Origin of the sequence: Nocardioides cavernae, assembly GCF_013410035.1 — a bacterium.
Lineage (GTDB): Bacteria > Actinomycetota > Actinomycetes > Propionibacteriales > Nocardioidaceae > Nocardioides > Nocardioides cavernae_A.
This window is the reverse complement of record NZ_JACCBW010000006.1, coordinates 1-57671: the sequence shown is the minus strand read 5'-3', so window position 1 is coordinate 57671 and position 57671 is coordinate 1. Positions and strand designations below refer to the sequence as shown.

Here is a 57671-nt window from a genome sequence, read left to right as displayed (position 1 = left end):
GCGGCGCTGCACGAGCTGTGGGGTGACATCCTCCGCAAGGGCAGCCTCGACGAGCAGCTGGCCGACGTGACCCGGGTGGTCACGTCGGCCGCTGCGCGCGACGACCAGTGCGTCGTCGTGGCGGAGGTCGACGGCGAGGTCGCCGGGGCGGTCTACCTCGAGGCCAGCACGTTCACGCCGCTCAACCTCGAGCCCGCCGTCCTGGCGGTCTCGCCCCACGTCCTCCAGCGCTTCCGCCGCAAGGGCGTGGGCAGCGCGTTGATGGAGGCGGCGTGCCGCTTCGCCGAGCAGCACGGCATCTCGCACATCCAGACCGCCGCGGCCGCCGAGGCGCGCGACGCCAACCGCTTCATGGCGCGGCTGTCGTTCGCCCCGCAGGCGATGCTGCGCGCGGCCACGACCACGGCCGTACGCGCTCGCCTCCCGCAGGCGCGGCAGGGCACCCCGGGTGCCACGAGCCGCCAGCGCATCGACCGGGTCCTGGCGGCCCGGCGGATCCGTCGGGAGCGGGTCCCGGGCTGAGCCCGCGGGCCCCGAGCAGAGGGCCCCGAGCAGGAGGGCCCTCAGCCCTGCGGCACCGGCACCAGCGCGCAGGTGATCCGGGAGGTGCACACGCGCTTGCCGCGCTCGTCGGTGATGACGATCTCGTAGGACGTCGACGTACGCCCGAGGTGGACGGCCGTCGCGGTGCCCGTGACGGTGCCGGACGTCGCCGAACGGTGGTGCGTGGCGTTGATGTCGACGCCGACGGCGATCCGATCGGGGCAGGCGTGGATCGCCGACCCGATCGAGCCGAGCGTCTCGGCCAGCACGACCGACGCCCCGCCGTGGAGCAGGCCGAATGGCTGCGTGTTGCCCTCGACCGGCATCGTGGCGACCACGCGCTCGGCGGAGATCTCCACGAGCTCGACGCCCATCTTCTCGTTGAGCCGGCCCATGCCCTCGGGCATGTGGTCGACGAACTCCGCGATGCTCAGGTCGGACAGGCTCTCGGGTGTGCTCATGCGCCTCATTCTGCTGTCGGTGGCGGCGGCTAGAGTCGGCGGGTGCCTGAGACGAGCCAGCCCCCTGCCGAGCACCGCCCGCGCCTCCTCCTGCTCGACGGCCACTCCCTGGCCTACCGGGCGTTCTTCGCCCTCCCGGTGGAGAACTTCGCGACCGCGACGGGCCAGCACACCAACGCCGTCTACGGCTTCACCTCGATGCTGGTCAACGTGCTCCGCGACGAGCAGCCGACCCACGTCGCGGTGGCGTTCGACAAGTCGCGCCAGACCTTCCGGCTCGAGCAGTACAGCGACTACAAGGCCAAGCGCAACAAGACCCCCGACGAGTTCGGCAGCCAGCTGCCGCTGATCCGACGGGTGCTCGACTCGCTGCGCATCCAGCACCTGTCGATGGACGGCTACGAGGCCGACGACATCATCGCGACCCTCGCCACCCAGGCGCTCGCCGAGGGCATGGAGGTCCTCATCATGACGGGCGACCGCGACTCCATCCAGCTCGTCACCGACGACTCGACCGTGCTCTACACGATGCGCGGGGTGAGCGAGCTCGCGCGGCTGACGCCTGCGGCCGTGCAGGAGAAGTACGGCGTCCCGCCGCACCGCTACCCCGAGCTCGCCGCGATCGTGGGGGAGACCTCCGACAACCTCCCCGGCGTCCCCGGCGTCGGCCAGGGCTACGCCGCCAAGTGGATCAACCAGTTCGACGGCCTCGACAACGTCATCGCCCGGGCCGACGAGATCACGGGCAAGAAGGGCGAGGCCCTGCGCGAGCACCTCGGTGACGTGATCCGCAACCGCCAGCTCAACGCGCTGGTGCGCGACCTCACCCTCCCGCTCCGTCCCGACCAGCTGGTGCGGCAGCAGTGGGACCGTGCCGAGGGCCTCGAGCTGCTCGACGAGCTCGAGTTCCGCGGCGAGCTGCGGGGTCGCCTCCTCGAGACGATCGACCCCGACCCGGGCGACGACCTGACCGCGGAGTCCGGCTTCGAGCTCGACGGCACCCGGCTCGAGCCCGGGCAGGCCGCGGCCTGGCTCGAGGAGCACGCCCCCGCCGGCGAGCGCGTCGGCGTGTCCGTCCAGGGCAGCTGGCGTGCCGGCACGGGTGAGGTGGTCTCGCTGGCGGTCGCGACGCGCGCCGGCCAGGCGGCCTGGATCGACGTGGCCGACATCGGCCCGGAGGACGACGCCGCGGTCGCGACGTGGCTCGCCGCCGACGACCGCCCCAAGGCGGTCCACGACGCCAACGGCCCCAGCCTCGCGCTGGCGGCCCGCGGCTGGACCCTCGGCGGGCTCGAGGTCGACACCGCCCTCGCCGCCTACCTCGTCCAGCCCGACCAGCGTTCCTACGACCTCGCCGACCTGACGCTGCGCTACCTCAAGCGCGAGCTGCGCCAGGACTCGGTCGACTCCGACCAGCTCAGCTTCGACGCGATCGACGACACGACCGCCAGCGACACCGCGATGCTCACGGCCAAGGCCGTGCTCGACCTCGCCGACGCGCTCGACGACGCCGTGGAGGAGCACGGCGGCACGCGCCTGCTGCGCGAGGTCGAGCTGCCGCTGATCGGCACCCTGGTGCGGATGGAGCAGGTCGGCATCGCCGTCGACACTGACTACCTCGAGGGGCTCGAGTCGGAGTTCGGCGAGCAGGTCCGCGCCGCGGCCAACGACGCCTACGACGTCATCGGCAAGGAGATCAACCTCGGCTCGCCCAAGCAGCTCCAGGTCGTGCTCTTCGACGAGCTCGACATGCCCAAGACCAAGCGCACCAAGACCGGCTACACGACCGACGCCGACGCGCTCCAGGCGCTGTTCGAGAAGACCGAGCACCCCTTCCTCCAGCACCTGCTGCGCCACCGCGACGTGATCAGGCTGCGCCAGACCGTCGAGGGCCTGCTCAAGACCGTCGCCTCCGACGGGCGCATCCACACCACCTACAACCAGATCATCGCGGCGACCGGCCGCCTCTCCAGCACCGACCCCAACCTGCAGAACATCCCGATCCGCACCGAGGCGGGTCGTCGGATCCGCGAGGGGTTCGTGGTCGGCGAGGGCGGCGAGTCGCTGATGACCGCCGACTACAGCCAGGTCGAGATGCGGATCATGGCCCACTTCTCCGAGGACGACCTCCTGATCGAGGCGTTCCGCTCGGGGCAGGACTTCCACTCGATCACGGCGGCCCGGGTGTTCGGGGTCGACGCGGCCGACGTGAGCGTCGAGCAGCGCGCCAAGATCAAGGCGATGAACTACGGCCTCGCCTACGGCCTGTCCGCGTTCGGCCTGTCCCAGCAGCTCAAGATCGACACGTCCGAGGCCCGCGGGCTCATGGACGAGTACTTCGAGACCTTCGGCGGGGTGCGCGACTACCTCGGCGGGATCGTGGACGAGGCGCGACGCTCGGGCTTCACCGAGACCATCCTGGGTCGCCGTCGCTACCTCCCCGACCTGACGAGCGACAACCGCCAGCGGCGCGAGATGGCCGAGCGGATGGCGCTCAACGCGCCGATCCAGGGCTCGGCCGCCGACCTGGTCAAGGTCGCCATGCTCGGGGTCGAGCGCGCGCTGGCCGAGCAGGGGCTCCGCTCACAGATGCTGCTGCAGGTCCACGACGAGCTCGTCTTCGAGGTCGCGCCGGGGGAGGGCGAGGCGCTCGCCGAGCTGGTCCGCGCCGAGATGGGCGGGGCCGCCGACCTGGCGGTGCCGCTGGACGTGTCCATCGGGTCCGGTCGCAGCTGGCACGACGCCGCTCACTGAGCGGCGGAGCGCTGGCGCAGCTTGACCACGCTGATCGCGAGCAGGACCACCAGCAGCACCAGCTCGACCGTCAGCACGACGGACAGCAGGCCGGTGACGGTGGACACCGTGGTCGAGGCGACTCCGACGACCACGAGCAGGCCGACCCAGACCAGCGCCATCGACAACGCGCCCTGGCGCGCGAGGACCGAGTAGACGAGCAGCTGCAGGATCGCCATGCAGGTCCCCAGCAGCGCGAACACCCACAGCAGCCCGGTCACCTCGTCGTACTCCCGCCCGCCGGCGAAGACCAGCACGACGTCCGGCAGCAGCGCGGTGCCCAGCACACAGGCACCCCCGAGCCCTCCGACGATGGCCATGCTGCCGACGAGGGCACGGGCCGGGTTGAGGCTCGTCGACATCGACGGGAACGCGATGACGACGACGAACTGCGGCAGGAACATCACCGCCCGCGAGACGATGAGGCCGGCGGCGTAGAGCCCCGAGTCGTGGGAGTCGAGGATCGAGCGGCCCACCAGCATGTCGATGTTGGTGAGGGCGAAGTAGGCGAACAGCGCCTGTGAGTTGACCACCGACTCCTTGATGATGGGCCAGAAGCCGTGCCGTTCGTGGCTCGCGCCCGACTCGCGCGGGTGGCGCAGCACCGTGAGCCCGTAGAGGAACGGGACGTAGTAGCCCAGGGTGACGCCCAGGAACGCCATCACCTCCGTGGGCTGCCAGAGGATCAGCGCCAGCCCGATGAGCAACCGGGGCACCCCGGCGAGGACGTACATGACGGCGAGCTCGCGCCAGCGCCGCTCGCCCTGGAGGATGCCCATCTGCGCGCCGGTCATGGTCATCGGCACCACGGCGAGGGCGGCCAGGCCCGCGGTGGTGAGGCTGTCCAGGTCGAGGAGCCGGTCGACGAGCGGGGCGGCGAGGAGCAGCACGCCTCCCAGCAGGAGTGCGGCGCGCAGCGAGACCCGCAGGATCTCGCGCTCGATCTGTCCGACGTGTGCCGGGTCGGCGCTGATCCGGCGCGCCGCGGTCGCCTGCAGCCCGAGCATGACGACGCTGACGATCAGCACGAGGTTCATCAGCGCGAAGAAGGCACCGTAGGGCACCGGTCCGATGACCCGCGCGGTCGTGATGGTGAAGCCGTAGGTCGCGACGTTCATCAGCATCATCGCGACGGCGATCTGCCCGCTGCCGGTGAGGAGCGACGCCCCCCGGCCCGGTGCGCGCGCGGCGTCGGGTGACCGGTCGCGCGCGCGGATGGGCATGCGCGACACCCTAAGGTGTCGTGTCGTGGGAGAACGGGTCGGCGACGAGGGCGCGCAGGCCCGTCCCCGGCTCGGCCACCGGCTGTGGCCGGTGGCCTGGTCCGCACTCCTCGCCGTGCTCCTGCTCGGCGGCGCCCTGGGGCCGGGCTACGTGCTCACCTACGACATGGTCTGGGTCCCGGACCTCGCGATGCGCGGAGACTTCCTCGGCCTGGGCTCGAGCCTGCCGCGCGCGGTCCCCTCGGACCTGGTCGTCGCCCTCGCGGACGAGGTCGTCCCCGGTGGCCTGCTCCAGAAGCTGCTCCTGCTCGGCACGCTGGTCCTCGCCGGGACCGGCGCGTGGCGGCTCGTGCCCGGCCCGTCGCTCGTCGCGTCGTTCGCGGCCTCGACGCTGTACCTCTGGAACCCGTTCGTGGTCGAGCGCCTCGGCATCGGTCACTGGCCGCTCCTGATGACGTACGCGGCGCTCCCGTGGATCCACCTCAGCGCTCGCCGGCTGCCGGGTGATCGCCGGGCGCTGGCCCCGCTGGTGCTGTGGCTGGCGTTCGCCAGCCTCAGCCCGGTCGGTGGACTGGTCGCGGGCCTGCTCGCGGTGACGAGCGTCGTCTGCGCGGGTCGACCGGCCTCGCGAGCGACAGCGTGGACGGCTCTGGCGGTCGTGGGCCTGAACGCACCGTGGGTCGCCGCCGGGCTGCTCCACGGGTCCGCGGCGGTCAGCGACCCCGCAGCCGTCGCGCTGTTCGCCGCCCACGGGGAGGGGGTGCTGCCGCCGTGGGCGGCGGCCCTCGGCCTCGGCGGCATCTGGAACGCCGACGTCGTGCCCACGTCCCGCACGACGGGGGTCGCGCTCGCGTCGCTCGCGCTGGTCCTGGTGACGTGCGCACTCGGTCTGCGGTCGTGGCTGTCCCTCGGCCGCCGCTCCGACCGCCTGGCGCTGGGTGTCGTGGCGGGCATCGGGTTCGTCGTCGCGGTGGCGGGTGTCGTGGCGGGCGGTCTCGTGGGCTGGCTCGTCGCGCACGTGCCCGGGGCCGGCCTCGTCCGCGACGGGACGCGGTTCCTCGCCCTCCTCGCCCCGGTGCAGGCGGTGCTCTTCGGGCTCGGCGTGGCGCGCCTCGTACGGGCCGTCCCGGTGCGCGCGCTCGCCCTCGCGGCCGGGACCGCCCTGGCGGTGAGCCCACTGGCCCTCATGCCCGACGCCGCTCCCGCTCTCTCCGGGCGGCTGGACGCGGTCGACTTCCCCGAGGAGTACGCCGCAGCGCGCCGCGCCCTGGTCGCCAGCCGCGAGGACGGTCACGGCGGCGACCTGCTGACGCTTCCGTTCACGTCCTACCGCCGGCCCTCGTGGAACGACGACCGGCGCACGCTCGACCCGCTGGGCAGGTACTTCCCGGTCGACTACCTCTCCAGCGACACCCTCGTCGTCTCGGGACGGGAGATCGCGGGGGAGGACCCGCGCGCCGCCCGTGTCGGTCGCGAGCTCGACACGCTGGACGGGCCTGCCCTCGAGGACGCCCTGGCGGCCGAGGGCGTGGGGTGGGTCGTGCTCGACGAGGAGGCCGCGGACGCATTGGTCGCGCAGGGGGTGGACGGCTCGGCGTACGGCATCGGCGTCGACCTCGGCGACGCGCGTCGGATCCACGCGGGTCAGCGGCTGACGCTCTGGGAGGTCGGTCCTCCGGACGGCGGTGCGGTCGTCACCGGTCGGCTGTCGGGACCGCAGCGGGCCGCCCTCGCGCTCGCCTGGCTGCTCGCTGCCGGCACTCTCGGGGCGGCGCTCGTCGACCGCCTGCGGGTCGGGTGGAACACGAGTCGACAAATGCGCCGCCGGGCCTGAACTGGTGCTACGGTGCTCTCGGTCTAGCGAACGGGAGCATCACGTGCAGGGAATGATCGGTGGCATCGCGGCGATCTTCGTCGGTGTCGTACTCGCTGTCCTCACCACGGTGGGTGTCGTGAGCACTGTCAGCAGCGCCCCTGCGCAGCCCGACCAGTCCGTCATGGACTACGGCACCAACCAGGGCACCGCGGAGTAGCTCCCACCCGTCGGCTCGCCGACGTCACGACCAGGCCGGGCATCGCCCGGCCTTCGTCGTCTCAGGAGCCCTCGGGGTCGACGACGGACGTGTGCCGCCCGGCGATCGCATCGGCGAGCACGTGGGCGAACGACTCCTGCGAGTGCGCCCACGAGAAGGTGTGCGACAACTCCCTGGCCCCCTTGCCCAGGCGCCGGCGCTCGGCGTCGTCGCCGACGAGGCGCCGCGCGGTCGCGATCAGGTCCTCGCGCGAGTCGACCAGCAGGCCGGAGGTGCCGTCGGCGATCGACTCGCGGGTGCCTCCTGCCGACGCGTAGGCGACGGTGGGCACGCCGTGGCTGCCCGCCTCGCCGATGACGATGCCCCAGCCCTCCTTGAGGGAGGGGAGCAGCATCAGCCAGGACGCGGCGAGGATCGTGTGCTTCTCGTGCTCGCTGACGTGACCGGTGAAGGTCACGGCCTCGCCGAGACCCCGTGCCTCGACGTGGTCGCGCAGCTCCTGCTCCCACCAGCCGTTGCCGACCACCACCAGGCGTGCCTCGGGGTGGTCCTCGCGGACGGCGGCGATGGCGTCGATGGCGTGCTCGACCTGCTTGTGGGGGACCAGCCGCCCGAGCACGCACAGCACGGGCGTCGGGCTTCGCCGTACGTCGAGGGCGGGCGCGGGGGCCGTGCCGTTGTGGACGACCGCGATCCGCTCGCGCTCCACCCCGAGCGCGATGAGCTCGGCGCGGGTGGCGCGGGAGACGGCGACGTACTGCGAACGACGGTAGATGCGGGGCGCCGCGACCCGCTCGATCCACCAGCCGACCCGGCCGAGCAGGCCGGGGAACACCACGGGCCACTGCTCACGGTGCACGTGGTGCACGAGGACGACCACGGGAGCGCGGGTGGCGAACCGGGTGAAGAAGGGGAGGCCGTTCTGCACGTCGACCACGAGGTCCACCGTGCCGAAGCGACGCAGCAGCAGGTGGAGGGCACCCAGGACGTAGATCGCGAGGTGGTCGCCCCGGCGGACGTAGCGCACGCCGTCGACGACCTCGTCCGCGGGGGCGTGGTCGTGCGCGGCGCAGAAGATCGTGGCCCGCGCGCCGTGCTCGACGAGCCCGCGTGCCATCGCCTCGACGTAGCGCTCCGACCCCCCACCCTCGGGGTTCTGGGTGTCGCGCCAGTTGAAGAACACGACGTGTCGCCCGGCGAGGGACGCGGGGTCAGCTCCCTGCATGGGCGGCATGTTACCCGCCGGTTCAGTTCGCGTCCTGCATACTCCAGCCCCATGGCCAGCCTCGAAGCGCTCCGGGTGTTCCACCAGCGCCGGATCGCCGTACCCGTCGACGACGACGCCCTCGTGCTGGACGTCGGGAGCGGGGACAAGCCGTCCTGGCGCGCGGACGTGCTGCTCGACCGCTACACCGGTGCCGAGCACGCCGCCCAGCGCTCGGGGCACGCCTCCGCCCGGGTGAGCCGGCCGCTGTTCGACGCGGACGCCGCCGACATGCCGTTCCGCGACGGCGCGTTCGACTACGCCATCTGCAGCAACCTGCTCGAGCACGTGCGCGACCCCGCCGCCGTGGCAGCCGAGCTCACCCGGGTGGCCCGGGCGGGCTACATCGAGGTGCCCGAGGCGGCGAGCGCGAAGATCGTGGACTTCCCCAGCCACGTCTGGTGGTGTCGCATGGAGGACGGCGACGACGACGGCGGCGCGACCCTCGTGATGACCGCCAAGGACGCCCCGTGGTTCGACGCCGAGATCCACCGCTACATCGAGCGCGCTGGGGTGCGCGACGCGCTGGACGCCGTGCTCAACAGCCGCTTCGAGCACCGCGTCGTGCAGTACCACTGGACCGGGGAGGTGCGGCTGCGGACCGAGGGGGTGCTCGACGCGGACTTCTTCGAGCAGGCGATGCGTGCGCCCGGCCACCAGCGCGGGTGGGAGGCCACCGCCGTGCAGGCGGTCACGGCCGGCCTCACCTGGCGCACCCGCCACCGTCGGAGGGACCGGCGCATCCTGCTCGGGGACGTCGTCAAGGCGGAGCTCGTGACCGACCCCGCCGAGGTGCTGGAGCGGAGGATCTACCGCCTCGGGCAGACCGGTGGTCAGAACGGGTCGTAGGGGCCCTCGTGGCCGAACACCCGCGCGGCCACTGCGCGCAGCCGCAGCCTGAGGAGCACCTTGACCGCCACGTTGCGCAGCCACCAGGGCACCTCGCGCACGATGCGGGCACGGTCGCGGGCCGAAGGTCGGCCCACCCGGAAGAGCGCCAGCGAGCCCGCGCGGCGCTCGTAGCTGATGTTGCGGGAGGGGAGCACGTGGGCGAGCACCCCCAGGGTGACCCCGACCGAGGAGTAGCAGTCGTGCACGAGGATCGGCGCGCCCTCCGGCAGGTGCGCCGCCCACTTGAGGTCGTCGCTGAGCGTCCAGTAGTCGTGCTTGCCGTCGATGTAGAGGTAGTCGATCGGCCGGTCCCAGGCGGGCCGCGCGCGGGTGCTGTAGTCGGCGACGAGCTCGATCGTGCCCGCCAGCCCCGCCGTCTCGACGTTGCGCTCGAACTTCGACCGGGTCGAGGCGCCGCCGAAGAGGCGTCCCTCGACGAACGGGTCGATGGCGACGACGCGACCGCCCCGGGCGTGCGCGGCCGTGGCCAGCACGATCGTGGACTTGCCCTGGTGGCTGCCGATCTCGAGGAGCACCGGCGCGTCCGGGAGGTCCTGCGCGCTGTCGAAGAGCAGCCGCGCCTGGTCCTCGGTCAGCCAGCCCGGGATCGTCGACGCGAGGTCCCAGGCTGACTCGAACCCTGTGGTGGAGCGCTCGCTCATGCGGACTTCCTTGACGCCGGACGGCCAGGGAGGCCGAGAGTACCGCCGCAGAATATAGACTGCGGCGCTCTTGACCGTGACGACCTGGGAGGCAGGCGCGATGTCCGACAGCGCCGCCACTGCGGTCGACGTGCGCACGGCGCGCACGGGCCGGGCCTGGCTGGTGCACGCCGTGGTCCACGCCGCGGTCGTGCTGCTGAACCTCCTCCAGCAGCCGGGGCGGACCACCTTCGACACCAAGCTCGACCTGCAGCTGAACCCGGTGGACCTGCTGGCCCGCAGCACCGACCTCTGGAACGCCGACTGGGCACTGGGTGGGCTCCAGAACCAGGCCTCGGGCTACCTCTTCCCGATGGGCCCGGTGTTCGTGCTCGGCGAGGCGCTCGCGGTGCCGCCGTGGGTGTGGGAGCGCCTCTGGTCCGCCGCGGTGATGCTCCTCGCGTACGAGGGTGCGCGCCGGCTCGCGTCGCACTGGCCCGGCGTCGGCCCCGCGGGAACCGTGCTGGCGGGCCTCACCTACATGTTGTCGCCCCGCGTGCTGACGACGGTCGGGGGGTTGAGCGGCGAGACGCTGCCCGCGGCCGTGCTCCCGTGGACCGTCCTGCCGCTGGTGCTCTACCTGCGGGGGAGGCGGCGTGCCTGGGTGGCCTTCGTCCTCTCGGCAGCGTCCGTCCCGCTCATGGGCGGGCAGAACGCGACGCTCGTCGTGGCGTGCATGGTGCTGCCGTCGCTGCTGCTCGTCCTCGCGTCCGGGCGGACCGCGCTCCGGCGTGCCACCGACCTCGTCGCCTGGGGCGCCCTCGTCGGCGTGGCGTGCCTGTGGTGGGTCGTGCCGTTGCTGCTGCTCGGCTCGTACGCGCCACCGTTCCTCGACTTCATCGAGTCCGCCGACAACACCGCGGGGGCCACCGGGTGGCTGTCCTCGCTGCGCGGCACGAGCCACTGGGTGGCGTTCTTCCCCGGCGGCGGTCCGATCGGCTGGGAGGGCGGGTACGAGCTGGCCTCCTCACGATGGCTGCTGGTGCCGACCGTCCTGGTGGCCGCGGCCGGCCTGGCCGGCCTGCTGCAGCGCGACCTCTGGCAGCGACGGGTCCTCGCGTGCGCCGTCGTCGTGGGTCTGGCCGTGCTGACTGCTGGCAGCGGGGGATGGGCAGGTTCGGTCTTCGCCGACGCGTGGCTGCACGCCCTCGACACGGCGCTCGCCCCCCTGCGCAACATCCACAAGTTCGACCCCGTGGTGCGCCTGCCCCTCAGCCTCGGCGTCGGCGCGTTCGTGACCACCGCCGTCCCGCAGGTGTGGCGACGCCGGGCGCACGGCCAGCGGGCGGCCTCCGGCACGCTGCCCGCGCGGGGGATCGCGCTCGGGCTCACGACCCTGACGGTGCTCGCGGCGGCTGCGCCCGCCGCGTCGGGGTCCCTGCGCACGACGGGCGGCTTCGAGGACGTCCCCTCGAGCTGGCGCGACGCGGTCGCCTTCCTCGACCGTCAGCCCGGCACGGTGCGCGCCATCGTGCTGCCGGGCACCGGGTTCGCCGTCCAGACCTGGGGACGGACGATCGACGAACCGATCCAGGTCCTCGGCCCGCCGCCGTGGATGGCGCGCGCGCAGGTCACGGTCGCCCCGGCGGGGACGCTGCGCCAGCTCGACGCCATCGAGCAGGCGGTCTCGGACCCGCGCCGGCGCCAGGAGCTCGGTGCCGCCCTCGACGCCGTCGGCGCGACGCACCTCGTCCTGCGCAACGACCTCGACCCGTCCGACACCGACGCACCCGACCCCGCGCTCGTCCGAGCCAGCCTGGCCACCGTCCCCGGGGCCCGGGTGGTGTCGGCCTTCGGCAGGACCACGGACGGGCGCCGCGCGGTCGAGGTCTTCGAGCTGCGGCACGACGACGAGCCGCGCGTGGAGGTGCAGGACTGGGAGGGCCGGTCCCTGGTGGACGGCGCTCCCGAGTCCGTGCCGGACCTGCGTCGATCCGGCCTGGTCGGCGACGACGAGGCCGTCGTCCTGGCGACGGGGGACGAACAGCCCGACGTCGTCACGGACTCGCTGCGGCGCGTCGAGAAGAGCTTCGGCCGGATCCACGACTCGCGCTCGGGGGTGATGACCGCAACGGAGCCCTACCGTGTCGCGCGCCTCCAGCACGACCACGCGGACGCCGCGATGCCGACCGGGCGGACCACGGCTGCCTACGACGGCGCGGCGGAGATCCGCGCGTCGAGCTCCGGGGGGTACGCCGACATCCTCGGCGCGGTGCGACCCGAGGAGCACCCGTGGTCGGCGTTCGACCACTCCATCTACACGGCCTGGACCAGCGCCCGCCTCGCTCGGCCGGAGGGACAGTGGATCGAGGCGTCGTTCGACGCCCCCACGCGGATCGGCGAGGTGTCGTTGACCTTCGACACCTTCAGCGGAGCAGCGGTGACGTCGGTCCGGATCACCACCGACACGCGGTCGGTCGTGGCCGAGGTGGAGTCGGACGGGACCGTCCCGGCGGTGGACGTCGACGACGACGCCGCCACCACGCTGCGCGTCACGGTGCTGGGGGTGGGCCCGCGAACCGGGCAGGTGCGGCTCTCCGACGTGCGCATCGCCGGGCACGACATCACCCGCTCGCTCGTCCTCCCGGGCCGGGTCGCGGCCGACACCTCCGTGCTGCTCTCCAGCGAGGCGCCCCGCCGCGCGTGCGTGGTCGGGACCGACGACGAGGTGGTCGGCTGCCGGCTGGCGTGGCAGGTCGAGACCTCCGAGACGCCGGGGTTCGACCGCACCGTCACCGTCACCGAGGACGGGGAGTGGCGACTGAGCGGGCGCGCCTTCGCCACCCACGGCCCCGCCGTGGACCGGCTCTTCGCCCCGCTGTCGGACGACCTCGTCACCGTCGCCGCGACGTCGACCTACGGCGGTGACCCCGCGGTGACCGCGGCAGCTGCGCTCGACGGCCGCCGCGGGACCGGGTGGACGTCGGCTCCCGGGGACCCGGGTGCCGCGCTCCAGCTCGTATGGGGTCCGCGCCGGAAGATCACGAGCGTGCGGGCCATCGGGTCTCCGGACCTGCCCGGGGACCTCCCCGACTACGTCGTGGTCGACGGCGGTCCCGGGACCGGCGACCCGCAGCTGGTGGCGACGTCGGGCCCCCAGACAGGCGTGATGCGGGCCGTGCGCACCGACCAGCTGAGGGTGACGGCCTACGGCGCCGCCGGGCTCGACGGCGTCGGTGTCGCCGAGCTGGACGTCGCCGGCATCGAGGACCTCACGCACACGCCCGACCTCGACGCACCCTCCGGAACCGCGTGCGGGTTCGGACCGACCGTCGAGGTGGGGGACCGCGTCGTCCAGACCCGCCTCGCCGGGACGCTGCGCGACGTCCGGTCGGGGGCCGACCTCCAGGTCGTGCCCTGCGGGCGGAGGTCGGTCGAGCTCCCGGCGGGCACCCACCGCGTACGGGTCACCAACCCGGACGGCTTCGCGACGACGAGCCTCGCGCTGACGCCGTCGTCGCGCGCCGACGCAGGGACCCGCGTACGCCCGCCCGTCCGTGCCTGGTCGGCGACGCACCGCGAGGTCGACGTGGCCGTGACGAACGACTCGGTCCTGTCCCTGGCCGAGAGCTTCAACTCGGGGTGGACGGCACGGGTCGGGGAGGAGGAGCTGACTCCGGTCGTGCTCGACGGCTGGCGCCAGGGCTACGTCGTGCCGGCCGGGACCGACGGTGTCGTCGAGCTGGACTACGCACCGCAGGGACCGTTCGAAGTGTCCCTCGTCGCAGGGCTGGGAGCGGCAGCGGCCCTCCTCCTGCTGGCCCTCGTGCTCCTCGTGCGCGGTGTCGGCACGACGTCGCCCGCGCGCCGTCCGCCCGCCGCACCTCCACGGCCCACGGGGGCTGTCGCGGTCCGGTGGCGCCACGCGGCCCGGGGAGTCGGAGCCGTCGCGCTCGCGGCGATCTCCGTGCCCCTCGCGGCGGGCGCCCTGGTCGGCTGGCTGACGCGTCACGCCTCGGACCTGCAGGTCTGGGCTGCCGGCACCGCCGCCCTCGCGTTCTCCGCGGTCGTCGCCCTGTCGGCCTCCGCCGTGGTCGTCCCACCGGTAGGCTCCGACGTCGTCGTGGCGCTGGTCGTGGGAGTCGTGTGCGGTCGGGTCCTCGCCCGACCCTGAGCCGAGGACCGGGCCTTCGCCCGGGCGAGTGGGAGGAGCAGCGTTGCGGGTCACCGGTGTCCGCACCCTCGTCGTGTCGGCCCTCGTCGCGGCCGTCGCCGTGCGCGTGACGGCGACGCAGCCGACGACGGGCGCCTACGCCCGCGTGTCCGCGGACCCGGGCCGTGCGCTGCGCGAGGCCGCCGACGGGTGGACCGTCGCCGGCACGCTCGGTGACGCGACCGCGCAGGGCCTGCGTGACATCCCCCTCGCGGCCTTCTCCTGGCTGACCGACGTGCTGGGCCTGACCCCGGGGGTCGGGCGCACCGCGTGGTGCGTGGCGGTGCTGGTGCTGGCCGTCGTCGGAGCCGTACGCCTGGGACGTGCCTCGGGCGGGGCCTCACGTGCCCGCACGAGCCCGCACCCTGACCCGGAGCTGCACCCGACCTGGACCCCGTGGGTGGGGGCGGCGATCTGGGCCTGCGGCCCGGTCCTGGTGGCCACCCTCGTGCACGCACCCGGGGACGGCCTGGCCGTCGCGGTCGTGCCCTGGGTGCTCACGCCCCTCCTCGGGACCCGCGTCGAGCGGCGTGCGGCGGTGCGGTCCGCGGCGTGGCTCGGGCTGGCGGGCGCCGGCAGCCCGCACTGGGCGCTCGCCGCGCTGGCCGCGGGTCTCGTGGCGGCAGCAGCCGGGTCCCGGCGTCCCGGCGGGGTGCGCCTCCTGCTGACGTGGTCGGCCGCCGCGGCCGCCTCGTCCGCGTGGTGGATCGCCGCCTACGTCTGGGAGGCGTCGTACGCCACCGACCTGGGCGGCCTCCTGACCCGCGACCCGGACCTCGGCGTGGTCGGGGCAGCGCTCGGCCTCCCCGGAGCGACGTGGGTGGCGGCCGCAATCCTCCTCGCACCGCTCGCCGTCGCCGTGTCCGCCCTCGTCCTGCGCGTCGACGGCGACCGCGCGGTCGTGGCCGGGCTGCTGGCCCTCGCCGTCGCGCTCGCCGTCACGCCGGGAGCGTGGCCCTCCCTGCTCCCCGTGCCCGCCTCGGCCGCGACCGCGACCGACGGCGTGCCCGCACCGTGGCTGGTGGTGGTCGCGCTGGTCAACCTGGCCGCGCTCCTCGCCTGGACACCGGCGGTGGACCACGTCGCCACGCGGCTCCCGCAGTGGACCCGGCCGGGCGTCCGGTCGGCACAGACGGTCGCGGCCGTGGCGGCGCTGGCCGCGGTCGCCGTCGCCTCCGCGGCCGGCCCCGTCCTGGCGGCCCGGTCGCAGCCGAGCGTGACCGGCCCCGACCAGCGGACGTGGGCGGGGGTGGCCGACTGGTCGGCCTCCGCGCCGCCCGGCCGGGTGCTCGTGCTGCCCGCCGTGGCAGACGGCCGACTCGACGACGCGGTGTCGGCGGCGCTGCGGGACCGGCCGTGGATCGCCCGCGACACGCTGCCGCCGTCGGCACCGGGTGCGACCGCCGCGCTCGACGGGGCCCTCGGCCGTCTGGGCCGGGGACACGACGGTGCCGGGACCGCCGCCTCGCTCCGGCACCTGGGCGTCTCCTACGTCCTGCTGCGCAACGACGTCGGCGCCGCGAACGATCGCGAGCAGCCGGTCGCCCTCGCCCGGCTCGCACTGTCACGGACCGGCGCGACGAGGGTGGCGGTCCTCGGGCCCGGGACGGAGGCGGCCGCCGCTGCGATCGAGGACCTCGGGGTGCGTGACCGCCAGGGCACCGTCGAGGTCTGGGCCCTCGACGAGGCCGCCGACGGGGCCGTCCTCGACGACCCGGCGCTCACGGTGGCGGGCAACGCGGACGTCGTGGGCGACCTGGCCGATGCCGGCCTCGCGGCCCGCTCCGCCCTCGTCCTCGCTGGCGCCGAGGACGGCACGACCGACGTGCTCTCGGACAGCGCCCGACGACGTGACGTCGACCAGCGGGTCGCCTGGGACGGCCAGGGGCCGGTGCTCCCACGCGACGCCACGCCGACGGTGGTCCCTCCCGGCGCGGCTCCCGAGCCCACGTCGAGCAGCCTCCTCCTCGGCGCCCGGTCGGTGCGCGCGTCGTCGTCCCGCGCCGACCTCGACGGCCTGCAGCGCCGGTCGGGGGCCGTGCCGACGGCTGCCGTCGACGGCAACGCCTACACCGCGTGGCAGTCGCGTCGCGGGTCGCTGGTCGGGGAGTGGTGGGAGGTCACCTTCGACGCTCCCACCGACCTGAGCGGGGCGACGCTGCAGGTGGTCCGCAGCATGTTCTCGACGTCGCAGGTGACGCGGGTGCGGCTGGAGTCGGACACCGGGGGATCCGAGGTCGACGTCCCGGCGGACGGTGCGGTGAGCCTGGCGGCCCTCGACCGCACGGAGCGGCTGCGCGTGGTGGCCACCGAGGCGAGCGGGGCGCCCGACGCGACCCGCACCTTCTCCATCTCGGAGCTCACCGTGCCGGACCTGGCGGTCGAGGAGGCACTGGCCGTCGACGGGGACGGTTCGGGGACCTGGGTGCTGGCCAGCAGGCCACCGAGCCTCGCCACCTGCGCGCCGTCGTACCCGGTCGGTGGCGCGGACGACCCCGCTGCGAGCGAGACGGTGTGCAACGGCGGGCTCACGGTCGACGGACCGGACGTCGGACCGCTGGCGCGGGTGATCGAGGTGCCGTCCGCCGTCGAGGTGGCAGGCCGCGTCTGGGCGCGGGCCGCGGACAGCGAGAGCTCGACCGGGCTCGCCGCCGAGCTGGCCCGGCCCTCGGTCGTCGCGACGGGGTCGAGCGTGGCCTCCACCGACCTGGTCGCCGGCCCCCAGGCGGCCGCCGACGCCGACCCCGGCACCGCGTGGCGCCCTGCCGCGGACGACCCGGCCCCGACGCTGGAGTTGTCGTGGGAACGACCCGCGACGGTGACGGGCGTCCGCGTGGTGACGGCGCAGCGGCGGCTCTCCTCCCGGCCCACCCACGTCGTCGTCGAGGTGGGCGGTCGCGGCACGTCGTTCACGGGCGAGATCGACCAGACCGGGTCGGTCACGTTCCCACCGGTGCGGACCCGGCGCCTCTCGGTGACGTTCGCCGAGGTCGAGCCGCAGCTGTCGGTCGACTCCGCCACCGGCGGCGAGGTCCCGGTGCCGTTGGCCGTGTCGGAGGTCGAGGTCGTCGGCGGACCACCGACCACGTGGGACGCCGACCGGGTCGTGCGGCTGCCGTGCGGCTCCGGGCCCGAGGTGAGCGTGGGCGAGCGGACCTACGAGACTGCCGTCGAGGTCTCGGCGCGCGAGGTCGTGGAGGCCTCGGTCGTGGCGGCCACGCTGTGCGAGCGTCCACGCCTCGGCGCGGGGGAGGTGCGCGTGGGCGTGGAGGCGTCCTTCTCCTGGATCCCGCTCGGGCTGGTGCTCTCCGAGCCGGGTGGCCCGCTCGGCACGGTGGACGGCTCGGTGCAGGACGACGTCGCGCCCGGCCTCCCGGCCGGCGTGATCGACCCCCGACCCCGCACGAGCACGCTCGCGACCGGGACCGACGGTCGCGCCACGCTCGTCCTGTCCGTGCCGGCGGGCCGCGGGTGGACGGCGACGGCCGGCGGGCAGCGGCTCGAGGACCTCACGGTCGACGGGTGGGCGCAGGCCTGGGAGGTGCCGGCCGGAGCGGGCGACGTGACCGTGCGCTACGCCTCGGGCGAGCGCCTGCGCTGGGTGTCGGCCGTCGCGGCGCTCGGCTGGTCGGCCGTGCTGCTGCTCGCGGCCGTGGGCGGGTCGAGGACACGTCGGCCCCGCGACGGGGACGTGCTCGGGTAGCGCCGCCGCGCCCAGGCCATCGTCGGGCGCTCCACCCAGGCGTAGGTCGCGGCGCCGAGGGGCACCGACACGGCGAGCACCATCGCCAGGCGCCACAGCAGCCCGCCGAGGCCGTCGGTGAAGGTGAGGTCGCGCTCCAGCACGACGACCACCGGCAGGTGCCAGAGGTAGATGCCGTACGACCAGCGACCGATCGCGTTCGACCACGGCGCGCTGAGGACGCGGTTGACGGGCCCGGAGGGTGGTCCGAAGACGGCGACGAGGAGCAGCAGGACCGCCACGACCGCGGCGCACGACACCCGGAGCTGTTGCTCGCCGTAGGCGATGTCGGCGAAACCGTCCGGGCCGGCCACCGAGGACGTCCCGACCAGTGCGACCGCCACCGCGAGCACGAGCAGGGCCCATCGGTCCTCGCAGACCCGCCGCAGGGCGGTCAACCGGACGAGACGGGCGCGCTCACCCTCGAGGAGGAGCGTGACCATCGCGCCCGCGGCGAAGCAGAACAGGAACGCGGGCAACCACAAGGTGTAGGTCAGGTAGTCCTCGAGCCCCTCCGTCTCGACCCAGCGTCGGTAACCGAAGGAGATGGGCACGGACAGGCACAGCAGCGCGGCCGTCACCCGCAGCCCGGTGCGCGGGTCCATCCGGCGCGCGGCGAGCGCGGCGACCCCGCCCATGATCGGCAGCGCCACGTACCAGGAGAGCTCCGTCGCGAGGCTCCAGGTCTGGAAGAGCGAGTTCCGCACGCTGTCCTGGGTCGTGTAGATCCACGTCAGGGAGGCGGCCTGGAACCACTCGCGGGCGCCCTCGGGCCGGTCGTCGGCGTAGACGACTGACACGACGAGGAGGACCACGAGGTAGGCGGGGAAGATCCTGAGCAGCCTGCGTCGAGCGAAGTCGAGGACGTCCGGGCGCGACCCGGTGCGCATGCCCCACCGGGCCCAGGGGCGGTAGAGGAGGAAGCCCGACAGCACGAAGAGGCTGACGGGCCCGTACTCCGGCACCCCGAGCCACGAGAACTCGGTGAGGACGGACGTGTGGATGAGCACCACCATGAGCGCCGCGAACCCGCGCAGCCCCGTGAGGCTGGCGATCTGGGCGGCGCGCCGGGCCGGGTCCTCGTCGCCGGGAGCGTCCTCCCACGTCACGGTCGTGCTGGCTGCCACGGTGGCGATTAGATCACGCGGTCACGCCCGGTCGGGGCGTCCTCATCGGCTACAGTCGCCGCGTGCCGCAGCAGTCCTCGTCCGCTTCGACGGCCTGGGCTCCCACGTTGCGCCGCTCCGTACGGCTGTTCCGGGCGTTCCGGGTCGAGCAGACCGACCCCGACCGCTTCTACGGCGAGCTCGCGGCGGACGCGGTCGGGCACGTGTCGCGCTACCAGCCGCTCCCGGGGAGCCGGATGCTCGACGTCGGCGGCGGCCCCGGCTACTTTCGCGACGCGTTCGAGGGTGCGAGCGCGACCTACTTCGCGTTGGACGCCGACGTCGGCGAGCTGTCCGGGCTCGGCGACATCTCGGCCCGCACAGTGGTGGGGAGCGGCATGCAGCTCCCGTTCGCCGACGGTACCTTCGACCTCTGCTACTCCTCCAACGTCCTCGAGCACGTCAGCGACCCGTGGCGGATGGCCGACGAGATGGTGCGGGTCACGCGGCCCGGTGGACTCGTGTTCATCTCCTACACGGTCTGGTTCGGCCCGTGGGGAGGGCACGAGACCTCGCCGTGGCACTACCTCGGCGGCCGCCGGGCGCGCAGGCGCTACCTGCGGCGGCACGGGCACGAGCCGAAGAACCGGTTCGGCGAGTCCCTGTTCGCGGTCACCGTGCGAGCCGGCCGCGCGTGGGCGAGCACGCAGACGGGCGCCGACGTGCTCGACGTGGTGCCGCGCTACAACCCCGGGTGGGCCAGGTGGCTGTCCTCGGTGCCGCTGCTGCGCGAGGTGATCACCTGGAACCTGGTCATCGTGCTGCGCCGACGGTGAGCGGCGTGCACGCACACCCGCAGCCGTCGCGGGTCACCTGGCGCTTCCGGCTCGTGGTGTGCTGCCTGCTGCTGGCCGCGCTCGCGTTCTGCCAGCGGCCGGGTCGCATCGTCAGCGACACCAAGTTCGACCTGGTGGCCGACCCCGGCGGGATGCTCTCCCGCGCCCTGCACATGTGGGACCCCACCGGGGGCTTCGGGCAGGTGCAGAACCAGGCCTACGGCTACTTCTTCCCGATGGGGCCCTTCTTCTGGCTCGGCGACCTCCTGTCCGTCCCGGCGTGGGTCGTGCAACGCGCGTGGTGGTCGCTCCTCCTCGTCGTCGCGTTCCTCGGGGTGGTGAAGCTCTGCGCGGCTCTCGGCCTCGGGTCGCCGACGAGTCGGGTGGTGGCAGGGCTGGCCTACGCCCTGTCCCCGCGCATCCTCACCACGCTGGGGCCCATCTCGATCGAGGCCTGGCCGATGGCGCTGGCCCCGTGGGTGCTCGTGCCGCTGGTGCTCGGGTCCCGCGCGGGATCGCCGCGACGGGCGGCGGCCCTGTCCGCACTGGCGGTCGCGGCCGTCGGCGGTGTGAACGCGGCCGCGACCTCCGCCGTGCTGCCGCTCGGCGCCATCTGGCTCCTCACCCGCGCACCCGGGCCCCGGCGACGCGCGCTGATGACGTGGTGGCCCGCCTTGGTCGCCGTCGGCACGCTCTGGTGGCTGGTGCCGCTGTTCCTGCTCGGCGGCTACAGCCCGCCGTTCCTCGACTTCATCGAGACCGCGTCGGTGACGACGTTCCCGACCACCCCCGTCGACGTGCTGCGCGGCACGTCGCACTGGGTGCCGTACGTCGATGCGACGTGGCGGGCCGGCAACGACCTCGTCTCCACCGGCTACGTCGCGATCAACGGCGCCGTGCTGCTGGTCCTGGGCCTGGTCGGGTCGAGCCTGCGCAGCAACCCCCACCGGCGTTTCCTCGTCCTGGGCCTCCTGGCGGGCGTCGCCCTGGTGTCGCTGGGGCACTCGGGGGCCGTCCACGGATGGTTCGCCGCCGGGGAGCGGGGCCTGCTCGACGGCATGCTCGCGCCGCTGCGCAACGTCCACAAGTTCGAGCCCGTCGTCCGGCTGCCGCTGGTGCTCGCGACGGCCCATGCGCTCGGCGCGGCCAGCGCCGCGGCTGCGTCGGCGGCGCGCGGCTCCACCCTCCGCGAACGGCTCGCGGACGGACAGCGGGTGGCCGGTGTCGGCCTGCTCGTGCTGGGGACGGTCGCCGTCGCGGGGGTGGCGTCGCCCGCGCTCGCCGGACGGCTCGCACCGGCCCAGGACTTCGCGGCGGTGCCGACCTACTGGGAGCGGGCGGTGTCCTGGCTGGAGGAGGAGGGCGTCGACGATCCCGGGCGCGGGACGGCCCTGCTGGTGCCGGGATCCAGCTTCGCGACCTACCTGTGGGGGATGCCCGAGGACGAGCCGGTGCAGTCGTACGGCGTCGCGGGCTGGGCGGTGCGCAACGCCGTGCCGCTGGCACCGCCCGGCAACATCCGCATGCTCGACGCCGTGGAGCGGCGCCTGTCCGCCGGGCTGGCATCTCCCGGGCTCGGCTCCTACCTCGGCCGCGCGGGCGTCAGACTGCTCGTCGTGCGCAACGACCTGCGACCCTCCGACGACGTGCCGCTCCCGGTGCTGGTGCACCAGGCGCTGGAGGGCTCGCCCGGCATCGACAAGGTGGCGGAGTTCGGCCCGGACGTCGGGGGTCCGGTGCGCGTCGAGGACGACGAGGCCGACCCGGTGGTGGCCGACGACGGCTGGCACACCTCCTACCCCGCGGTCGAGGTCTACCGGGTCTCCGACGTGCAGGGCGCGACCGCCACCACCGAGCCCCCCGTCGTCGTCGGCGGGCCGGAGAGCGTGCTCGACCTGCTCGACGCCGGCCTGCTGGGCGACGAGCCCGCCGTGCTCGCGGCCGACGCGCCCGAGGGACCGACCGGTCGGCTGCTCCTGACCGACGGCCTGCGCCGGGTCGAGACGACCTTCGCGCGGGTGCACGACGCCCGGTCGGCCACGCTCGCCGCCGACGACGACAGCCGCAGGGGCGCGCCCGCGCGCGACTACGTCCGCGCGGCTGACGAGGAGTGGGAGACCACCGCACAGATCCTCGGGGCCCGCTCGGTGGAGGCCTCCGGCTCCCTCGCCTACGCCGACAACGGCGGTCCGGTGCAGCCGGAGACCCTGCCGTACGCCGCGTTCGACGGTCGGGTCGAGACCCAGTGGGAGTCCGGCGCACCGCGCGGCGGTGAGGACCCGTGGCTGCAGGTCGACCTCGAGGAGCCGCTCGAGCCGAGCGAGGTCACCGTGGTCTCGGGTGACCTCGGGGACGCGGCGACGCCCACCATCAGCGTGGAGACCGAGGCCGGCGTCTCGCCGGCGGTCCGGGCGCCGGCGGGGGACGCGGTCGTCGTGCCCGTGCCGGAGGGGCGTACGTCCTGGATCAGGATCACCGCCGCGCCGGCACCGGGCGAGGCGCGCGAGCTCGCGATCGCCGAGGTCCGGGTCGACGGTCTCGACGTCGACCGGACGATGGTCCTGCCGGAGGTCCCGGCGGCATGGGGTGCGCCCGACCACGTCCTGCTCTCGTCCGGCCCCGCCCGGGAGGCCTGCGTGCGGGTCGGGGACGACGTGCGATGCGCGGCCGGCAGGTCCCGCCCCGACGAGGACGGCGGCGTCATCGACCGGACCGTCACCCTGGGGCAGGGCGCGCCGTACGCGGTCGCCCTCGGCGTCCGTCCCGTGGCGAGCGACGCACTCACGGGACTCGTGCTGCGTGACCAGCTCGTCAACGTGAGCGCATCGACCACCGCCGCGGGCGACGCCCGGGGATCGGCCGTCGCCGCGATCGACGGCGCCCCGGGCACCACCTGGGTCGCGGAGGACGACGACCCCGACCCGACCCTCACCCTCAGCTGGATCGGCGAGCGGACGGTCCGGGGCATCCGCCTCGCGGTCGACGAGCAGGCGCCCGCCTCCCGTCCGACGCGCGTCGAGCTCGTGCACCCGGGCGGGCGTCAGGTCGTCCGGCTGGACCGCGCCGGCCGGGCGGACGTGACCCCGTTCCGGACCAGCAGCGTCGAGGTGCACGTGCTCGACGCACGGCCGACGGAGAGCCGGTCCGCCGACGGTGCGCTGACGCCCCTGGGCGTGGGCGTGAGCGAGGTGCGGCTCGCCGGGGTGGGACTGCTGCCCATCGAGCTGTCCGACGTGCCGATCGACATCGGCTGCGGGTTCGGTCCCACGCTGAGGGTCGGCGACGAGCTGTTCGCCTCGAGCGTGCTCGCCTCGCGACGCCAGCTCTTCGACGGCGACGAGCTCACCGCCCGGGCCTGTGGTCCGGAGACCGCTGACCTGACCGCGGGCAGCACCCGCGTGGTGGCCACCCCGGCGCCGGCGTTCCGGCCGACCACGGTGTCGTTCTCGCTGCCGGGGGAGACCGTCGCGAGCCAGGCGTCCCCGGCGGAGGTCGACACCCGCTCACCGGTGTCGGCGACGGTCGAGGTCGAGGACGACGGGGCGCAGGTCGTCGGGCTGCCGCAGAACACGAACCCCGGGTGGGAAGCCGCGCTGCCGGACGGCTCGCGGGTCCCCCCGGTCGTGGTCGACGGGTGGCGGCAGGGCTGGCAGGTGCCCGCCGACAGCACCACCTTCGACGTCCGCTACGGACCGGACACCGTCTACCGGACGGCGCTCGGGGCGGGGGCGGTGCTGCTGGTCGGGCTGGCCGCGGGCGCCCTCCTCGGCGGCCGGCGCTCGAGGGCACGGCTCCCGGCCGTCGCGGAGCGGATCCCTGCGTGGATCGTCCCCGGCGCAGGGCTCCTGGCCCTGGGCCTGGTGTGGGGCTGGTGGGGGCTGGGGTGCGGCGTGCTCGCGGCCGCTGCCACCGTCGCCGCCCGTGCACGGGTGCCGGCGCCCACCGTCGCCTGGCTGGCGGGCCTCCCGGTGGTCGCGGCCGGTCTCGTCTACTGGTGGCGACCGCTCGGGTCCGCCGACGGTTGGGCGGGGGCGCTCGCGGCCCCCCAGCTGCTGGCGGCGCTGGCGGTCGGGGCGCTCGTCGTCGCCGACGTCGACGTACGCCTGCCCAGGTCGCGCAGGCGCAGCGCGGGTCGCTCCACGCAGCGGTGAAGCACCTCTGACACGGCCAGCGAGAGCAGCAGCGTCAGCGCGAACAGCTCGAGCCCGTTGCCGGCGAACAACGGCATGTCCCGCCAGTCGGCGACGAGCTCCAGCAGCACCAGGTGCACGCAGAAGATGCCGTAGGACAGGTGCCCCACGTGCCGCAGGACCGGCGACGACAGCACCCGCGCGAACAGGCCGTCGGGCCGCGCGAACACCCCCGGCAGGATGACCAGGCCGGCGATGGCGGCGTACAGCAGGTTCTTGGTCAGGGCCGCCCCGAGGGTGGGCGGGGTGAGGTCGGGCGGGCCGGCGACCGGGGTCGCAGCGATCGCGAAGAGGGCAGCGGCCGCGACCCAGCACAGCCCGGGGGAGCGGCCCATCTCGCCGACGACGGCGGCCAGGCGCTCCCACCCGGGCCACCCGTCACCGCCTCGGGGACCGCGGAGCGCCACGTCGCACGCCGCCAGCACGATGCCGACGGCGAACCACACCAGGTAGGACGGCAGCCAGAGGCGGATCATCGATCCGCCCTGGTCGAGCCGCACGGACAGGTCGAGGAGCCACACGACGGTGACCGCGGCCATCGCCACGACCACGACCGGGAGGCGGTCGCGTCCCGACCCCCAGCCGCGGCGCCGGGACAGCGCCAGCCACATCAGTGCGGGGAGGGCGAGGTAGAACGCGACTTCGGTGGAGAGGCTCCACATCTGCGTCAGCCCGTCGGGCAGGCGGTCGTCGACGTAGATGTCGGCGAGGAGCAGGGTGCTGACCCAGTCGCCGAGGCTCGCACCGCGGTTGCCGGGGAGCAGGGTCATGGCGCCGACGACCGTCACGACGTAGACCGGGACCAGCCGCAACGCTCGCCTCCACAGGTAGCGCGCGGCCGACGGAGGCGCCGACCCGGCCCGGTGGCGCGCGAGCCACGGCCGGGACAGCAGGAAGCCCGAGAGCACGAAGAAGACCGCTACGCCGACGTCCAGCCGCGCCAGGGGCGTGCCCCACACGTGGTGCGAGTACGCCCCGGACCAGAACGCGGCATGGGTGGCGAGGACGGCGATCGCCGCCACGGCCCGCAGGGAGTCCAGGACGGGGAAGTCCACCGCGGGTCCCGGACCGGCTGGGCGAGGCATGGGGGCGAGTCTCGCACGCGCACCACGGGCCGGCACTACTGTTCGCGCATGCTGCGACGTCTCCGCGCCGTGTCCTCCCGTGCCGTGTCCGTGTCGCGCCAGCGGGGTCCCGTCGCCGTCCTGCGCTCCTGCCTGTGGTGGCTGGCGGCCTGGGTGACCGGGCGTCCCACCCGCGGCCGGGACCACGGGACGTTCGAGTGGGACGGCCGGCGCCTGCCCTACTTCGTGCACGACTACCACTACACCTGGCTCAACGAGCGGGCCGTCGAGGTCGCGCTGGCCCACGACCTGCTCCGACGGCACCCGGGGGCGAGCGTGCTCGAGGCGGGCAACGTGCTGCACCACTACGGGGCGGACGCGCACGTCGTCGTCGACAAGTACGAGCAGGCGCCGGGCGTGCTCAACCTGGACGTCGCTGACCTCGACCTCGGGCGCACCTTCGACCTGGTGCTGGCGATCTCGACGCTGGAGCACGTCGGGCTGGACGAGGACGTCCTCGACCCGGACAAGCCGGTGCGGGCGATCGAGCGCCTGCGCGCCCACGTCGCGCCGGGCGGCCTGCTCTGGGTGACCCACCCCGTCGGCTACAACCGGGCGCTGGACGACCGGCTGCGATCGGGCGCCCTCGCCCCGCGGCGACTGCGGGCGCTGCTGCGCGAGGAGACCCGCAACACCTGGCGCGAGGTGCCCGTCGAGGACGTGTGGGAGACGCCCTACGACCGTCTCCTCTACACCGCGCACGCCGTCGTGGTGGCCGAGTTCGACGCGCCGTGACGCGGTCCGGTCAAGACGGGTGCCGACGAGGTGACTGACTGGTAACGTTCGCGCGTCGCGTGATGGTGAACACAAGGAGAGCGCACGTGGGTAGGAAATTGGGAGTGACCCTGACGGGGCTGGGCGTCTTCGTGCTCGGGGTCGCGCTGCTCGCGCGCTTCTACGCGTACGACCGTCTCGCGGTCGTCCCGCTCGACCAGGACACCGTGTCGGTGTCGGAGGGTCCGGGCGCGACGATCTTCGACATCGCCAGCCAGCAGGAGATCACCGTCGACCTCGTGTCGACCCGCAACGTCGTCGGCGACGTCGAGGCCTCGGAGGAGGCCAGCGACGAGCTCGGCCGCGACATCGCGGTCTGGGAGACGCTGGTCTACACCGACGAGCCCGGTGCGGTCGTCGACGCCGACAACCCGCCGCGCTCCGGCACCCACGACCGCGTCGCGTTCGACCGGCACACGGGCGAGGCCGTCGCCTGCTGCGACACCTTCACCAGCACCTCCTCGGACGACCGGGGCGAGGAGATCCGCGACACCATCGCGTTCAAGGGCCTCTACTTCAAGTTCCCGTTCCAGACCGAGCAGAAGACCTACCAGTTCTGGGACGGCTCGCTCGGCGAGGCGGTCGACATCGACTTCAAGGGCACCGAGACCATCGAGGGACTCGAGACCTACCGGTTCGAGCAGACGATCCCCCCGAGCGACATCGGCGACATCACGGCGCCGGCGTCCTTCTTCGGCATCGACGAGGACGGCGACGTCACCCTCGACCGCGTCTACGGCAACACCCGGACGCTGTGGATCGAGCCGGAGACCGGCGTCATCATCCGCGGCCAGGAGGACCAGCTGACCGTCGCCGAGTACGAGGGCGAGCAGGTGGCGACGCTCACCGACGTCACCATCGGCTACAACCCCGAGACCATCAAGGACAACGCCGAGACCTACTCCGCGCTGGCGACCCAGCTCAAGGCGATCCGCATCTGGGTCCCGATCGGCGGCGCCATCCTGGGCCTGATCCTCCTGGCGGCCGGACTGGTCCTGCTGCTGCGCAACCGCCGGCAGGAGCCGAGCCTGAAGCCCAAGCTCTGAAGCAGGCACGAGGCGAGACGACGGCCGACGGGCATCAGCCCGTCGGTCGTCGTCGTGCGCAGGTGAGCGGGTCGCCGTTCCTCGACACCGACTCCCTGCGGTCCGAGGCCCTGTCGCCGTCGGTGTCGGCGTCCGCCGGGTCGCTGCGCACGACCCGCCCGTCGTCGAGTCGGTAGCCGCGGAGCTCGCGACCGTCGGACAGTCCGTCGCCGTCGGTGTCCGCGACGAACGGCAGGGACCCGGTCCGCAGCCGGCGCACGGCGCGGCCGGTGCACGGGCGCACGTCGGCCCGGACGACGTACGTCCGGAGCTCGCGGCGATCGCTGATGCCGTCGCGGTCGGTGTCCGCGCGGTCCGGAGCGGTGCCCGTGCCCAACCCCTGAGGCGTCAGGCCGAGCGCGACGAACAGCGTCTCGGCGATCAACGCGTGCCCCCGGTCGGTGGGGTGCACGGCGTCCGGACCGATCAGGTCCTCCGGGTCCGCGCCCAGCGCGTCGCGCGCCTCGAACGCGCCGCCGACGTCGACGAACGTCACGCGGGGACGCGACGACGCGACCTCGCGGAGCGCGTCGCGGTAGGCGTTCCACGCCTCGACCCCGACCTGGTAGCGGCGGACGGGCTGGAGGAGCACGTGGCACGGCGGATCGTCGACCACGGCGTCGATGCGGTCGATGGCGGCCTCGACCTGGGCGCGGTAGGTGGCGACGGGGACCTGGGCCACCGAGTCGTTGGACCCGATCATGTGCACCACGCACGTGGGTTGGACGATCCCCACGCCGTACGCGTGGGCGTCACTCAGGTAGGTCGCGGCCGTCGACCCTCCGGCGGCACCGTTGATGCCCTGCACGCCGGGGGCGGGAGCCGGGTGGTCGGCACTGCGCTGGAGGTCGCGGACCGCCGCGTCGCGCTGGCCCGCAACGGGGAACTCCGCCCTCGTGCGGGCGACGAACCGGTCGACGTACCGCGCGCCGATGCTGGTGGCGCCGACACCGAAGGTCGTCGACGAGCCGAGGAACAGCAGCCGCACCGGCTCGACCGACCGCCGGGCCAGGGCGGTCGTGAGCGGCGCGAGCGAGGGGGTCCGCACCGCGGTGGCACCCAGCTCGACCGCGTCCGGGAGGCCGTCGCCGTCACGGTCCGAGGCGTCTCCGGAGCGCGCGGACGAGGGGGCCGCGTCGCGGTCGTCCGTCGCGGACACGGGCGGGACGAGCGGGACGACCACGCCCGACCACAGCACGGCGGCGGCGCCCGCGCCGAGCACCGCGACGCCGGTCCGCCGACCTGCGCCGACGGTGGGGCGGCGCGACATCACCGGCGTAGCGTACGACGCGACCGATGCCCCGTGGGGGTTCGCCGCAAAGGGGCGTGACGCCGGCGGCGGTGGGCTAGATTGGCGCGCTGACCACCGAGCGAAGGTTCCGCTGCCGCATGACTGACACCGTCACCATCCACCCCGACGACGTCCGGTGGTACGCCGGCACCTTCGACCGGGTCGTGGACAACGTGGAGGCGGCCGTCCTCGGCAAGCGCCACGTCGTCCGCCTGGCGCTGACCTGCCTCGTGTCCGGGGGCCACCTGCTGCTCGAGGACCTGCCGGGCACGGGCAAGACGATGCTGGCGAGGTCGCTGGCGAGGTCGCTGGACTGCACGTTCGCGCGGATCCAGTTCACCCCCGACCTGCTGCCCTCCGACGTCACCGGCGTGACCGTCTACGACCAGGCGCACGGGGAGTTCTCCTTCCACCCGGGCCCGATCTTCCACAGCGTGGTGCTGGCCGACGAGATCAACCGCGCCTCGCCCAAGACCCAGTCGGCGCTGCTGGAGGTGATGGAGGAGGGCCACGTCACGGTCGACGGCCGTACGCACGACGTCGGACGCCCCTTCATGGTGATCGCCACCCAGAACCCGGTCGAGCAGGCCGGCACCTACCAGCTCCCCGAGGCGCAGCTCGACCGCTTCCTCATGCGGACCGAGGTGGGGCACCCCGACGCCGCCGCCACCGAGGCGCTCCTCGCGCAGTCGCAGGTCCGCGACCGTGCGGCCGGCCTGACCCCGGTCGTCGACGCCGACGAGATCACCCAGATGGGCCGGCTCGCCGATCTGGTCCACGTGGACCCGACGATCATCGCCTACGTGCGACGCCTCGCGGAGGCCTCCCGGGAGGTCCCCGACGTCCGGATCGGCCTGTCCACCCGCGGCGCGCTCGCCTGGATCCGCACCGCCAAGGCCTGGGCGCTGGCCCAGGGCCGCGGGCACGTCGTGCCCGAGGACGTCGCGGTCCTGGCGCGCCCCGTCCTCGCGCACCGCCTGCTCATGGCCTCGGGTGCGGCGTTCGGTGGCGTCACGGCCGCCGACGTCGTCGACCGCCTGCTCGAGCAGGTCCCGGTGCCACGAGATCGCGCGTGACCGGTCGACCGGGAGTCGTCTCCCGCCTGGCGGCGCCGCTGCGGATCCTCACGCCGGTCGGTCGCGCCACGCTGGTCCTCGGGCTCGTCGTCGTCGCGCTGGCGTCGCAGCTGCACTGGCAGGAGTTCACCCAGCTCGGCGTCGTCGCCCTGGCCCTCGTCGCCCTCGCCCTGCTGTGGCAGCTCCCACCCGCGCGCCCGACGGCCGAGCTGACGCTGCACCCCACGCGGACGACGGTCGGCGGTGAGCCCGCCGCGGTGACCGTGCGCGTCGACGGCGGCGCGATGCCCCTGCTCTTCCCCGAGATCACGATCCCCGTCGGCGAGCGCAGCGTGTCGGTGCGGCTGCCCTTCCTCGCGCCCTTCGCCCACCACGTCGAGACCGTCACCCTGCCCGACCTGCCCCGCGGCGCGCACGCCGTGGGACCGGTGCTCTACGACCGGAGCGACCCGCTGGGGATGGTGGCCCGCCAGCTCGTCGTGGGACCGCGGCGCGAGCTGCTCGTCGCTCCCCGGGTGACGGACCTGTCCGTGCTGGCCAGCGGCCTCACCAACGACCTCGACGGCGCGGCCAGCCAGCAGCTGTCGATGAGCGACCTGGCCTTCCACGCCCTGCGCGAGTACGTGCCGGGTGACGACCTCCGCCACGTCCACTGGCGCTCGTCGGCGAAGGCCGGGGAGCTGCTCGTGCGCCAGTACCACGAGACGAGGCACGGCCACGTCACGATCCTGCTCGACGACGCGCGCACGAGCCACGCGACACCGCAGGACTTCGAGCTCGCCGTGGCGATCGCGCTCTCGATAGCGTTGCGGGCGGCCCGCGACGACCTCGACACCTACGTCGCCTTCGGGCCCCACGTCGTACGCGGGCGCAACCTGGTGGAGCTGACCGACGCCGCGTGCCGGGTCGTGCGGGGTCCCGACCACTACGTCGTCCTGGCGGCCACCGCGGCGGAGTCCGTCGGGGCGAGCGGCCTGGTGGTGCACGTGACCGGCGAGCGCCGGGACGCTGCCGCGCTCGAGGCCGCCGCCCAGTCCTTCGGGCGAGGTGCCGAGCGCATCGTCGTCCGCGCCGCGACGGCGGCCGATCCCGACGTGCGGGTGGGGGAGTCGGTGCGCGAGGTGGTCGTCCCCGACCTGGCGCTGCTCGACGCGCTGCTGTCCCAGGACCGCCGATGACCCGCCGCGGGACGGCCCTCGACGTCTCGGCCGTGCTGCTGCTGGTCGCGATCGCGCTCTCCGTGCTCGACGACACGTTCGCCGACCGGAGCTATCTCGTCGTCGGCCTGGTCCCCGGGGTGGGACTCGTCGTGCTCGCGCTGATGACGCGGCACCTCGACGAGGGCGTCTGGTGGTACGCGCTCGGTGCGGTCGTCGCGTTCGCCCCGCTGGCCGCGATCTTCGCGCTGGGCCGCCCCGGGCCCTACGTCGTCCCCACGCTCGACACGATGGCCGAGGTGATGGGCGACCTGACGCGTGCGCCGTCCGTGCTGGTGAGCACCGCCCCACCCGTCGACACGGCCGGTCAGGTGATGCTCGTGCCGTTCGTCCTCGGCTACTTCGGCGTGGGCTTCGCGGCGTGGCTCGCACTCGGGACACGCAGTCCTGTCGCTCCGGCGGTGCCCCTCGTGCTCACGATGGCCGGAGCGATCCCGCTCGGGGTCCTGGTCCCGGCCTACCTGGTCCCGCGGGGGATCCTCTTCGCCCTGCTGCTCGTCGTCTGGGTGTCCGCACGCGGGACCCGGCGCGAGTCGGCGCCCGGCACCGCGGCCCGCGGCGCCGCAGGACGGACCGCGGCAGCGGTGGTGATCGTGGGCCTGGTCTCGTCCGCGACGAGCGTCGCGATGCCGGACCGCGACGAGTCGGACCGGGTGCTGCTGCGCGGCGACGGCAACAGCGACCTCGTCGCGGGTGCGGCGGGCTCCGTCCTGCCCGAGCAGGGCGCGGCCCGGCGCCCGCTCTTCCGCGTGACCGGCGTCCCCGAGGGCCGCCGGCTGCGGCTCGCCGTCCTCGACAGCTACGACGGCTTCCTCTGGGCGCCGGCGGACGTCACGCCGGGCAGCGACGGCTACGGCACCTTCAAGCGCATCGGGCAGGAGGTGACCGCGCCCTACGTCGGCACGTCCGTCGAGGTCCGGGTGGAGATGCTGGGCGGTTACACCGGCGACTGGCTCCCGCTGCTCGGCGCGCTCACCAGCCTCGACCTCGAGGAGTTCGACGGGCGTACGCAGCTCGACGACGTCCGCTACAACCTCGCCACGTCCAGCGCCCTCGTGGTCGGAGGGGTGGACCCGCGCGACGACTACACGTTCACCGCCGAGCTGCTCCCCGACGACCTCGCGAGGGGCGACGAGGCAGCCGTGGCGGCCGCCGACCAGCGCCAGCCCGCGGGGGAGTTCCTCGACGACCACCTCGCGCCCTTCGAGCGCGCGGACGTCGCGCCCCTCGGACGTGTGCTGCTCCTGGCGCGCTACCTCCGGACCCGCGGGGCGACCAGGTTCAGCGGCGAGTCCCTGCAGGGGCCCGACGACCTGGGCACGAACATGCTCGGCTCGCGCACGATGACCGGGACGCCGTTCCAGTACGCCGCGCTGATGGCACTCGGTGCCTCGCGCCTCGGGGTCCCGGGCCGGGTCGTCACCGGGGCGGTCCCCGGCCCGCGCGGCGTCGTGCGCGCGCAGGACGTCGGGGTGTGGGTCGAGCTGCAGCTGGCCGACGGCACGTGGCGCACGCTCGAGCCGCGGAGGTACGTCGGCGCCGAGCTCGTCCGCGAGGAGCAGGACGACCCCGGCGGCGACGACCCCGGGAGGTTCGTCGCCGACCTGCTCGACCGCGCGGACGACGGCGGGGGCCTGGGCACGCCCGACTCCGACGAGCGTCCTCCGCGTCGTGGTCAGGACGAGCCGACCGAGGAGGACGAGACGGACCCGGCGGCCGCCGCGGACGTCCTGCGGGCCGTGCTCGTGCTCGGCGTCGTGGTCCTCGCCCTGCTCCTGCTCGTGGCGCCCGCCAAGCTCGTACGACGTCGCTGGCGCCGACGCGCGTCGTCGTGGACCGCGATCTACGTCAACGGCTGGCAGGAGGTGCTCGACACGGCGCGTGATCGTGGCACGCCCGTGCCGGAGTCCTGGAGCCGCGTCGCCCAGGCGGGCCTGCTGGGCGCAGGGACCGAGCTCGCGCGGCGCGCGGACGCGGCCGTCTTCGCCCCCGGGCGGCCTGACGACGACGCCGACGACTACTGGCAGGCGTGCCAGGAGCTGCGCGCCGAGCTGCTCGCGGCGGCGAGCCGCCGACGCAGGTGGTGGTCGCGCGTCAACCCCGCCTCGCTGGTGGCCGGCTGGGCGCGGCGCCGCTCGCCCGCCTCAGTCCGGGAGGTGCGCCACGAAGATGGCGGTGCCCGGCGTCAGTACGCCACGCGTGCGTGACCAGCCGCCCCACACGCGGTCGTGGTCGGCGGGCCACTCCGGCTCGACGAGGTCGGTGAGACGGAAGCGGTGCCCGGCGAGCAGCCGCACCCAGTCACCCAGGGTGCGGTGGTGCTCGACGTAGGACACGACTCCCGTCGCGTCGTCGACCTCGACGTAGGGGGTGCGGTCCCAGTAGGACTGGGTCGCCGTCAGACCGGGCTCACCCGGGTCGTCGGGGAACATCCAGCGGGTCGGGTGGGTGACGGAGAACGCGAAGCGACCGCCCGGGCGCAGCACCCGGGCCGTCTCCGCCACCGCCGTGTCGATCTCGCTGACGAACTGGAGCGCACCGAACGAGCAGAAGACGACGTCGAAGCTGCCCGACGCGAACGGCAGGGCGGTGGCGGTCGCGCGGACCGACGGCACGGCGACCCCGGTCTCGGCGTCGAGGCGCAGGGAGTGCTGCAGCTGGCGGTGGGAGAGGTCGAGGCCGATGCCCCGCCCGCCGTGCGTGCGCACCCAGCGCGAGCACTGGCCGGCACCACTGCCGACCTCGAGCACGTCGAGCCCGGTGACGTCGCCCAGCACGCGCAGCTCGTCCTCGGTGTGGCCCTCGGGGCCCCACACGAACCCGGCGTCGCCGAGGAATGCGCCGTGGGTCGCCTGGTACTCGTCGGCGTAGCGGTCCCAGTCCGGGCCGTTGGCCCGACGGGACTCCCGCTCGGAGACCGGTCGGCGCTCGACGCGGACCGACTGCGGCTGGTGATCCTCCACGCCGGGAGCGTAGCCCCGGACGTGACGGTGCCGGCGCACCGGGCGTGGGGCTCCGGTACGCCGGCACCTGGGGGAGGGCTCAGCGGGCAGGTCGGACGATCAGCCGGTGACGATCAGCCGGTGCCGATCAGCCGGTGCCGATCAGCCGGTGCCGATCAGCCGGTGGCGATCAGCCGGTCATCCGATCGACGCCCGGCCGGTGCGGCCGCGCGGGTTGCGCGGGCCGGAGCGGTAGTCGGCCGGGTTGGCCTTCGCCCGGACCTCCGCGCCGTCGCTCACGCCACCCTTGTCGGTGTCGCACTTCGTGGGGTCGGTCTTGGCCTTGCCGTACCGCTTGTTGGCCTTGCCGGTGACCTCGACCTTGTCCTTGAGGCCGTCGCGGTCGGTGTCCTTCTTCGTCGGGTTGGACCGGGTCCGGCCGATGACGAAGCTGCCCTTGCGCGTCTTGACCCGCTGCTTGATCTTGTAGCCCTTGACCTCCTTGCCGTCGCTCAGGCCGTCCTTGTCGGTGTCCTTGGCGAGCGGGTTGGTCGTGACCCGGATGGACGTGCGGGCCTTCTTGCCGCAGACCTCGAAGCGCTGCTTGATCGTGACGCCGTTGACCTCCTGGCCGTCGGTGAGGCCGTCACCGTCGGTGTCCGGGTCGGTGGGGTCGGTGCCGTGGGTGTTGACCTCGGCGCCGTCGGTGAGGCCGTCGCCGTCGGTGTCCGGGTTGGTGGGGTCGGTGCCCTGCGTCGTCTCCTCGGCGTTGGTCAGCCCGTCACCGTCGGGGTCGTTCGGGTCGGGGACGACGGTGAACGTCACCGAGTCCGCACCGCTGCCGTTGCCCGACTGCGTGGCCGTCACGGTGTGCGGTCCCGCGGTGAGCGGCGTGGTGGGCGAGCACGACCAGGTGCCGCCCTGGGTGACCGTCGTGCGGCAGAGGACGGTGCCGCCCTCGGTGACGGTCACGGTGGCGCCGGGCTGGCCGGTGCCGGTGACTGCGGGCGTCGTGTCGCTGACGACCTGGCCCGCGGTGGGCGAGGTGATGTCCGGCCCGGCGACCGGGCCGGTCTCGGGACCGTTGCCGCAGGAGACGCCACCCTGCGGGGCGCCGGCCGCGGCCGAGAGCGGCACGACGGCGACGTCGGCGACCGTCAGTCCGCCGAGCGGGCCGAGCGGCGTCGTGCCGAGGCGCAGGTCGAGCAGTGCCGTCTCGCCCGACGCGCTGGTGCCGTCCGGGGACGTCGTCGAGGTCAGCGTGCCGAGGGAGAGCGAGACGGTGAGGAGCGGGTTCTCCGGGAGGGCGAACGTGGCCACGTCGTTGGCACCGTCGAGGACGAACGGCGACCCGGGGGCGCCCGGGGCGTCGATCGTCACGACCGGCTGGCTGTAGGTGACCGTGGCCCCGCCCGGCTGGCCCGAGGCCGCGGCGGTCAGGGTCGGCTGGCTGCTGACCTCGACCGACACGGAGCCGAACAGCGACAGGTCGGCGAGGTCGCTGGAGGTCGCGGCGACGACCCGGCGGGCGTCGTCCGGACCGCCGGTGCTCTCCAGACTCACCGACTGCTGGGTCTGCACGGTGCCGGGGAGCTCGACGAGGGCGCCGACGCCGGGGAGCTGGAGCACGGACGGGTCGGTGGTGGTGGTGCGCGAGCTGCTCAGCGGAGCCCCCGGCGCGGGACAGCTGCCAGCGGCGTCGAGGCGCGCGTGGGCGGTCGACGTGGAGATCCCCGCGGTGAGGAGCGGGGCCGCGGGCAGGCTGCCGAGCTGCTGCGTCGTCGCCGCGGTGTTGTCCGGCGGCGCGCTCTGCTGGGCGCTCGACAGCAGGCCGGACAGGTCGATGCCGACCGCGTCCGCGCCGAGGTTGGACGCTGCTGCCGTCACGCGGGGTGACCCACCGGACAGCGAGCCCGTCGTGGGGGCGACGTCGACCGACGCCGCGCTGATGCCCCCGATCGGTGCCGGGAGCGTGATGCCGACGACGTCGACGGCCAGCAGGCTGGCTGCCGTCGACGCGGTGGCGGTGGTCGGGACGGGCGCGGCGGACGCCGGCGCCTGGGCGAGGCCGAGCACCGAGGCCGGCAGGACGAGGGCGAGGCCTGCGGCCGCCCCCCTGGAGAACCGGCCCCACGGCCGACTCGTGTGCGTGTTCATCGACGAACCCCCTGTGGTGATGTGCCTCGTGGTGCACGGGACGTGCACGAGACGGTGACGAGTGATGTGCCTGATCAACGACGGAGCCACCAAAAGGTGACACAAGCTTTACCCACGGCGTGCTGATCGCCGGGTGGGTGACCAGCGCCGGCGTACCCGGGGGGTACGCCGGCGCTGCAGGGGAAGGGCTCAGCCGATGCCGTACGAGTCGGGTCCGAAGCCCCAGCGACCGTTGCCGGTACGCGGGTTGCGCGGGCCCGAGCGCCAGTCGGCCGGGTTTGCACCGGCCTTGACCTCGGCGCCGTCACTGACGCCGCCGCGGTCGGTGTCGCACTTCGTCGGGTCGGTCTTGGCGCGGCCGAACTTCTTGTTGGCCTTGCCCGTCAGCTCGACCTTGTCCTTGAGGCCGTCGCGGTCGGAGTCCTTCTTGGTCGGGTCCGTCCGCGTCTTGCCGATCATGAAGGTCTTGCCCTTCGAGCGGACCTTCTGCTTGACCTTCGTGCCGCGGACCTCGGCGCCGTCGGTCAGGCCGTCCTTGTCCGTGTCCTTGGACAGCGGGTCGGTGCGGACGATGATCGCCGTGCGGGCCTTCTTGCCGCAGACCTCGAAGCGCTGGCGGATGCGCACGCCCGTGACCTCGCGGCCGTCGGTGATGCGGTCGCCGTCGGTGTCGGGGTTGAGCGGGTCGGTGCCGTGCACGTTGACCTCGGCGCCGTCGGTGAGGCCGTCGGCGTCGGTGTCCGGCTTCAACGGGTCCGTCTTGGTCGTGGTGACCTCCTGGCCGTCGGTGAGCCCGTCGCCGTCGGTGTCCGGGTTGGTGGGGTTGGTGCCGAGGGCGCCCTCCTGCTGGTCGGGCAGCCCGTCGCCGTCGGCGTCACCGGGGGCGGCCACCACCGTGAAGGTGACGGTGTCCGCGGTGCTCGTGTTGCCGCTGGTGTCGGTCTGCACGGCCGAGACGGTGTGCGCACCCGGCTGGAGGACGACGGTCGAGGAGCACGACCACTGCCCGCCGACGCCGACGACCGCGGTGCACAGCTGGGTCGAGCCCTCGCTGACGGTCACGGTGGCGCCGGGCTCGCCCGTGCCGGAGATCTGCGGCGTCGTGTCCTGGACGGTGGCACCGGCAGCCGGCGCGGTGATGTCCGGTGCCGCCGGCGGCGCCGTGTCACCACCGCTCGGCGCGAGGGTGAAGGTCGTGGTGGCCTCCGCCTCGTTGCCCGCCTCGTCCGTCGCGGTGGCCGTGTAGGCGTTCGCGCCGGGCGGGAGCGGGACCGCCGGGGTGCAGGTCCAGGCACCGCTTGCGCCGACGGTGGTGGTGCAGACCTCGTCGCCGTCGGCGTCGGTGACCACGACGGTGGCGCCGTTCTCGCCGGTGCCGGTGAACGTCGGGGTGGTGTCCTCGATGGTCGAGCCGTCGGCGGGGGAGGCGATCGTCACGGCGGTGCCGGTGTCGACGGTGAACGTCACGGAGTCCTCGTCGGACTCGTTGCCGGCCTCGTCGGTGGCGGTCGCGGTGTAGGTGTTCTCCCCGTCGGGCAGGTCGGCGGTCGGGGTGCAGGACCAGCTGCCGGTGACCGGGTCGGCGTCGGTGGTGCAGACCTCGGTGCCCTGGTCGTCACGCACGGTGACGCTCGAGCCGGGCTCCGCGGTCCCGCTGAACTGCGGGGTCGCGTCGCCGGTGACGTCGTCCTGGGCCGGGGTCACGATCACCGGGGCGTCCGGCGCCTCGTCGTCCACGAGCACGACGGTGAACGTCGTGGTGGCGGCGTCGCTGTTGCCGGCCTCGTCGGTCGCCGTGGCCGTGACGGTGTGCGCCCCGGGCAGGAGCGGCACCGTCGGGGTGCAGCTCCAGGTCCCCGCGGTGACGGTGGCCGAGCAGACCGTGAGCCCGTTCTCGGTGACCTCGACCGTGGCGCCGTTCTCGCCGGTGCCACCGATCGTGGGGGTGACGTCCGCGGTGGTGGAGCCGGTGGCCGGGGTGGTGATCGTGACGGTGGTGTCGAGGTCGACGGTGAAGGTCACGTCGGTGCCGGCCGAGGTGTTGCCGGCCTCGTCGGTGGCGGTCGCGGTGTAGGTGTTCTCGCCCTCGGGCAGGTCGTCGGTCGGCGTGCAGGACCAGGCGCCGGTGGTGGCGTCCGCGACGTCGGTGCAGACCTCGTCGCCGTCGGCGTCGGTGACCACGACGCTCGAGCCGGGCTCGGCGGTGCCGGAGAACTCCGGCGTGGGGTCGTCGGTGACCTCATCCTGGGCCGGGGTCACGATCACCGGCGCGTCCGGCGCCTCCTCGTCCGGCGCCTCGACCGTGAACGTGGTGGCGGCGGTGTCGGTGTTGCCGGCCTCGTCGGTGGCGGTCGCGGTGTAGGTGGCCTCGCCCTCGGGGAGCTCGGTCGTGGGGGTGCAGGACCAGTTGCCGCCGGTGCCGACGGTGGTGGTGCAGACCTCGTCGCCGTCGGCGTCGGTGACCACGACCGTGGCGCCGTTCTCGCCGGTGCCGCTGAAGGTCGGCGTGGTGTCCTGGACCGTGGAGCCCGTGGCCGGGGTGGTGATCGTGACGGTGGTGTCGAGGTCGACGGTGAAGGTCACGTCGGTGTCGGCCGAGGTGTTGCCGGCCCCGTCGGTGGCGGTCGCGGTGTAGGTGTTCTCGCCCTCGGGCAGGTCGCCGGTCGGCGTGCAGGACCAGGCGCCGGTGGTGGCGTCAGCGACGTCGGTGCAGACCTCGTCGCCGTCGGCGTCGGTGACCACGACGGTCGAGCCGGGCTCGGCGGTGCCGGAGAACTCCGGGGTCGCGTCGTTGGTGACCTCGTCCTGGGCCGGGGTCTGGATCAGCGGCGCCGCGGGCGGGTTGGTGTCCTCGCCGTCCGGGTCGATGGTGAACGTGCTGCTGGCGGTGTCGGTGTTGCCGGCCTCGTCGGTGGCGGTCGCGGTGTAGGTGGCCTCGCCCTCGGGGAGCTCGGTCGTGGGGGTGCAGGACCAGTTGCCGCCGGTGCCGACGGTGGTGGTGCAGACCTCGTCGCCGTCGGCGTCGGTGACCACGACCGTGGCGCCGTTCTCACCGGTCCCGGAGAACTCCGGCGTGGTGTCGTTGGTGGTCGCGCCGTCGGCGGGCGTGGCGATCGTGACGGTGGTACCGAGGTCGACGGTGAACGTCACATCGGTGCCGGGCGAGGTGTCACCGCCCTCGTCGGTCGCCGTGGCGGTGTAGGTGTTCTCGCCCTCGGGCAGGTCGTCGGTCGGCGTGCAGGACCAGGCGCCCGTGGTGGCGTCAGCGACGTCGGTGCAGACCTCGTCGCCGTCGGCGTCGGTGACCACGACGGTCGAGCCGGGCTCGGCGGTGCCGGAGAACTCCGGGGTCGCGTCGTCGGTGACCTCGTCCTGGGCCGGGGTCACGATGACCGGCGCGTCCGGGACGGTGGTGTCGACGGTGAACGACTGGGTGTCGGCGGGGCCCTCGTTGCCGGCCGCGTCCGTCTGGGTGGCGGAGACCTGGTGCGGGCCGTCGTCCAGCGGCGTGCCGGGGGAGCACGACCAGTTGCCGCCGCCGCCGACGGTGGCGGTGCAGAGCTCGGTGCCGTCCTCGGTCACGGTGACGGTGGCGCCCGCCTCACCCGTGCCCGAGATCGTCGGGGTCGGGTCGTCGGTCGTGCTGCCCTCCGCAGGTTGCAGGATCGCCGGCGCGCCTGGTGCCACGTCGTCGATGTCCAGCGTGACGCTGTCGGTGGCGGTGTTGCCCGCCGGGTCGGTGGCGGTGGCGGTGTAGGGCTGGGAGCCCTGCTCCAGCGGCGCACCCGGGGTGCAGGTCCAGGAGCCGTTGGACTGCACGGTCGCCTGGCAGACGAAGTCTCCGCTCTGGTCGCGGACGACGACCGTGGAGCCCGCCTCGCCGGTGCCGGTGAAGGTGGGGGTGGAGTCGCTGGTGGGACCGGCGGTGGGGGTCACGATGTCGACCGTCGTCGCGGAGTCGCACTCGACGCCGTTGGTCGGGGCCTGCGCCTCCGCGTGCATCGAACCGAGCGCGAGGTTCACGTCGGCGAGAGGGGGACCGATGACCTGGAGCACGTCGAGGTCGACCCGGAGGAGGGCCTGGAGGTCCGCGACCCCCCGCGCGCCGGTGCTGGAGGTGGTCGGCTGGAAGCCGGTCACCGTGAGGTTGACCAGCGGACCGACCTGCGCCCCGAGGTTCACCGGCTGCCCGTTGAGCGGGATCGGGATCGTCGTCGTCCCGATGCGTGCCACGACCGTCGGCTGGTCGACGACGACGCCCTGTCCGGTCGTGCCGTCCGAGCGTGCCTCGACGACGACGTCGCCGGTGACGTCGAGGACCACGGAGCCGCCGAGGAGGGAGACGTCGCCGACCGTGGTCGCGACCCGCGAGACCATGTCGTCGCCGGGCACGTCGCCTGGGATGGCGCTGTTGGCGACCAGCTTGGTGGTGGTGCGGGTGGAGGAGGCGCCGACCTGTGCCGCAGCGCCCAGGAGCGGCAGGCTGGCGAGCGTCACGCCCGCCAGCGTCGTGCGCGAGTCGCTCATCACGCGCTCACCGCCCGAGGCGGGGACGCAGGCCAGCGGGTTGCTGGGGTAGCTGGCCTCGACGTCACCGGTGAGGGCGCCGACGGTGGCCACAGGGGCGAGGTTCACCCCGAGCAGCGAGCGCTGGTCGGGGTTGGTCGAGGGCGGGGCCACGGCCCGGGCCCGATCGACCGTCACGGGGAAGCCGGCGATGCTCGCGGCGACGTTGCTCGACTCGCCGACGGCGTTGCCGTTGGCCCGGGTCGAGCTCACGTCGGCGAGGCTCTGGCCGATCGTCGCGCCGGCGAGGCTGGCTCCGGCGAGGCTGGCCGTCAGCCCGACCAGGTCGCCACGGGCCGAGGCGTCGAACGGCGCCGGGAGCGGCGCGGCGGACGCCGGCGGCGCCGCGAGTGCCAGCGTCAGCGCGGACATCGGCAGCGCGAGCGCCGCGGTCGCGGCGACGACCCTGCGGATCGCGGCTGCGGGTCGACGGGTTCCTAGGTGCATCGGTACTTCCCCCTGAAGCGGTGTGCGTGTGTCGCGGACCACGAGAAATCCACCCAACGGTGACAAAAGATCTCACACGATCAACGACAGCAGTACGAAAAGGTGACACGAAGGTTTCCCACGGGGGTGAATCCGGGGGTGCGGGAGGTTCCCGCCGACGCGTGTCAGGCTGGGTGCATGACCTCCCTGGGCCCGTCACTGACCCCGCTCGAGGGCGGTCACTCCGGCCGGACGTTCCTCGGCGAGGTCGCCGGGCAGCGCGTGGTCGTGCGGCTCTACCCGCCCGACGACGCGCGCGGGGAGTCCGCACCCGAGGTGGACGAGGCCGTCCTCAGGCTGGTGCGCGGGCTGCTGCCGGTGCCCGAGGTGCTCGAGGTGAGCCGCGCCCACACGGGCAGCGACCGGCCCGGGCTCCTGGTGACGTCGTTCGAGGCGGGGGAGCGCGGCGACCTCGTCCACGCGCGGCTCGTCGCCGCGGGCGACGACGAGGGGCTGGTCCAGTGGGGACGGGCGCTCGGCACGGTCGCTGCGACGCTGGCCGGCATGCCCACGCTGCGACCGGGGCCCTTCGTCGACCGCGACCTGACGCTGGGGCGCTTCCCCGAGGGCGGCCTGGTCGAGTGGGTCGGCGCCCGCCTCGCCCACTGGCGGCCCGGACCGCGCGACGCGTTGTCCGCGGTGGCCGCCGCGGCGCAGGACCTGCTCGACGGAGTGGGTCGGTCGTGCCTCGTGCACAGCGACCTCAACCCCAAGAACGTGCTCGTCGACCCGGCGACGCTCGAGGTCACCGCGGTGCTCGACTGGGAGTTCGCGCACTCCGGCCACCCGTGGACCGACGTCGGCAACCTGGTGCGCCTCGAGCGGCACCCGGCGTACGTCGACGCCGTGCTGGCGGCCTGGTGCGCGCTGCGCGGCGGGGAGCCCGAGGAGCTCTTCGACGGCGCCCGCGCGGCAGACCTGTGGGCGCTCGTCGACCTCGCGGCGAGGGCGGGCGAGAACCCGGTCGCGGACCGTGCCGCGCACCTCCTGGCAGCCGTCGCCGACGCGGGCGACGTCCACGCCCGGCCGACCGGCTGGTGAGCGTGGGCTGAGCGTGCCTGCCGGTTGGACGTACGCCTGCGCGGGCGCGTACGCTTGGGTGTTGCGCCAGTCGTCCGCCCGGCTTCCATACCGAGCGTTCCCGGGCTCGCCGCGTCCGCGTCAGTGATCCGTCACCGACGAGGGGCAGTGAAACGGACCCCTCGCGCGCGTCCGCACGACTCCATCCATCCAAGGAATCACTTCCCATATGACGAGCACGCTCTCCACTCTTCCGGACTACGACGCCCCTCAGGTGGCCGTCAACGACATCGGGTCCGAAGAGGACTTCCTCGCCGCTATCGACGAGACCATCAAGTACTTCAACGACGGCGACATCGTCGACGGCACCATCGTCAAGGTGGACCGTGACGAGGTCCTCCTCGACATCGGCTACAAGACCGAGGGCGTCATCCCCTCGCGCGAGCTGTCGATCAAGCACGACGTCGACCCCAACGAGGTCGTTACCGTGGGCGACAAGGTCGAGGCCCTGGTCCTCCAGAAGGAGGACAAGGAAGGCCGTCTGATCCTGTCCAAGAAGCGGGCTCAGTACGAGCGTGCCTGGGGCACCATCGAGCAGGTCAAGGAGGAGGACGGCGTCGTCGAGGGCACCGTCATCGAGGTCGTCAAGGGCGGCCTCATCCTCGACATCGGCCTGCGCGGCTTCCTGCCGGCCTCGCTGGTGGAGATGCGTCGCGTCCGCGACCTGCAGCCCTACGTCGGCCAGACGCTCGAGGCGAAGATCATCGAGCTCGACAAGAACCGCAACAACGTGGTCCTGTCGCGTCGCGCCTGGCTCGAGCAGACCCAGTCCGAGGTCCGCCACGGCTTCCTGACCCAGCTCCAGAAGGGTCAGATCCGCAAGGGTGTCGTCTCCTCGATCGTCAACTTCGGTGCGTTCGTGGACCTGGGCGGCGTCGACGGCCTCGTCCACGTCTCCGAGCTCTCCTGGAAGCACATCGACCACCCGTCCGAGGTCGTCGCCGTGGGCGACGAGGTCACCGTCGAGGTCCTCGACGTCGACATGGACCGCGAGCGTGTCTCCCTGTCGCTGAAGGCGACCCAGGAGGACCCGTGGCAGCACTTCGCCCGCACCCACCAGATCGGTCAGATCGTCCCGGGCAAGGTCACCAAGCTGGTGCCGTTCGGTTCGTTCGTCCGCGTCGAGGAGGGCATCGAGGGCCTGGTGCACATCTCCGAGCTCGCCGAGCGTCACGTCGAGATCCCCGAGCAGGTCGTCCAGGTCAACGACGACGTCATGGTCAAGATCATCGACATCGACCTCGAGCGTCGCCGGATCTCGCTGTCGCTCAAGCAGGCCAACGAGACCGCCGCCGCCGCCGACGTGGAGGAGTTCGACCCCACGCTCTACGGCATGACCGCCACCTACGACGAGCAGGGCAACTACGTCTACCCCGAGGGCTTCGACCCCGAGACGGGCGAGTGGCTCGAGGGCTTCGACGAGCAGCGTGCGATCTGGGAGGACCAGTACGCCAAGGCGCACGCCCGCTGGGAGCAGCACGTCAAGCAGCAGGCCGACGCCAAGGTCGCCGAGGCCGAGGCCGGCGAGGCCACCTCGTACTCCTCCGGTGGCGACACCGAGGCCGAGGCCGGTGGCGACACCGGTGGCTCGCTGGCGTCCGACGAGGCGCTGCAGGCGCTCCGCGAGAAGCTGACCGGCGGCGCCAGCTGATCCGCTGATCCACCCGTAGCACCACGACGGCCCGCCGGGGACTCCCGGCGGGCCGTCGCGCGTCTCAGGGCGGGTCGGCTAGAACTGGCCCCATGACAGGCACCGGTACGTCCGCGCTCGTCCTCGGCGGCGGAGGCATCACGGGGATCGCGTGGGAGCTCGGCATCCTCGCCGGCCTCGCGGAGGCAGGGGTCGACCTCACCGGGGCCGACGTGGTCGTCGGCACCTCGGCCGGCTCGGTCGTCGGCGCGCAGGTCACCAACGGCCTGCCGCTCGCGGACCTCTACGCCGAGCAGCTCACGCCCCCGGACGCCGAGATCGGCGGCCGGCTCTCCCGCATCGCGGCCCTGCGGCTCGTCCCGCCGTACGCCCTGCCCGGCAGCGGGCGCGCGAAGCTCGCCCGGGTCGGGCGGGTGGCGGCAGCCGCCCACGCCCCGGGCTCGGTCGACCGCGAGGGCGTCATCCGGGCCCGGCTCCCGGTCCACGACTGGCCCGAGCGCGACCTGCGCATCACGGCGGTCGACACCGCGAGCGGTGAGTTCACCGTCTTCACCCGCGACTCCGGCGTCGACCTCGTCGCCGCCGTGGCCGCGAGCTGCGCCGTCCCCACGGTGTGGCCCCCCGTCGTGGTCGGCGGGCGCACCTACATGGACGGCGGCATGCGCTCGACCGCGAACGTCGACGTGGCGGCCGGGGCGGAGCGGGTCGTCGTCCTCGCTCCGCTCCCGCGCTCGGTCAGCAGGAAGGCCTCGATCCGCGCGCAGGTCGAGCGGGTGGGGCCACGGGCCTGGTCGGTCGTGACCCCGGACGCCGAGGCCCTCGCCGCGTTCGGCCGCAACCTGCTCGATCCCGCCAAGCGCGCGGCTGCCGCGGAGGCGGGCCTGCGCCAGTCGCGTGACCTCGCCGAGCAGGTCCGGGGCGTCTGGGAGGCCTGACCCCTCGCCCGGCTCCGCGAGCACCGCGGTCGTGCGCACGGCATCGCGGTGGGCGGCCGCCGTGGCGACCGCCCACCGACACCTGCGCGGGGTCAGCGCAGGACGCGGATCCACCACCGGACGGTGCGGACGTTGCCCGCCTCGTCGCGGACCTTCACCACGACGCGGTGCCGACCGGGGGAGAGCGTCCGCGACGTCGCCACGAGCAGGCCCTTGCGGGTCACCCGCACCTTCGCAGCCTTCGTGCCGCCGATCCGCACCGTGACGTCGGCGGCCTGCACGCGGTGGTGCGCGTCGCTGACGCGCGCCCTGATGCTGGGCGTACGGTCCTTCGTCGGCTTCGTGCCGCCCACGGGCTTCACGGTCGGCTTGCCACGGTCGACGGTCCAGGACCGCACCGCCGGGCTCGCGTCGATGTTGCCCGCCTTGTCGACCGCCCGGACCTTCAGCTCGTGCTCACCCTGGGCGAGCTGGGTGAACGTCGCCGGCGACGAGCACGCGGACCACGCGCCGCCGTCGAGGCTGCACTCGAAGGTGCTTCCGGCCTCGCTCGAGGTGAAGGTGAACGTGGCCGCCGGTCCCTTCGCCGCCCCGACCGGGCCACCGGTGATGGTGGTGTCCGGGGCGGTGGTGTCCCCGGGGCCGGGCGCCGCCTTGACGCTCACCGTCACGGTGCCCTTGCTCGGTGCCACGTCGTCGTTGCCGGCGTAGGCGGCGGTGAACGTGATCGAGCCGGGGTCGGTGAACGGCCCGACCGGGAAGGACGCGGTGCCGTCCTGGAGCGTCCGCGGCCCGTAGGTGGCCCCGCCGCCCGTCAGGGTGACCTCGCCGGTCGGTGTGGTGCCGTCGGCGATGACCTTCACCGCGACCGTCGAGCCCTGGCCCACGGTGACCTCCGACGGAGTGGCCGTCGCGGCGAGGGTCGAGGCGGCCGGGTCGACCGGCTCGTCGCCGGTGACCACGACCTCCACGGTGTCCGTGACCTCGTCGGTGCCGCCGTCGGTGCCCACCGTCACGGTCGCCTCGTACGTGCCGGGCTCGGCGTAGGTGTGCGACGCGTCGGCTCCGTCGCCGGTCTCGCCGTCACCGAAGTCCCACGCGTAGGTGAGTCCGGCGGTGCTGGGGTCGAGGTCGACGCACGCGATCCGCTTGGCCGGGTTGTCCGGGTCGTGGATCACGATCGCGACGGCCTTGGCGCCCGCGCGCTGGTCGCTGGTGACGACCACCTCGCCACTCGCCCCGGACGCGTCCGACGTGAACGGCAGCCAGATCTCGTTCGCCTCGGAGAACGGCAGGCCGGTGTCGAAGCGGAAGTGCGCCCCGCCGTTGCCGTCGGCGCACGACTGCTCGTGGACGTGGACCATGTGCTCCGCGCCCGGCTTGAGCCCCGTCACGTCGAGCGAGGTGACGGTCTCTCCGCGCGAGCGCACCATCGAGGCGCTGCCCGTGATGTCGGGGTAGGTCGCGGTCCCGTCGGCGAACGCCGAGAACTCGCCGCCGGTCGTGACGTGCGTGGAGAAGTCCACGTCGAGCGGTGCGTCGCCGGTGCTCGGTGTCGCGGTCGCCTCGATCTCCGGCAGCGCGTCGACGTTGATCTCGACGCTGTCGCTGCCCTCGTTCCCCTCGGGGTCGGTGACGGTGAGGGTCGCGGTGTAGCTGCCCGCCGCCGTGTACACGTGGCTCAGCGGCGGCTTCGGACCCGTGTAGGTGGACCCGTCACCGAAGTCCCACGAGTAGGAGAGGGAGCCCGACTGGTCGTCGACCGCACTGATGTCGAACGCGACGCGCAGCGGCGCGGACCCGCTGGTCGGGGTCGCCTCGATGCTGACGCGTGGTGCCTCGCCCGTGACGACGATCTCGAACTCGTCCTCGTAGACGCCGCCCTTGCCGTCGCTGACCGTGAGGGTCGCCGTGTAGGTGCTCGGGTCGGCGTACGTCACGTGGGCGTGCGACTCCGTCGAGGTGTCGCCCGGCAGATCGCTCTGGCCGAAGTCCCACAGGTAGGTCAGCTGGTCGCCGTCCGGGTCCTGGGCACGTGCCTCGAAGTGGACGTACATCGGCGCGGCGCCCAGGCGCGGCGAGACGTACGGGTCCGCGGTCGGCGGCCTGTTCTCCGCGGCCGGCTCCTCGACGACCACGGTGCCGCGCATGGTGGCGCCGTGGATGCTGCACCAGTACTCGTAGGTGCCGGGCTTGGTGAACTGGTAGCGGATCGGGTCGCCGTTGGGGCCCCGGTACTCCTGGAGCTTGGGGTCCCAGACGTCCTCGGTGTCGAGCGACGTCAGGTCGTGGCCCATCGTCGCCCGGTCGAACTGCCACTCGACGATGTCGCCCACCTCGATGGTGACGGTCGAGGTGCCGTTCTCCTCCGACACCCACTGGTTGCTGGTGGCGGTGTCGACGGCGTCGACGACGTGCACGGCACCGGCGGCCGCCTCCTCCACGACGACCTCGACGGTGTCCTCGGCCGTCTCGCCGTCCGCGTCGGTCACGGTGACCGCCGCGGTGTAGGTCCCCGGCTGGGTGTAGGTCCACGAGGCGTCCGCGGTGTCGGCGGTGTCGTCCTGGGTGCCCCCGACGCCGAAGTCCCAGGCGTACTCGAGGTCCCCGCCGTCGGGGTCGTCGCCGTCGGCGCTGAAGTCGACGGGCAGGGGCGCGGTGCCCGAGGTCGGGTCGGCCGTCGCCGTCACGGTCGGGGCCTCGCCCTGCTGCTGGCCGGACCAGCGGAAGAAGTCGAAGTCCGCGACCGGGTCGCCGGAGGCCCCGCCCTTGAGCGCCATCACGCCGACACGCGGGTTGGTGATGCCCGCGAGTGTGCGGGGGTCACCCACCTGGACGAACTCGTCACCGTCGGTCGAGTAGGAGCCGCGCAGCTGGGTGCCGTCGGAGGTGAACCGCAGCCAGAACGTGGAGGGGAAGTCGCCGGGCAGGAAGGGCCCGTCGAAGCTGCCGCCGCCGGTGTTCCAGTTGCCGCTGAAGTCGAACTGGTCGTTGCTCGGCGTCGACGACTTGAGGAACTCGATCCACTCGTTGTCGTTGCCCTTGTCGACGAACGTCATCTTGGCGAAGCCGGAGCCGCCGCTGCCAGCGACCACGAGACCGGCCTGCTGGCCCGCCTCGGTCGGGTCCCACGTGAGCTTCGTCGTCGCGGTCCACGCGCCGTCCGGGGCCTCCTGCGTGATGAGGTTGTTGGTGTCGTTGTACTCACCGGGCCGCGCCGTCAGGTGCAGGGCGCCGTCGGACACGTCGTACGCGGTCTCGTCGGGACGCCGCACGGTCCAGTGGCAGTTGTCGAGGAGCTCGGCGTCGTCGAACTCGTCGGAGCGCTCAGGCTGCTCGCACGGCGGTGCCGGCTCCTCGGCCTTGACCCCGGAGACCGCGAAGACGTGGAGCTTCGGGTTGGCCGGGAGCGTGAGGGTGTCGGGTTGCTTGCCCGCCTCGAGCGCGATCCGCTGGGTGAAGATCATGACCCGCGGCGAGGTGTCGCCGCCGCCGTTGTGGCGGTAGGGCATGTCGATCGCGATCTCCTCGCCGAACTTCGGCGTGACGGCCCAGTCGGTGTAGCGCAGCGGCACCTGGGCGGTCGTGCCGTCGTTGTAGGCGAGGGTGGCGTTCTCCTGGACGTCGCCGTTGTGGGCCGTCGCCAGGACGCTGAGCTCGTCGTAGGTGCCGGTGGGCAGGGTGATCACCTGGCCGTCGGCCTCGACGTTGTTGAGTGCGCCGTCGGCGGGGCTGCCGAAGTCGTAGTCGACGTCGTTGATCCGCACCGGGCCGCCGTCGGGCAGCGCGGCCTGGGGGAGCAGCTCGGCGGCGAAGGTCCAGCCGCCGCCGTCGAAGTTGCCGTCGCCGGGGTTGGCGTCGGTCGAGATGCCGTCGTTGTTGAACAGCTCCGACAGGTCGGCGACCGGGCGGCACTCGCCGTCGGCGAGGACCTCGATGCGTACGGAGCTGGTGCCCGTGTTGCCGTCGGGGTCGGTGGCGGTGACGGTGGCGGTGTACTCGCCGGCCGCCGTGTAGGTCCAGGTGGGCGACTGCTCGGTCGAGGTGTCGTCGTCCGTGCCGTCGACCCCGAAGTCCCACTGCCACGAGACCGTCTGGTCCTGCGGGTCGGTCGCGGAGGCGTCGAACCCGACCTCGAGCGGGAGCACCCCGCAGCGCGGGGCGGCGGTCGCGGTCGCGACCGGGTCGACCAGGACGGTGATCTCCTCGGTCTCGCGGGTGGCGCCGCGGTTGCCCTCGGCGTCGACGGGGGTCACGGACGCGGTGAAGGTGCCGCCCTCGGTGTAGGTGTGCGACACCTCGCCCCCACCGGTGACCGGGTCGGAGCCGTCGCCGAAGTCCCACTCGAAGGTGATGTCGTCACCCTGGCGGTCCACGCCCTCGGCGGTGAAGTCGACGACGAGCGGAGCGCCGCCGCGCACGGGGTCCGCCGTGAGTGAGTCGATGAACGGCTCGGCCACGTCGAGGTCCTTGACCTGGATGTTGCGGAACGTCACGGAGTCGTTGGCCCCGTGGTTCTGCAGACCGATGTAGCCCTCGGTGCCACGCGAGCCGTCGGAGGTGTACTCGTTCACCACGACGCCGTTCAGCGTCATCGTGTAGGTCTGGCCGACGACGGTGATCTCGTAGTCGTTCCACTCGCCGATCGGCTTGGCGGCGCGCTCGTCCTCACGGTCGAAGTTGTAGACCGAGCCCGTCTTCTGGGGCTCGTCGTTGGGCTGGCCCTCCTTGATCTGGATCTCGTGGCCCTGGTTGATCGCGACGTTGGGGTCGGTCCCGGGGTCGGGGAAGCGGGCGAACACACCGGAGTTGTCACCCTCGTCGGACAGCTTGAACTGGAGCTTGAGGGTGAAGTCGGCGAAGTCACGCTGGTCGTACCAGAGCATCCCCAGCCCGCCGACGCTGGTGATGGCGCAGTTCTCGACCGTGAAGCCGCCGGGGCCGGCCTGCGTCCAGTCGCTCAGGTCGGTGCCGTCGAAGAGCAGCTCGAAGCCGGCGTCCGGCGTCGGTGCGGTGGCGCAGGGCTGCCGCACGGTGACCTCGACGGCCTGGCTGGTCTTCTTGCCCGTCGAGTCCTCGACGGTCACGGTCGCGGTGTAGACGCCGGGCTCGGGGTAGGTCCACGTGGCCGTCGCCGTGTCGGCGGTGTCGTCGTCGGTGCCGTCGACGCCGAAGTCCCAGGCGTAGGTGATCGCGTCACCGTCCGGGTCCTCGGCCTCGACCGCGAAGTCGACCTCGAGCGGCGCGAGCCCGTCGGCGGGGGTGGCGGTGGCGGACGTGATCACCGGCGAGGTGTTCGCGGCCACGCCGGTGCCCTCGACGCTGAACTCGTCGAAGTTCATCTCGCCGGCGCCGTTGTAGACGAAGTAGAGCGGACGACCGCCGGCGTCGGCGTCGCGTGCGGTGACGGCACCTCTGACGGTCTTGTAGAAGTACTGGCCCTGGGTGCCGCCGTCGAGCGGGACGGTCGCGACGACCGGGCCGTCGGCCGCGCCGGCACGCACCTGGATGCTTGCGCCGGACTGCGGACCGCCGGAGTAGCGCACCGACACGTGCGTCATGTTGACCAGGCTCATCGGGTCGAACATCACCCAGTCGCCGTTGCCCATGCCGGTGATCAGCCCGCCGCCGCCGGGGCGGGTGCCGGACTTGTCGTCGTAGCCGGTGTAGCCGACGCCCTGCCGGTTGGTGGCGTGCTCGGCCTGGCGCAGCTTGGGCTGCAGGATGACCGTGTCGCTGCCCTGGAGGGAGGCGTTGGCGCCGTCGTTGGCGCCGCCGTCGCGGTAGGTCGCGATGAGCACGCCGTAGGTGTTGGCGTCGGGCCCGTGGTCGGCCGAGGCGGCCGTGCGGATCGTGCCCTCGCAGCCGTTGACCGACAGGTTGGGGTGGACGTGGAGGTCGTGTCCGAGGCCCTCCTGCACCACGACCTCGTCGCAGTCGACGGTCTCCTCCGCGTCCTCGACGTTGACCACGAAGGGGATGTCGTCGCCGGAGGAGTAGAAGCCGCCGTCGGCCGGGAGCTCGATCTCGACGGTCGGCGCGGTGTTGCCGACCGTGATGCGCACCTGCGCGGTCGCGGACTTGCCGGTCGCGTCGGTGACGGTCAGTAGGACCGTGTAGTCGCCCACGGAGTCATAGGTCCAGGTGGGGTCGGCCTCGGTGGAGTCGGTCTCCCCGTCGCCGTCGAGGTCCCACGCGTAGGTGACGTCGTCGCCGTCGGGGTCGGTCGTGCCGTCGCTGCTGAACCGGACGGCGAGCGGGGCGTCGCCCTCGGTCACGTCCGCGGCGGCCTTGGCCACCGGCGCGGAGCCGTTGATGGCGTAGTCGATGCGGACGAGCTTGGTCTGGGGGGAGCCCGAGAAGAAGCCGGTGCCGTACTCGAGGACGTACATCGAGCCGTCCGGGCCGAACTCGAGGTCGCCGGGGGCGACGAAGCCGCTCATGAAGTCGTTGATCGACTCGATGGTGCCGTCGGCGCCCATCCGGACTTCCTTGATCCAGCCGCGGCTCATCTCCGACATGAAGTAGGAGCCCTCGTAGTGGGCGGGGAACGCGGTGTCCTTGGCCGCGGTGTTCTGCGACTGTCGGTAGACCTGCCCGCCGGTGGGGGTGGCGCCCTGCACCGCGGGGTACTTGTAGGGCGCGACGTCGGAGTAGGGGATCCAGGCGTCGGTCATCGGCGGCAGCGTCTGCAGGCCCGTGCTGTTGGGGGAGTCGTTGACGCCCGCCATCTCCTCCGGGTCGTTGCACGGGAACCGCTTGGGCGACCCGTCGCTGTTGGTGCGGAAGCGGTTGGCCACGAAGTCCCAGTCGACGTAGGCGCCGCCGAAGTCCATCTTGGTCAGGTCGTCGCCGACCTCGCCGCCGCAGTAGGGCCAGCCGCCGTTCATCGCGACGTCGGTGCGGTTGAACTCCTCGAAGTGCCGCGGGCCGCGGTTGGGGCTGTTGACGCGCGAGTCCGGGCCGACCTCGCCCCAGTAGAGGACGTCGGTGTCGGCGTCGACCCCGAGGCGGTAGGGGTTGCGCAGGCCCATCACGTAGATCTCCGGGCGCGTCTTCGCCGGGTCGGCGTCGGGGTAGAGCGCGTCGGCGTACGCCCCGCCCTCGCCGAACAGGTTGCCTCCGGGGATGTCGTAGGAGATGCCGTCACCGGCGGTCGGGTCGACGTCGCCCGCGTCGTCGTTGCGCGGGATGACGCGCAGGATCTTGCCGCGCAGGTCGTTGGTGTTGGCCGACGACTTCTGGGCGTCGTAGTCCGAGCGCCCGGGGCGCTCGTCGTGGGGGGAGTAGCCGTCGTTGTCGGAGGACGAGGTGTTGTCGCCGGTCGCGAGGTGCAGGACGCCGCCGTCGCCGAACTGAAGGGAGCCAGCGGAGTGGCAGCACACGTTGCGCTGGGTGCCGACCTCGAGGATGACCTTCTCCGACGACTTCGCGATCGAGGTCTCACCCCCGTCGGTCTCGACCGTGAGGCGTGAGAGGCGGTTGGCGTCGTGCGAGGCCGGCAGCGGGGCGTAGTAGACGTAGATCCAGCCGTTCGTGGCGAACTCCGGGTCGAGCGTGATGCCGAGGCCACCGTCCTCGAGGCCGCTCCACACCCCCAGGCTCGGGTTGTTCATGATGATCTCGATGCTGCCGTCGGCGGGGTCGTACATCGAGATGTCGCCGGCGCGGGTGATGAAGAAGACCCGGCCGTCGTCGGCGACGGTCAGCTCCATGACCTCGCCGAGCCCCGTGCCCTGCCCGAGCACGACCTTCTGGAACTTGGAGAGGTCGGGCGCGTCGGCCGCTGCCGCGGCAGCCTTCGCCTGCTTCTTCGGCGTCCTCGACGTCGCGTCGGGGGCCACCTCCTTCCCCGCGACCGCGTCGGGGGCGACGCGGTCGGGCACCGCCGCCACGACGGGCGCCGCCAGCCCGAGCGCCAGCGCGAGGCCGGTCACCAGGGCGAGGAGGGGGACGAACAGCTGACGGGACCGCAGGTGCATGGGGGCGCGCCTTCCACAACCGAGTTTGAGTGGGCACACAGGCGTGCGGTTCCTGTGACGGGGCTCACGCTAGGCGTGACTTTTGTGTGACGTCAAGCAAAAGTCGACGTCCACATGTCAGAACGGCGGATCAGCCCGGGTCGGCGGTCAGCGCGTCCCGACGGACCTTCCCCGTGGCCGTGAGAGGCAACTCGTCGAGGTGGATGTAGGACTTGGGCCGCTTGGCCGGGGAGAGCACCCGGCGGGCGTGCGCCTCCAGCGCGACGACGGGCGCCCCGCCCACGACCGCCGCGCAGACCCGTTGGCCCCAGCGCTCGTCCGGGACTCCGAACACTGCGACGTCCTCGACGCCGGGCACCTCCCGCAGGGCGTTCTCGACCTCGAGCGGGTAGACGTTGACGCCGCCGGAGATGATCAGGTCCGTGCGCCGCCCGTCGAGGAAGAGGTAGCCGTCCTCGTCGATGCGACCGACGTCGCCCACGGTGAACGCCGGACCGCTGGTGGTGTCGCGCCAGGCTGCCGCGGTCTGCTCGGGCGCGCCGAGGTAGGTGAACCGGGCGTGGCGGGGGACCGCGCACCAGATCCGTCCGTCCGGGTCGGTGCTGAGCGTACGTCCCGGGCGGGCCCGGCCGACCGTGCCGCGGCGATCGAGCCACTCCTCGGAGCGGCACGCGGTGAACTGGCCCTCGGTCGAGCCGTAGAACTCCCACGTCGACCCGGCCGGGAACAGGTCCACGAGGCGCTCCTTGACCGACGGCGGGCACGGCGCCCCGGCGTGCGCGACGAGCCGGAAGGACGACAGGTCGGGAGCGCCGACGTCGTCCCAGTGGGCGAAGAGGCGCCCGAGGTGGGTCGGCACGCAGAACATCGTCGTCGGCCTCTCGGCCGCGATCGCACGCGTGACGGTCGCGGGGTCGAACTTCCCGGGCACGACGATCCGGCCCCCCGCGAGCAGGGTGCCCATGGCGAAGCGCAGCGGCGCCGAGTGGTGGAGCGGGCTCAGCACCAGGTGGACGTCGTCGGCCGCGAACCCCCACAGGTCGCGCTCCTCGGCGACGAGCGCGGCGGCGTCGTCCTCCGGCAGCAGGCCCGACCAGACGCCCTTGGGGGTGCCGGTCGTGCCGCTCGTGCAGTGCACCGGACGCCCCAGGGGCAGTCCGCGTGCGCGACCTCGTCGGGTCCTCAGCAGGGACTCGACGTGGTCCTGGTCGGTGACGACCAGGTCGGGGGCGACGGGGGCCAGGATGCGGACCCGCTCCGCCTGCGTGAGTCCGGGGTCGAGCGGCACCGGGAACACGCCGTCGGCCAGCAGGCCCAGCACCAGGTCGACGTACGACCGCGAGCCCGGCACGAGCAGCGCGACGCGGGATCCGGGGCGGAGGTCGACGTCCGTGCGGGCGGGCATGCCCGGCATTGTGCCGGGCGCGCCCGCCGGCGCTCAGGCGCGGGGGACGAGGTGCAGGCGCTCCTCCACCGGGCCCAGCTCGTCGAGGGGGTGGGCGGTGGACGCGTGGCCGGCGAAGCGGTCGTGGCGGGCGTAGCTGACCAGCAGCGAGGCGAGGGCGGTCAAGACCAGGATGAGGAGGATGGTGTTCATGGCAGTAATCATTCGCTCATCTGGTTCCTGCCACCAGTGGCAGGAATGCCAGTATCCATTGATTTACTGCCACCTCTCGTGCAGGCTGTCCCCATGAAGAAGGTCGCGGTCGTCGTCCAGGAGCAGCCGGAGCCGTTCGGGCTCGGCGCGTTGTGCGAGGTGTGGGCCGAGCCCTACCACCCCGAGGACGACAACCCGGTCTTCGACTTCACGGTCGTCACGCCCACGCCGGGACGGCTGCGCACCCGCGCCGGGTTCGACCTCGTCGTCGAGCACGGGCTCGAGGCGGCGGCCGACGCCGACCTGGTCTGCCTGGCCCCGAAGAGCAACCACCTCCACACGCCGCCGGAGGTCGTCGAGCTCCTCCGGGCCACCCACGAGCGCGGCGCGATGCTCTTCGCCCACTGCTCGGCCACCTTCATGATCGCCGACGCCGGACTCCTCGACGGGCGGCGCTGCACGACGCACTGGCGCTACGCGACCGAGCTCGCCGAGCGCTACCCCGAGGCGATCGTCGACCGCGACGTCCTCTACGTCCAGGACGGGACCATCGTGACCGGCGCCGGCTCGGCCGCAGCCCTCGACGCCGCGCTGCACGTGATGCGCCAGCAGTTCGGCGCCAAGGTGGCCGCGACCACCGCCCGGCGGATGGTCGTCCCGCCGCACCGCGACGGCGGCCAGGCCCAGTTCATCGCACGACCTGTCCCGGTCTGCGAGTCTGAGGCGCTGGCGCCGCTGCTGGCCTGGATCAGCGCCAACCTCGCCGAGGAGCTCGACGTCGAGACCCTGGCCCGCCACATGCACATGTCGGCGCGCACGTTTGCGCGCCGGTTCAAGGAGGAGACCGGGACGACCCCCTACAGCTGGATCCTCGGCGAGCGCGTCCGCGCGGCGCAGGAGCTCCTCGAGCAGACCGACCACTCGATCGACTGGGTGGCGGCCGAGGTCGGCTTCGGCAACGCCGCGACCCTGCGCCACCACTTCGGCCGCTCGCGCGGGGTCAGCCCCCAGGAGTACCGGCGCACGTTCCGCGCCCCGGCCGTGGTCCCCGCCTGATCCGGTCCCCGTCCCCCTCGGGAGGCGTCAGTACGGCGTGCCGAGCTGGTCGCTCGCCAGGGCGCGGTAGGCGTCGACGAACGCGAGGAAGGCCTCGCGGTCGACGGCACCACGGGGGCGTGGACCCCAGGTGACCCGGTCGGTGGCGACGGAGACGGTCTCGAGTCGTGCGGGCATGACCTGGTACCACGACCAGTTCGCTCCCTCGCGCCGCACGCCGGCCGACGTCCCGCGGGGCGAGTCGACGACGGTGCGGGTCTCGTCCTGCGCCGGGGGCAGCGCGTCGAGGTCGTAGAGGCGGCGCGTGGCGAACACGGTCGCCGCGGCGCGGAGCGTACGCCCGTCGACCGCCGCGTAGGAGCAGCTCGGTGCCTGTCCGCGGTAGGCCGAGCCGAAGGCGTACGCGACCTCGCCGATGACGTCGGTGACCGCGGTCGACGTCGCTGGAGGGCACTGTGCGGGCAGCTGCACGGCCTCGCTCGCCACCCCGGCGGACGCGTTGGCGATGAGGGTGATCATGACCGCCAGGTAGTCGCTGGACGTGACCTCCTCGGGGCCGTTGGTGAGCGCCGTGATCCCCATCTCGTACGCGACGCCGTCCTCGAGCGCGTAGAGGCTGGTGCCGCCGAGGTTCTGGGAGAAGAAGGCCTCGTCGGCGAGGTTGGGCACGTCCACGCGCTTCTGCGCCGACAGCCTCGCCACCCGCTCCAGGACCTTGTCCCCGCCCTGGGGGATCTTCTGCGGCCGGGTGAACCGCTTGATCGCCGGCCACGCCCCCTGGGCGGTCGAGTAGCTGAAGGAGAACAGCGAGAAGGGGCCGGACTCGACCGTGCAGGTGAACATCGAGCCCGACCAGCCGCCGAGGCGGCGGTCCTCGGTCACCGAGCGGCGCAGGTCCTTGCGGATGAAGCGCCGGTAGTCGCTGGGGGCCAGCAGGTCGCACACGCCCACCCCGGCCGCCGCGGCCCCGTCCCCGTCGGCCCCGTCCCCGTCGGTGGGGTCCCCGTCGGTGGCGTCCTCGTCGGGGGCCGGCTCCGTCGTGGTGGACGTCGAGGCCGTGCCGGCGCCCGCCCCGGGAGCAGGCTCCTCGCCCGACGAGCAGCCGGTCGCGACGAGGCAGGCTGCGAGGAGTCCGACGAGGGGTGTCAGGCGCATGACCGGCTCGTTCCCCGGCGGCGTCGGGGCCAAACGGGGCAGGCGCCCAGCGGCGTACCACGAGGAGAACGGCCGCGCCGGTCGCGGGCCGCGACCTCTAGGCTGGAGCCCGTGAACGCGACCCCGCTGGCCGACCTGTCCGCCGACGACCTCGCCACCCTGCTCGACGAGCAGCGCGCGGCCTACGAGGAGCTCAAGACCCGCGGACTGAAGCTCGACCTGACGCGCGGCAAGCCCTCGGCCCAGCAGCTCGACCTCGCCGACGACCTGCTGCGGCTCCCGACGAGCACCCGGGACTCGAAGGGCGTCGACGTGCGCAACTACGGCGGGCTCGAGGGCCTCGCCGACCTGCGCGAGATGTTCGCCGAGCTGCTGTGGGTCGACCCCGAGCAGGTCGTGGCCGGCGGCAGCTCCAGCCTGACGATGATGCGCGACTGCCTGTTCTACCTGACCCTCTTCGGCGCGGTGGACTCCGAGCGCCCGTGGGGCCAGGAGGAGAAGGTCCGCTTCGTCTGCCCGGTGCCGGGCTACGACCGCCACTTCACGCTGCTGGAGAGCCTCGGCATCGAGATGGTGACCGTGCCGATGCACGAGGACGGCCCGGACGTCGATGCCGTGACCGCGCTGGTCGCCGACGACCCGAGCATCAAGGGCATGTGGATCGTCCCGACCTACGCGAACCCGTCCGGCTCGATCGTCAGCCAGGACGTCGCGGCCCGTCTCGCGGCGATGCCGACGGCGGCCCCCGACTTCAAGATCTTCTGGGACAACGCCTACGCGCTGCACCACCTCACCGAGGACGAGGCCAAGAGCGCCGACATCCTCACCCTGGCCTCCGCGGCGGGCCACCCGCACCGGCCGATCATGTTCGCCTCGACGTCGAAGATCACGTTCGCCGGAGCGGGGGTCGCCTTCCTGGCGGCGTCGACCGACAACGTGGCGTGGTACCTCGGCCACCTCGGCAACGGCTCGATCGGGCCCGACAAGGTCAACCACCTGCGCCACGTGGAGTTCTTCGGTGACGCCCAGGGCGTGCGCGACCACATGGCGAGGCACCGCGAGATCATCGCGCCGAAGTTCGCCGAGGTGGACCGCGTCCTCACCGAGCGGCTCGGTGGTCGCGGCGTCGCGACGTGGAACACGCCGACCGGTGGCTACTTCGTGAACCTCGACGTCGTGCCGGGCACGGCGTCGCGCGTCGTGGAGCTGGCCAAGGCGGTCGGCGTTGCGCTGACCCCGGCCGGCTCGTCCTTCCCCTACAGGCAGGACCCGGAGGACACCAACATCCGGCTCGCTCCCACGATGCCTCCGGTCGAGGAGGTCACCGCGGCGATGGACGCCGTCGCGACGTGCGTGCTGCTGGCGGCCGCCGAGAAGGCGGCCGGCGCCTGAGTCGCGGGCCCGGCCCCGAAGAGGCTTCGAAGCCGTGCCTCGGGGCCGTGCCTGAGGGCTAGGTGTAGTTCCCACAGAGGTTGTGAACGAGAAGTTGTAGACGAGTAGCGAGGACCTCCAGTACGGAGGGGGTTACCACACCAACCCACCTACTGGAGGTCCTCGTGAC

31 protein-coding genes and 2 pseudogenes (1 of these 33 running past the window's edge) are annotated in these 57671 nt (G+C 73.4%); 19 read left to right on the top strand and 14 right to left on the bottom strand.

All coding sequences use genetic code 11. From position 1 onward, the window contains the following. Positions 1 to 522: the 3' portion of a GNAT family N-acetyltransferase gene (locus F4692_RS19405; RefSeq protein WP_179621389.1), read on the top strand. 48 nt of this gene lie to the left of the window's left edge; only the last 522 of its 570 coding nucleotides appear in the window; its start codon lies off the left edge, out of view; the stop codon is at positions 520 to 522. Positions 523 to 563: 41 nt separating this feature from the next. Here the strand turns inward: F4692_RS19405 and F4692_RS19400 are convergent, their stop codons facing one another. Next, a complete protein-coding gene (locus tag F4692_RS19400; RefSeq protein WP_179621388.1) occupies positions 564 to 1004 on the bottom strand; it encodes a PaaI family thioesterase in 441 nt (146 codons plus the stop codon). 42 nt (positions 1005 to 1046) lie between these two features. On the opposite strand from F4692_RS19400, the gene polA reads away from it, so the two are divergent. Beyond that, a complete protein-coding gene (polA, locus tag F4692_RS19395; protein ID WP_179621387.1) occupies positions 1047 to 3758 on the top strand; it encodes a DNA polymerase I in 2712 nt (903 codons plus the stop codon). Here polA and F4692_RS19390 read toward each other — a convergent pair. Beyond that, entirely contained in the window at positions 3752 to 5020 is a 1269-nt protein-coding gene (locus F4692_RS19390) for an MATE family efflux transporter (RefSeq protein ID WP_179621386.1), read from the bottom strand. The genes polA and F4692_RS19390 overlap by 7 nt on opposite strands. Before the next feature lie 25 nt (positions 5021 to 5045). On the opposite strand from F4692_RS19390, the gene F4692_RS19385 reads away from it, so the two are divergent. Both F4692_RS19385 and F4692_RS19380 read left to right on the top strand, forming a co-directional pair. Then, positions 5046 to 6854 (top strand): MmpA family trehalose lipid delivery protein, encoded by a 1809-nt coding sequence (locus F4692_RS19385; protein ID WP_179621385.1) that lies wholly within the window; start codon positions 5046 to 5048, stop codon positions 6852 to 6854. A 43-nt stretch (positions 6855 to 6897) separates the two neighbouring features. Then, positions 6898 to 7053 carry a hypothetical protein gene (locus F4692_RS19380; RefSeq protein ID WP_179621384.1) on the top strand — a complete coding sequence of 52 codons (156 nt, stop codon included), beginning with the start codon at positions 6898 to 6900 and terminating at the stop codon, positions 7051 to 7053. Positions 7054 to 7114: 61 nt separating this feature from the next. Here the strand turns inward: F4692_RS19380 and F4692_RS19375 are convergent, their stop codons facing one another. Next, positions 7115 to 8278 (bottom strand): glycosyltransferase family 4 protein, encoded by a 1164-nt coding sequence (locus F4692_RS19375; protein WP_179621383.1) that lies wholly within the window; start codon positions 8276 to 8278, stop codon positions 7115 to 7117. A gap of 51 nt (positions 8279 to 8329) precedes the next feature. On the opposite strand from F4692_RS19375, the gene F4692_RS19370 reads away from it, so the two are divergent. After that, positions 8330 to 9166: a class I SAM-dependent methyltransferase gene (locus tag F4692_RS19370; RefSeq protein WP_179621382.1), complete on the top strand. Its 837-nt coding sequence runs from the start codon at positions 8330 to 8332 to the stop codon at positions 9164 to 9166. Here the strand turns inward: F4692_RS19370 and F4692_RS19365 are convergent. Next, positions 9151 to 9870, bottom strand: a complete 720-nt coding sequence (locus F4692_RS19365; protein ID WP_179621381.1) for a class I SAM-dependent methyltransferase — start codon at positions 9868 to 9870, stop codon at positions 9151 to 9153. The genes F4692_RS19370 and F4692_RS19365 overlap by 16 nt on opposite strands. 76 nt (positions 9871 to 9946) lie before the next feature. On the opposite strand from F4692_RS19365, the gene F4692_RS19360 reads away from it, so the two are divergent. Together F4692_RS19360 and F4692_RS21975 are read left to right on the top strand one after the other, a co-directional pair. Further along, positions 9947 to 14023 carry an alpha-(1->3)-arabinofuranosyltransferase domain-containing protein gene (locus tag F4692_RS19360; protein ID WP_308645392.1) on the top strand — a complete coding sequence of 1359 codons (4077 nt, stop codon included), beginning with the start codon at positions 9947 to 9949 and terminating at the stop codon, positions 14021 to 14023. Positions 14024 to 14051: 28 nt separating this feature from the next. Beyond that, positions 14052 to 17126 (top strand): annotated as a pseudogene (locus F4692_RS21975) (alpha-(1->3)-arabinofuranosyltransferase domain-containing protein); the annotation flags it as partial. A gap of 509 nt (positions 17127 to 17635) precedes the next feature. On the opposite strand, the gene F4692_RS21450 reads toward F4692_RS21975, so the two are convergent. Then, positions 17636 to 18931, bottom strand: a complete 1296-nt coding sequence (locus tag F4692_RS21450) for an acyltransferase family protein (RefSeq protein WP_308645386.1) — start codon at positions 18929 to 18931, stop codon at positions 17636 to 17638. 62 nt (positions 18932 to 18993) lie between these two features. On the opposite strand from F4692_RS21450, the gene F4692_RS19350 reads away from it, so the two are divergent. Both F4692_RS19350 and F4692_RS21445 read left to right on the top strand, forming a co-directional pair. Next, positions 18994 to 19746, top strand: a complete 753-nt coding sequence (locus F4692_RS19350) for a class I SAM-dependent methyltransferase (RefSeq protein ID WP_179621378.1) — start codon at positions 18994 to 18996, stop codon at positions 19744 to 19746. Next, positions 19665 to 22955, top strand: a pseudogene (locus F4692_RS21445) (DUF3367 domain-containing protein); the annotation flags it as partial. The gene F4692_RS19350 and the pseudogene F4692_RS21445, both read left to right, overlap by 82 nt. Before the next feature lie 779 nt (positions 22956 to 23734). Here F4692_RS21445 and F4692_RS21440 read toward each other — a convergent pair. Continuing rightward, positions 23735 to 25021, bottom strand: coding sequence for an acyltransferase family protein (locus F4692_RS21440; protein ID WP_257030086.1), 1287 nt, complete (start codon positions 25019 to 25021; stop codon positions 23735 to 23737). Positions 25022 to 25069: 48 nt separating this feature from the next. Between F4692_RS21440 and F4692_RS19340 the strand changes: the two genes are divergently transcribed. Next, positions 25070 to 25795 carry a class I SAM-dependent methyltransferase gene (locus tag F4692_RS19340; RefSeq protein ID WP_179621376.1) on the top strand — a complete coding sequence of 242 codons (726 nt, stop codon included), beginning with the start codon at positions 25070 to 25072 and terminating at the stop codon, positions 25793 to 25795. A 104-nt stretch (positions 25796 to 25899) separates the two neighbouring features. Further along, entirely contained in the window at positions 25900 to 26880 is a 981-nt protein-coding gene (gene pgfA, locus F4692_RS19335; protein WP_179621375.1) for a cell envelope lipid trafficking protein PgfA, read from the top strand. Positions 26881 to 26914: 34 nt separating this feature from the next. On the opposite strand, the gene F4692_RS19330 is transcribed toward pgfA, so the two are convergent. Next, complete coding sequence (locus tag F4692_RS19330; RefSeq protein WP_179621374.1) at positions 26915 to 28189, bottom strand: SGNH/GDSL hydrolase family protein; 1275 nt, start codon at positions 28187 to 28189, stop codon at positions 26915 to 26917. 119 nt (positions 28190 to 28308) lie between these two features. Here F4692_RS19330 and F4692_RS19325 point away from each other — a divergent pair, with 119 nt between their 5' ends. Genes F4692_RS19325 through F4692_RS19315 form a run of 3 tightly spaced genes read left to right on the top strand, consistent with a single transcriptional unit; the run spans position 28309 to position 32710 of the window. Then, positions 28309 to 29286: an AAA family ATPase gene (locus F4692_RS19325; RefSeq protein ID WP_179621373.1), complete on the top strand. Its 978-nt coding sequence runs from the start codon at positions 28309 to 28311 to the stop codon at positions 29284 to 29286. Beyond that, positions 29283 to 30464, top strand: coding sequence for a DUF58 domain-containing protein (locus F4692_RS21435; protein WP_179621372.1), 1182 nt, complete (start codon positions 29283 to 29285; stop codon positions 30462 to 30464). Before F4692_RS19325 ends, F4692_RS21435 begins: the two co-directional genes overlap by 4 nt. Next, positions 30461 to 32710 (top strand): transglutaminase domain-containing protein, encoded by a 2250-nt coding sequence (locus tag F4692_RS19315; RefSeq protein ID WP_179621371.1) that lies wholly within the window; start codon positions 30461 to 30463, stop codon positions 32708 to 32710. Before F4692_RS21435 ends, F4692_RS19315 begins: the two co-directional genes overlap by 4 nt. On the opposite strand, the gene F4692_RS19310 is transcribed toward F4692_RS19315, so the two are convergent. The 3 genes from F4692_RS19310 to F4692_RS19300 all read right to left on the bottom strand — a co-directional run bounded on the left by F4692_RS19310 (position 32648) and on the right by F4692_RS19300 (position 40615). Then, positions 32648 to 33466, bottom strand: a complete 819-nt coding sequence (locus F4692_RS19310) for a class I SAM-dependent methyltransferase (protein ID WP_179621370.1) — start codon at positions 33464 to 33466, stop codon at positions 32648 to 32650. The two genes, F4692_RS19315 and F4692_RS19310, sit on opposite strands and share 63 nt — an antisense overlap. Before the next feature lie 177 nt (positions 33467 to 33643). Beyond that, positions 33644 to 35602 (bottom strand): Ig-like domain-containing protein, encoded by a 1959-nt coding sequence (locus F4692_RS19305; protein WP_179621369.1) that lies wholly within the window; start codon positions 35600 to 35602, stop codon positions 33644 to 33646. A gap of 189 nt (positions 35603 to 35791) precedes the next feature. Further along, complete coding sequence (locus tag F4692_RS19300) at positions 35792 to 40615, bottom strand: Ig-like domain-containing protein (protein ID WP_179621368.1); 4824 nt, start codon at positions 40613 to 40615, stop codon at positions 35792 to 35794. Between the two features lie 177 nt (positions 40616 to 40792). Between F4692_RS19300 and F4692_RS19295 the strand changes: the two genes are divergently transcribed. From F4692_RS19295 to F4692_RS19285, 3 genes are all read left to right on the top strand, one after another. Continuing rightward, the gene (locus tag F4692_RS19295) at positions 40793 to 41695 is read left to right on the top strand and encodes a phosphotransferase family protein (protein WP_179621367.1); all 903 of its coding nucleotides are present in this window, start codon (positions 40793 to 40795) and stop codon (positions 41693 to 41695) included. Between the two features lie 208 nt (positions 41696 to 41903). Continuing rightward, on the top strand, positions 41904 to 43385 hold the full coding sequence (gene rpsA / locus F4692_RS19290) for a 30S ribosomal protein S1 (RefSeq protein WP_179621366.1): 1482 nt from the start codon (positions 41904 to 41906) through the stop codon (positions 43383 to 43385). A 92-nt stretch (positions 43386 to 43477) separates the two neighbouring features. Continuing rightward, entirely contained in the window at positions 43478 to 44320 is an 843-nt protein-coding gene (locus tag F4692_RS19285; RefSeq protein ID WP_179621365.1) for a patatin-like phospholipase family protein, read from the top strand. A gap of 92 nt (positions 44321 to 44412) precedes the next feature. On the opposite strand, the gene F4692_RS21420 is transcribed toward F4692_RS19285, so the two are convergent. The 3 genes from F4692_RS21420 to F4692_RS19235 all read right to left on the bottom strand — a co-directional run bounded on the left by F4692_RS21420 (position 44413) and on the right by F4692_RS19235 (position 53899). Next, positions 44413 to 52302 (bottom strand): PKD domain-containing protein, encoded by a 7890-nt coding sequence (locus F4692_RS21420; RefSeq protein WP_306457442.1) that lies wholly within the window; start codon positions 52300 to 52302, stop codon positions 44413 to 44415. 130 nt (positions 52303 to 52432) lie between these two features. Next, positions 52433 to 53707, bottom strand: a complete 1275-nt coding sequence (locus tag F4692_RS19240; RefSeq protein WP_179621364.1) for a class I adenylate-forming enzyme family protein — start codon at positions 53705 to 53707, stop codon at positions 52433 to 52435. Positions 53708 to 53740: 33 nt separating this feature from the next. Further along, entirely contained in the window at positions 53741 to 53899 is a 159-nt protein-coding gene (locus tag F4692_RS19235) for a hypothetical protein (protein ID WP_179621363.1), read from the bottom strand. 93 nt (positions 53900 to 53992) lie between these two features. Between F4692_RS19235 and F4692_RS19230 the strand changes: the two genes are divergently transcribed. Next, a complete protein-coding gene (locus F4692_RS19230) occupies positions 53993 to 54955 on the top strand; it encodes a GlxA family transcriptional regulator (protein WP_179621362.1) in 963 nt (320 codons plus the stop codon). Between the two features lie 27 nt (positions 54956 to 54982). On the opposite strand, the gene F4692_RS19225 is transcribed toward F4692_RS19230, so the two are convergent. Then, complete coding sequence (locus tag F4692_RS19225) at positions 54983 to 56110, bottom strand: hypothetical protein (RefSeq protein WP_179621361.1); 1128 nt, start codon at positions 56108 to 56110, stop codon at positions 54983 to 54985. 111 nt (positions 56111 to 56221) lie between these two features. Between F4692_RS19225 and F4692_RS19220 the strand changes: the two genes are divergently transcribed. After that, positions 56222 to 57502 (top strand): aspartate aminotransferase type Ic, encoded by a 1281-nt coding sequence (locus tag F4692_RS19220; RefSeq protein WP_179621360.1) that lies wholly within the window; start codon positions 56222 to 56224, stop codon positions 57500 to 57502. The last annotated feature ends 169 nt before the right edge of the window (positions 57503 to 57671 follow it).

Bases quoted from the DNA above. Each gene is read 5' to 3' on its own strand.
- F4692_RS19325 (WP_179621373.1), top strand. From the start codon at position 28,309: ATGACTGACACCGTCACCATCCACCCCGACGACGTCCGGTGGTACGCC.
- F4692_RS19235 (WP_179621363.1), bottom strand. From the start codon at position 53,899: ATGAACACCATCCTCCTCATCCTGGTCTTGACCGCCCTCGCCTCGCTG.
- F4692_RS19400 (WP_179621388.1), bottom strand. From the start codon at position 1,004: ATGAGCACACCCGAGAGCCTGTCCGACCTGAGCATCGCGGAGTTCGTC.
- F4692_RS21440 (WP_257030086.1), bottom strand. From the start codon at position 25,021: ATGCCTCGCCCAGCCGGTCCGGGACCCGCGGTGGACTTCCCCGTCCTG.
- F4692_RS19315 (WP_179621371.1), top strand. From the start codon at position 30,461: ATGACCCGCCGCGGGACGGCCCTCGACGTCTCGGCCGTGCTGCTGCTG.
- F4692_RS19285 (WP_179621365.1), top strand. From the start codon at position 43,478: ATGACAGGCACCGGTACGTCCGCGCTCGTCCTCGGCGGCGGAGGCATC.
- F4692_RS19295 (WP_179621367.1), top strand. From the start codon at position 40,793: ATGACCTCCCTGGGCCCGTCACTGACCCCGCTCGAGGGCGGTCACTCC.
- F4692_RS19240 (WP_179621364.1), bottom strand. From the start codon at position 53,707: ATGCCCGCCCGCACGGACGTCGACCTCCGCCCCGGATCCCGCGTCGCG.
- F4692_RS19300 (WP_179621368.1), bottom strand. From the start codon at position 40,615: ATGCACCTAGGAACCCGTCGACCCGCAGCCGCGATCCGCAGGGTCGTC.
- F4692_RS19305 (WP_179621369.1), bottom strand. From the start codon at position 35,602: ATGAACACGCACACGAGTCGGCCGTGGGGCCGGTTCTCCAGGGGGGCG.
- F4692_RS19375 (WP_179621383.1), bottom strand. From the start codon at position 8,278: ATGCAGGGAGCTGACCCCGCGTCCCTCGCCGGGCGACACGTCGTGTTC.
- F4692_RS19365 (WP_179621381.1), bottom strand. From the start codon at position 9,870: ATGAGCGAGCGCTCCACCACAGGGTTCGAGTCAGCCTGGGACCTCGCG.
- F4692_RS19390 (WP_179621386.1), bottom strand. From the start codon at position 5,020: ATGCCCATCCGCGCGCGCGACCGGTCACCCGACGCCGCGCGCGCACCG.
- F4692_RS19370 (WP_179621382.1), top strand. From the start codon at position 8,330: ATGGCCAGCCTCGAAGCGCTCCGGGTGTTCCACCAGCGCCGGATCGCC.
- F4692_RS21420 (WP_306457442.1), bottom strand. From the start codon at position 52,302: ATGCACCTGCGGTCCCGTCAGCTGTTCGTCCCCCTCCTCGCCCTGGTG.
- rpsA (WP_179621366.1), top strand. From the start codon at position 41,904: ATGACGAGCACGCTCTCCACTCTTCCGGACTACGACGCCCCTCAGGTG.
- F4692_RS19230 (WP_179621362.1), top strand. From the start codon at position 53,993: ATGAAGAAGGTCGCGGTCGTCGTCCAGGAGCAGCCGGAGCCGTTCGGG.
- F4692_RS19225 (WP_179621361.1), bottom strand. From the start codon at position 56,110: ATGCGCCTGACACCCCTCGTCGGACTCCTCGCAGCCTGCCTCGTCGCG.
- F4692_RS19340 (WP_179621376.1), top strand. From the start codon at position 25,070: ATGCTGCGACGTCTCCGCGCCGTGTCCTCCCGTGCCGTGTCCGTGTCG.
- F4692_RS19330 (WP_179621374.1), bottom strand. From the start codon at position 28,189: ATGTCGCGCCGCCCCACCGTCGGCGCAGGTCGGCGGACCGGCGTCGCG.